The organism is Deferrisoma palaeochoriense (genome assembly GCF_054656955.1).
The window spans coordinates 1-45652 of the sequence record NZ_BAAHXI010000030.1 but is presented as its reverse complement, the minus strand read 5'-3'; the positions used below and the strand labels follow the sequence as shown (position 1 = coordinate 45652).

Here is a 45652-nt window from a genome sequence, read left to right as displayed (position 1 = left end):
ACTGGCGTGAATCGGGTGAACTGCCGTGAATCGTATGAACGTGCGGACGTTAGGACGCGTGGACGTGCGGACGGGGAACCGTGCGGACGCTAGGACGTGCGAACGTGCGGACGGAACGTCCTACCGTCCTATCGTCCTAACGTCCTATCGTCCTACCGTCCTAACGTCCCAACGTCCTCGCCTCTCTGCTTCTCCGCCTCCTACCCTCCCACCGGCCTCACGCCGTGCGGGTCCGGTTAGCCCTCGGTGCCCCCGCCCCCGAAGTAATTCCTCCGCACCCGGTCGATCGCGCTCCGGAGCAATCCGGGCAGCTGGGCCGCGCTTTCGTACACCTGCTCCGCCGTGCGGGAGATGTACGTGTGGGAGGTCCGGTTTCGGTCGTGCAGCAACTCCAGCCAAACATCCGCGGCGTCGATCAGCCCCAACTGGTGGGCCGCCCGGATGGCCTGCCGCGGGGACGCCGCCTCGATTCCCTCAACCCGGGCCACCTTGCGGAACAGTTTCCAGCCGAGTTCGAAGGTGTACTCAAACCTCTGGATCGCCGCGTCCCGAACGATCGGGGTAAGGGGAAGGGCGAGCGCTTCCTCCAGCGTGGCGAGCGCCTGCTCTACGATGTCGAGGTGAACAAGGAGTTCCTGGATGCCTTCTTCCATACCTTCACCCCTTGGGCCAGCACGACGCGCCGAAACTCCTGCGGGACGTCCCGGAAGTCGACCAACTCCACCCGCACCGGGATCGGCAGTTCTTCGAGCGTTTCCTCCAGGCGAACCAGCACCGCCCGGGGGGGCTCCGACACACAGCGGTACCCGATGTCCCAGTCGGATCGCGCGGTGGCCCCGCCCCTGGCTCGGGACCCGAACAGAAACACGTCGGCATCCACCCCCTCGAAGGCTCGGAGTACCAAGCGGCGCAACCCTTCCTCTTCCTCCCAGACGGTGATGCCGTCCGGATCGGGCACCCGGTACCCCTTAGAACGCCAAGGCCGCCATTCTCCCCGCCGCGCCCGGGGATCGGCGGATTGCAACCGTATGGCCTTACCGTCGTGGATGAGTTCCGCCATGGAGTCGGACTCCGGAATGCTTACGTCGTGGGGCCGGGCAACTGCCGCAGGTCGTTTGACCGTGCGGACGTTAGGACGCGTGGACGTGCGGATGCGCGGACGGGGAACCGTGCGGACGCTAGGACGTGCGGATGTGCGGACGTTACGTCCTACCGTCCTACCGTCCTAACGTCCCAACGTCCTACCGGCCCTGCCTCCTAGCCCAGTCCGCCACGTACCGGGCGAACTCCTCGTAGGTACCGAGGCGCTTTCGGAACACCCCGTAGACGATTTCGTCGTCCACCTGCTCGTACCGATGGACCAGGAGGTTGCGGAAACCGGCCATCTTTTGGAACTCGGGCACGCGCTCCGGTGGGAGCACGCCGTTTTCCCCGAGCACGGTGAAAAGGTCCGCATACCCCTTGGGCTCGCGCCAACCCTGCTGGCTGATGATGTGGTTTCCCAGGTCGAGAACCACCTCGGTGGCGAGGTGGAGGTAGCGCTCCACGAAGGCCCGGGCGCGGATGTCCGAGCGGTACGTCTCCCAGGTGATATCGTCGGCCTCTCGCAGGGCGTCCACGTACTCCCGCAGGGCGGCTAGCTTTCGGGACAGGACGGCTTCATCCCCCATCGGCCAGCCTCCAGACCTCCCGGTGGAGCCACCGGGTGTCGAGATACTCGTGGCGCCCGAGGGTTTCCTTGCGGATCCGCTCGGCCCGATCCGCCTCGTAGAGGAGCGCCTTGGGCCGGAGGATCTCGTGCTTGAGAACCGGATCGGCCGTCTCGAACACGACGAGGTCAACATCGCGGCCCAACCGGGCCGAAAGGTCCACCTCCATCTCGAGGCGCTCCTCGCCCGAAAGCGGCCACCGGGTCATGACCGCGAGGTCCACGTCGCTCCCCGGGCGCGCCCGCCCCTCGGCCGCGCTCCCGAACAGGTACACGGCCACGATCTGGGGCCTCGCCCGGGCGTATTCGCGAATGGCCTCGATCTGCGATGGTGTGAGCATGGGGGTCAACTGCCGGAATCGGGTCAACTTCCGTGAATCGGGTCAAATTCCGTGAATCGTGAATCGTGAATGGTTTGAACTAGCGTTGGTCGTTCGACCGCGCGGACGCTGGGACGTGCGGATGTGCGGACGGACAACCGTGCGAACGTTGGGACGTGCGAACGTGCGGACGGACAACCGTCCGGACGCTGGGACGTGCGAACGTGCGGACGGACAACCGCGCGGACGCTGGGACGTGCGAACGTGCGGACGGAACGTCCCAACGTCCTACCGTCCTACCGTCCTACCGTCCTAACGTCCCAACGTCCCAACGTCCTCGCATCGTAGCGTGGCCGGGGGGGACCCGCAACCGGGTCCGAGTGGCGTTGTGCGCTTGCGGGGGCGGTGCTACGATCCGCGCCATGGCCAGGCGATTCACCAACGAAGAGATCCGGGCGGCTGCCGTCCGGTCGTTTCGGCGGTTCGACCCGGAGAAGATCCTGCTTTTTGGCTCCCGGGCCCGGGGGGACGACGACCCCGAGAGCGACGTGGACCTGGTGGTGGTGTACCGGACCGAGAAGCGGTTCCTGGACCGCCTTGCGGAGCTGTACGTGGCGTGGGACCTCCCCGTTGCCGTGGACATCCTGGCCTACACCCCGGAGGAGTTCGCCCAACTCCTGGAGGAGCGCGCCTTCGTCCAGGACATCGTCGCGGAAGCCGAGGTGATCTATGCACGACCCGAACCGGGAGGCGAGACGCTGGATCCTGCAGGCGATGGATGACCTGCGGTTTGTGGAGTGGATCCGCCGGGAGGGGGTGTTTTTCGACAAGGCGTGCTTCCTGTCCCAGCAGGCGGGGGAGAAAGCGCTGAAGGCGTGCCTCTACGGCCTGGGGCGGCGGCGGGTGTTCGGGCATTCCCTCATGGAACTTCTGGAAGACCTGGTCCAAGCCGACCCGGCGTTCGAGGCCCTGCGCGCCGCAGGGGCAAGGCTCGACCGGTACTACATCTCCACCCGGTACCCGAACGGCCTTCCGGGCGGTTGCCCCTTCCAGGCGTACAACGCCGACGATCTCACCCAGGCGGAAGCCGACGCCCGAAACGTGGTCGAAACGGCGGCGTCGTTCCTCCGGGCAAGAGGGATCTTGGAGGATTCGGGGGGGGGTAAATGCCGTGAATCGTGAATCGTAAATCGGGAATGGTTTGAACTACCGTTGGTCGATGGTCGCCGGTCGTTGGTCGTTTAACCGTGCGGACGCTAGGACGGGCGGACGGGGATAACGGCCGCAGGTCGTTCGTCGCGGGGCCTTTGCCGTTGGGTATTCTTTGTCTAAACCGAAGAGCAGGTCCGGGCGTCCGAGGCGCACCCATAACGGGAGGACAGGAACATGAAGCAGGCGGTGGAGCAACTCGAGGTTCGCTATTTGGTGGACAAAACCGGGAAGCGGGTGGGGGTGTTCCTTCCACTGAAGGATTTTGAGGCCCTTGTGGAGGATTTGGAGGATCTAGCGGTGGCAGCGGAACGCCGAGACGAACCCACGATTTCCCATAGCGAACTCCTCGCCTCGCTGAAGGCCGATGTCGACGGTTGAAATCCGCTGGAAGATCTCGGCCGCCAAAGAACTCGCGGCGCTACCGGTGCGCATACAGCGGCGAGTTGTGGTTTCTGTTGAGCGACTCAGCGAAAACCCCCGTCCCCCTTCCGTGAAGAAGCTCCATGGCACGCGCGACACCTACCGCTTGCGCGTTGGTGTTTATCGAGTGGTTTACCAGGTGGAAGACCGCTCCGGACGACCCACTGTCGTAACCATTATCCGAGTGCGGCACCGCAAGGAGGCCTACCGCCGCTGACTCCTCGGCCAGGCCCCGCTTGCAGACAAGAGCGGGGAAGCGTGCGGACGGACGACCGTGCGGACGCTGGGACGCGTGGACGTGCGGACGGGGAACCGTGCGGACGCTAGGACGTGCGGATGTGCGGACGTTACGTCCCACCGTCCTACCGTCCTAACGTCCCAACGCCTCCCCATACAGCCCCCGATAAATCTCCCCGTTTCGCTGCCAGGTGCGTTCTGCTAGGACCCAGCGCCGGCCCTGGTCCACCAGGCGGGCGGCGAGGTCGGGGTTTTGGGCCAGGGTGAGGATGCGGTCGGCCAGGGCGGCCGGGTCGCCGGCCGGGAAGAGGAGCCCGGTTTCGCCGTCGGCCACGAGTTCCCTGTGGCCCCCCACGTCGCTTGCGATGACCGGGACGCCGAGCACCATGGCCTCGAGGGGCTTGAGCGGTGTAACGAGTTCGGTCAACCGCATGGACTTGCGGGGGAGCACCAGGGCGTCGCAGGCCGCGTAGGCCGCCGGGACGTCGGCGTGGGGGATCCGGCCGGCGAAGGTGACCCGGTCCGCAACTCCGAGGTCCCGGGCCAGGGCCCGCAGCCGCTCGTCCTCCTGGCCGCCGCCGATCAGCAGCGCGCGGGGCGCGCGTGAATCGTGAATCGTGAATCGTGAATCGTTGCCCCGCCTACTACCCGTCACCGGTGACCCGTCACCCGTCACCGCGGTCGCCAGCCGGGCCAGGGCGTGGAGGAGGAGGTCGAGGCCCTCGTAGTGGTAGAAGGAGCCGAGGAACCCCACCACGAAGTCGTCGGGACCGGCGCCCCACCGGGCCCGGAGTTCGGGGTCGCGCGGGGCGGGCCGGAGTTCCTCCGGGTCCACGGCGTTCGGGACCACGGTGATCTTGTCCTCGGGGATGCCGCGGGCCACGAGGTCGGCCCGGAGGCCCTGGCAGATCGTGACCACGGCGTCGGCCCGGCGGCACGCCCGGGTTTCCAGCGCCCGGATGAGCCGGTACCGGGGTCCCCACTCCCGGTGGGTGCCCTGGTCCACGGCCGCGTCCTCCCAGAACGCCCGGATCTCGTAGACCACGGGAACGCCCCGCCGCCGGCCCGCCCCGAGGGCTGGGAGCGCGTTCAGGACGGGGCTATGGGCGTGGATGAGCCGGACCCCGTTTTCCCCCACGAGCCGGTCCAGGTGGCGCCGCACCCGGCGGGTGAGGGCCAGTTCCCCCAGGAGCGGTACCGACGTGCCCACCGCGCCCGAGCGCACATGGCGCACGCCGTCGATGGTCTCCTCGGCGGGCACCGGCCCGGGGGCGTACTGTTCGTGCTTGGGCGAGGTCAGCACGACCGGATCGAACCCGGCGGCCCGCACGGCCGCAAGGATCTTCCGGCTCCGCATGGCGTAGCCGTCGGAGATGGGCAGGCTGTGGTCGAGAAGGTGTAAGATCTTCACTTCGTTTCGATCCGTTGGGACGTTAGGACGCGTGGACGCGCGGACGGGATTCCGTGCGGACGGACGACCGTTCGGACGCGCGGACGCGTGGACGGGGAACCCTGGGGCGGCCGTAGGCGGGGCAGCAACGCGTTCCCCCATCGCACGCGCCATCACCGGCCAATGGTCTTGCTGGGCGGTCGTTTCCGGACGGACTCATAGAACCTCCAAAGGCGCTGACCTAGGCGGTCGTACTCGGCGGCGAGGTTGGACAGTTCTTCCGCTCTGCCGTAGCCCAGTCGCTCGGCCACCGACAGCAGGTATTTCGTTTCAGCCAACGAGCCCAAACTGATCGTCAGGAACCGAATCAACTCTTTCGTCCCGCCCCTGGCATAGCCCTCCACGATGTTCGTCGGCACGGACAGGGCGGCCCGCCTCAACTGGGCCGTGAGACCGTAGATCTCCTCCTGCGGGAAATCCCTCGTGGCTTCGTAAAGCCGCAGCACGAGAGCATCCCCCAGTTGCCACACCTCGAGGCTCTTCCACCGGTCGTCCCCACCCATCTGCGCCCTCCCTGTCATACGGTTCTGCCGCCGTCCCAACGTCCCACCGTCCCACCGTCCTAACGTCCTAACGTCCTACCGTCCTAACGTCCTACCGTCCACGCGTCCCAACGTGGCGAAGCCAAAGTTCCAACACCAAGAACACCCACAGGTTTCCGCCGGCGTAGGCCGTGGTGGAGGGGTCGGCGAGGTCGCGGGCCAGGGTTTCGAGGAGGTCGGGCCGCAGGATGTCGCGCACGCGGGCCGAGGGGGCGAGGAGGGTGTCTCGCACGAGGGCGTTGAGGCCCGGATCCCGGGCGAACCAGGGGCCCACGGGGAGCCCGAAACCGTGCTTTGACTTCTCGATGATCTCCCGGGGCAGGAACCCTTCCATGGCCCGCTTGAAGATGTACCGGTTGCGGCCGGGCTTGACTTTAAGTTCCGGCGGAATGGTGGTTGTGAAGTCCACGAGATCCCGATCGAGGAGCGGGTAGCGAACGCGGACCCCGGCGGCCTCGGTCATCTGGGTGACCTTTCGCAGGTCGTTGTCGGTGATGGTGAATTTCATGTCGAGGTAGAGGAGTCGGTCGGTCTCGTCGGCCGGGGCCGCGGCCTCGTAGTGCCGCCGGGCGAGCTTCAAGAACCCCTCGGGATCAATCCGCCCTAAGAACTCCGGCCGGAGCGCCCGGGCGGCCCCCTCCTCGTACAGGAGGTTGTAGGAATAGAACCGGTCGGGGTTCGGGATGTTGGCCCGGCGCACGTACCGTTGGGCCTTGTAGACCGGGCCTTTGGCGGGAAGGCGGCGTAGCAGCGGCTCGAGCACCCCCCGCCGCAGGAGCCGGGGCACCTGGCCGTACCGGGCGAACACGAGGTTCGTGACGTAGCGCTCGTTTCCCCCGAAGATCTCGTCGCCGCCGTCGCCGGCCAGGAGGACCTCCACCCCGTGCTCCCGGGCAAACCGGGCGCAGTAGTAGGTGGGGATGACCGAGGAGTTTCCGAAGGGCTCGTCGTAGAGTTCCGGAAGCTTTTCCAGGAGCGCGAGCACGTCGGCCGGGGTCACGAAGTGGTCGTGCTGCTCGGTGCCGAAGTGGCGGGCCGCCGTGTGGGCGTAGTCGAGCTCGTTATAGCCGGGCTCGTCGAACCCGATGGAGAAGGTTTTGGCCGGCCGTCCGGCGAGCCGGGTGTAGAACCCAGCCACGGAACTCGAGTCGGTGCCGCCCGAAAGGAAGCATCCCGTGCGTTCGGGGTCCGACAGGGGAACGTACCGGCCCACGGCCCGGCGGACCTCCAAGGGAATCGCCCGGCGCCAGTAGCGCTCATCCGCGGTGCGGTCCGGCCGGTAGCGGATGTCGTAGTAGCGCCGGATCTCGAGGCGCCCTTCGCGCCACCGAAGGAGGTGGCCCGGTTCGAGCTTGCGAACCCCCCGGTACACGGTGAGTGGGGACGGGATGGCCGAAAAGAAGAGGTACTGGTAGATGGCGTCGGGATCGATCTCCCGGCCCACCCCCGGGTGGAGGAGCACGTGGCGGATCCGGGACCCCGCCACGACCCCTCCGGGCACCTCGGCGTACACCACCGGGCGGATGCCGTAGGGGTCGGTGACGACGAGGAGTTCCCTCCGCACCTCGTCCCACACCCCGAAGGCGAAGACGCCCCGGAGCCGGTCGGCCAGGGCCTCGCCCCACTGCTCGTACGCCCGGGCCAGGAACGCCCCCGGGTCCGATGCCTCCCCGGGTTCGAGGCCCAACTCCCGGCGCAACTCGGCCTCGTTCGTGAGGTCGAGGTCGTAGGCCACCCTGAGCCCGTCGCCCCGCCAAAGGCCCTGCCCCGGAAACTCCCCCCAGGCCGCGAATGCGGCGCCCTTGCCGTCCGCTACGGCGGTGGCCCCCGCCTGGCCCGCGCCCCGTGCGATCTCGCGGCAGTCGGGTTCGGCGCACGCGCCCGCGAGAAATCCGCCGATCGGGATCTTCATGGCCGTTTCTCCTCCATGGCCGCCCCGGCCGGTTGGAGCCGCGGGGCCGACCAGACGAACCGGTATTTCCAAAAGAGGTACAAGAGTCCCTTCACGTGAAGCAGGGTGAGCCGGTTGGGAATCAGGCTACGGGACTTCTCCTGGGCGTCGTGCACGGCCACGGCCGACGGTTCGTACCACACGGCCTGGCCCGCCCGCCGCACCCGCAGACAGAACTCCACGTCCTCGGGGGCGTAGAAGATCTTTTCGTCCAGGTAGCCCGCCCGGGCCAGGAGTTCCCGGCGGAACACCCAGAACGCCGAGATGGCGTACTCCACCGGCCCGGGGCCGGGCGGCGCCTCGGACTGCTCGATCCGGCGGAGAAGGAGCGCCCGTCGGACCTTGATGGGAAGCGTGGGAACCCGGTCGGTGGACTTCTGGTACCGCCCGTCCGGATACACGAGCCGCGGAACCGCAAGCCCCACCTCGGGGCGGCCTTCCAGAACCCGGATCAGGGTTTCGAGGCAGCCCGGCTCGGGGTAGGCGTCGGAATCCAGGACGCAGACGTGTCTGCCCCGGGCCCGGCGGAGCGCCAGATTGCGGGGAAACGTGGTCCCCCGGTTCTCGGGGAGCCGCTCGACCCACAACCGGGGATGCCGCCCGGCCAGTTCGGCCAAGATCTCGGGGGTGGCGTCCGTGGAGCCGTTGTCCACCACCAGGAACTCCCACGACAGGCCGGCCTCCTCGGCCCGGGCCACGGTACGCTCGAAGCAGGTGCGCACGTGGCGCTCGGAATTCCACACCAGGGTCACGATGGAAAGGTCGATGTCCACGGGGCTCCTTCCATGCAACTTCCCGCTGGGACGCTTGGAGGCTGGGACGCTAGGAGGCTAAAATCTTATGGATTTCAGCGCCAACGGCTGGCCCAACCTGTGGGAGCGCGGGCGGAGGTTTCATAGATCGACGTACTTTCGCAGCGAGCCCCCGAGGGCCGACGACACGCCCACGGGAAGCCGCTGCCAGCAGTGCTCCGCAACGGCCCGGAAGCGGCCCCCCGTGCCGGCGCCGTCCAAGGCGGACGTCCAGGTCTCGCCGACCCGGCGAAGCCAGGTCAGGGGTTCCTCGCGGGCGCCCCATTGGGCCTTGAACCGGTACGTGCCCTCCCCCGGCGTGGAGCGGCCGAAGTCGAACCGGGTGGCCCCCGTGTCGGCCGCATGGGCCAGCAGGGTCCAGTAGGCCAGCATGTTCGGGTTCCACCGGTTCAGTTCCCGCACCGAGGAGGCCCAGGGGATGCTCACCGTGGGGCCGTTCCGGAGGACGAGTCCCCCCGCCGCCGGGGTGCCGTCGGGCATGAAGGCCATGCCGATCCGGGCGTCGTCGCCGAACGCCTCCATAACGGCCCGAAACCACCGCAGGGGGTGGGGCGGGGAACCGAGATCGCGCATGTTGCGGGCGTAGATGCGCCAGAACGGTTCGAGCAGTTCGGCCCCGCCCAGGCCGGCCGTGAGCCCGTCGCGCTCGGGCTTTCGGACCTGGCTTCGCAGCTTGGACTTGAACGAGGCCAAGAGAGCCTCGGAACTCTCCGGCAGGTCGAGCACCATCCGCACCTTGCCCGACGCCCCCACCCGGGGAAACCCCTCTGGCGGTTCCGCCGGAAACCGGAGTTCCACCGGCACCTTGCCCCGCGACGCCCGTTCTTCCACCTGTTCTCGCAGGGCACGGGCCGCCCCCTCGTGCGCGGCGAGGATGCCCCCCGCGTCGCAGTACGGGAGCGACACCCATTTCGGCCCGAGCAGCGGTGCGCGCAGTTCGACCAGCGGCAACACCCCCTGGATTTCCCCGCCCTCTTCCGCCAGGAGCCCGATCCACCGGAACCCGTACGCCCGCTCGACAGCCTGGCCCCAGGCCCACCGGTGGTAGGCGAGCCCCTGGGGGTGGGCCCGAACGAACGCGTCCCAGGCCTCCCGATCGGCTTCGCTCGCGGTACGTAGGGTCAGGGTCATGGGGCCTAACTTCCGGGAATCGTAAATCGGGAATCGTAAATCGTTTGAACTGCCGTTGGTCGTTCTACCGTTCGGACGTTGGGACGTGCGGACGTGCGAACGGGAAAGAGCCGTGAATCGCGAATCGGGAATCGTTTGAACTGCCGTTGGTCGTTGGTCGCGGGTCGTTTGTCGTGCCAACTGCCGCGGGTCGTTGGTCGTTTGACCGTGCGGACGCTGGGACGCGTGGACGGACGACCGTGCGGAGGTTAGGACGCGTGGACGTGCGGACGGGAAAGAGCCGTGAATCGCGAATCGGGAATGGTCTGGGCGCTTCGCGCCCAACGGCTTCCCAGCCTCCCAGCTTCCCAGCTTCCTAGCCGCCTCTCCGCCCAGTCGCCGGGCGTCCCAAGGTCTCCCTCACCCGAGGGGCGGGACGTCCGCCAAGTCCATGATCTCCCCCTCCCACCCCACTTCGGCGGCCCGAAATTTCAGCCGACGGTCCGCCGTCACAAGGGGAACCTGCCGCCGGCGGGCCACCGCCAGGTAGGCGCAGTCGTACACCGGGTGCTGCAGCCGAAGCGCGGTTTCCGCCGCCTCGGCCAGCACCTCGGCGGCGGGAACAAGCAGGGTGAAGAAATGGGGTAACGCCTCACCCACGGCGCTCAGGTGTTCCGGCGGCGCCTCCCCCCGGGAAACCCGCTTCCACGCCACGTTTGCGACCTCCAGGAGCACCAGGTCTGGCGCGATGAGCCCTTCGTAACGGTGGAGCACCCCCCTGGCGTTCGGGGTCAACGCCTCGTCGAAAAACCACTTCGCCGCCACGGATGCGTCCACCACGCAGATCATCGGGAGTCCCGGTCCTCCCGAATCAACTCCACACTATCCGCCGACGGGCGTGACGCCATGGCGCGGATCCGGTCCGCGAGCGCTACCCGCTCCTCGGGGCCAAGCTCGCTCGCCCGGGTCAGGATCTCCCGCAGTTCCTGCTCGAGCGCCTTACCGTGGAGCGACGCCCGAACCTTCAGGGCCCGCACCACCCGTTCGTCGAGATTCCGAACAACCACCTGAGCCATATTGTCACCCCTCTTTCCAAGTGACTTCCCGCTAGGACGTTAGGAGGCTGGGATGCTGGGACGGACGACCGTGCGGATGTTAGGACGCGTGGACGTGCGGACGGGGAACCGCGCGAACGCTAGGACGTGCGGATGTGCGGACGTTACGTCCTACCGTCCTACCGTCCTACCGTCCTAACGTCCCAACGCCCCAACGTCCTAAGCCAGTTCTCGATGCGAAGATCCGGCACTCTGGAGAACTCCTCGACATTGTCGGTCACAAGCGTGAGCCCCTCGGCCAGGGCGTGGGCCGCGATCAAGAGGTCGTTCGCCCCGATGGGCGTGCCCCGGGCCTCGAGGTGGTTTCGAATTCTCCCGTACTCCACATCCACGCCAGGACCGAGGGGCAGCACGTCGATCGCGTCCAGAAGCGCATCCACCCGTTCGGTCAACGCGGGCGACCCCTTCTTCCTCACTCCATAGCGCAATTCGCAGGCCACCACGACGCTGGTGGCGACCGCCGACTCGCCCACCCCCCGGATCCGTTCGGCAGCGTTTCCCCGAGGAAACCGGATGAGATGGGACAGGATGCTCGTGTCGAGCAGGTACCGAACCGCGCCCATCTCAGAGGTCCACGGGCTCGGGCGCGCGGTCCTCGATCGGGGGCAGTTCCTCGTCGCACGGTTCCCAGGCGTCGAGAAGCGCCAACACGGACTTCCTCGGCACCGGTTCGACGATCAGCCGATCGCCCTCCTTTCGGACAACCGCCTCGGATCCGGGCAGTTCGAACTCCCGGGGAATGCGAATGGCCTGGTTCCTGCCGTTCCGGAAAATCCTTACAACCCTTTCCGCCGACATCTGAGCCTCCCTCGTGTCTTGGCATAGGCCAGGCCTATGCTACCACCGGCCGGCACCGAGGGGAATGGCGGTGGGCGGATTCCCGTGCGGACGGGGAACCGCGCGGACGCTAGGACGTGCGAACGTACGGACGGACGACCGTGCGGAGGTTAGGACGCGTGGACGTGCGGACGGGTCCACCGCCGTTTGTCGTTTGTCGCTTGTCGTTTGTCGTTTCACCGTGCGGACGCTAGGACGTGCGAACGTACGGACGGAACGTCCCACCGTCCCACCGTCCTAACGTCCTAACGTCCTAACGTTCTACCGTCCACACGGCTTCGCTCCGGTTGCCGTAGGCGTCTAGGAGTTCGATTCTCCACGGGCCGCGGTCCACGGCGTCGGTTCGTTCGAGGCTTGCGTAGGGCCGGGCCTCGAAGGTTTGGCACAGGGCCACCTGGTCTCCCGCCGTGATCCGCATCTGGGCGACCTCCGGTCCCCCGGTCTGGTCCAGGTCCACCGCGACCCACACGGCCTTTCGGCCCTCGTCGGTCAGGTACCGGTAGGTGCGCACCCCTGCGACGGCCGGTGGGGTGCGGTCCGGTTCGGCTGCGGGCGGCAGGCGGTACAGGGGGTCTCCCACGAACGTGGTGATCCACTCCAGATGGATCTGGTTCGCCAGAAGCGCCTCGCCCGCTGTGTAGCCCCCCAGGAGCAGGGGGTACAGGATCTCGTCGTCCCACCAGCTCTTGTCGTGGATATGCGGTGCGTGCGCTTTTCCGGCGAATCCAGACCCGCCGGTCACCGTAATCCCCCTGCCCAGATGATCCACGAAACTGTCCGGCCGCCTCGATTGCCAGGAGTTGCTGGAGATAACCCGGCCCGCCACGGCGCCCGGGAGGAACACGTCGGTTTCGTTCCAGAAACCCGATCCCGGCGGCAAGAGGAGGAACCGGAGCCTTCGGTTCGACTCCCTCGGGTTGACCACGTGCGAGAACCCGCGGTTTCGGAGCCATTGGACGATCTTGGGTTCCTTCCCCTCAGGGGTCTCCGGCGCACCGCCCCCCATCTCCGGCCCGGCGTGCCGGCTCGCGTAGAGGGCCCGGTCCACCAGGGCCCGGGCCTCGAGGGGCGTGGTGCCGTCCACCCGCATGGCGAAGTAGAGGTGCCGGCCCGGAAACCGGCGCCGGTTCTCCGGGGTGAACCGGAGGGGCTCCGGGAGCCGGTCGAGATCGCCCTTGTCTTTCTTGTACGCGAGCGGGTGCAGGAACGGGTTCGCCCGCTCCCCGAAAAGGGGCCAGGCCTGGGGGGCCCGGAACAGGTACGCCGTGAACGCGTTCCGGTCGGCGAACCGGTGGGGCCGGGGCACGAAGCCCAGGGCGCCCTCCACGTCGTAATAAAGAAGTTGGAGCCGCTGCTCCAGCGAGACGGCCGCGCCGTGGTCGCTCCTGGCCGCCGTGACGCCCCGGGCGATGCCGTAGGTGGCCGCGGCCGTCTTGGGAAGCCCGTAGCACACCACGAGGAACAGCACGTGGTCCTTGAGCAGGGTCCCGTCGGGCCGGGCGTTTGCCGGGTCCTCCAGGAACCGGCGCACCGGTTCGGCCGCGTCCTCCTCGAAATTCCGGTCGTCCCGCACCCCGTCGGGACCGGTGCGGCTACACGAGACGTCGAGGATGTCGGCGTATCGGGCCGACCAGGTGTGGCGTTCCCCCGCGCCGTCCTCGATCTCGGCCTTGGCCTCGAAGGACCCGGTCACGAAAGACCGGCCGTCGAGCCGCACGTTCCATTTGCCCTCGGGCTGCACGGCCACCCGGTCGCCGAACCGGCTCTGCCCCCGCTCCACCACGACCACGGGTTCGCGCCCCGGGGGCCGCAGTTCCACCTGCAGGGTGTCGAACCGCCACCCGGCCTCGTTCTTGGGGAGCACGAGTTCCACGAGCCGGCTGTCGCGCAACTCCCCGGCCGGCTGGTCCCGCCCCCCGCCCGCCCGAAGCACCACCCCTGGCCCGTTGTCGCGGCTTTCCTCGACCAGGTGGGGGCCGTTCAGGTGGTTCATGCGGTGGCGGCACCGAAGCCCCAGCACGTAGGGCCGCTCGCCCGTTTCCGGATCGGTGTGCCGCGCCGCGTAGTACTCCGCGATCTCCCGGGAGTCGGGCCCAGGGTCGGTGAGCGGCGCGTCGGCCGACCAGTCGGCGTTGTAGAGCACGAGCACCTGGCTCGGCGGCACCCCGGCCCAGGCCGCGAGGGGCAACAGGCACAACGCCAGGACGATGGGAAACCGCACTCCTCCGCCTCCGCCGGGACACCGGGAACCAGAGACGGGCGTGGGATGCAAGAGGGGGGCCAGAGGAGGGGGCGACTGCTGTGAATGCCGTAAATCGTAAATCGTGAATCGTGGATGGGTTGAACCACCGTTGGTCGTTGGACCGTGCGGACGTTGGGACGTGCGGATGTGCGGACGGCTTACCGTGCGGACGCTGGGACGTGTGGACGGGAAAGAGCCGTGAATCGTAAATCGCCCAACTTCCGTGAATCGTAAATCGTGAATCGTGAATGGTCTGGGCGCTTCGCGCCCAACGGCCGCCTCGCCGCCTCGCCGCCTCGCCGCCTAGGCGCCTAGCCGTAAGAACTTTTCTTCCCAGGGTGTTACCTTCGGTTCCACCGGGGAGGGGGCGGGACAACTTCCGTGAATCGTAAATCGCCCAACTTCCGTGAATCGTAAATCGTGAATCGTGAATGGTTCGAAGTGCCGTTGGTCGTTGGTCGTTTGACCGTGCGGACGCTAGGACGCGTGGACGTTGGGACGTGTGGACGGGTCCACTGCCGTTTGTCGTTTGTCGTTTGTCGTTCGTCGGGAGAACTTCTGTCAACTACCGCAGTCATTTGTCACGGGTCGTAACCGGCGAAGCCCCACGACCAACGACTTACGACCTACGACCCACGGAAGTGTTACGACCTACGACGAACCACCTACGACCTACGGCCTTCAGCCGCCTAGCCGCCACGCCAGGGTCCCTACCAGGCCCCAGACGAGGGACAGGGCCGTGGCGGCGGTGAGGAGGAGGGCCGAGAGCCGGTGCCAGGGGGCCTCGCGGCGCAGCTCCTCGAAGCCCAGGAGGTGGCCGAGGACGAACCCGGCCGCGAGGCCACCGCCGTGGGCCCAGTTGTTGATGCCGGGGAACAGGAACCCGAAGAGGAAAATGCCCACGGTCCAGCCCCAGAGTTGCCGGAACACGGCCTCGCCGTACACGCCGCCCCGGGCCTTGCCGTAGTACATGGCCGCGCCGATGAGCCCCAGAAGCGAGGCGGATGCCCCGATGGTGAGCCCCACCCCGGCCAGGACCGACACGAAGAACCCTACGGCGCCGGTGAGGAGGTAGATCACGAGGAACCGGGCCGTGCCGTACTCCCGGGCCACGAAGGGCCCGACCTGCGCCAGGGCCGCCATGTTGAAGAAGAGGTGAAGGAGCCCCCCGTGGAGGAAGTTGGCCGCAAGCAGGGTCCACCAGCGGCCGAGGCGAACCACCGGCAGCGCCCCGGTGGCGCCGAGGAACAACAGCCCCCGCTCCGAGGGGCTCAGGAACGCCAGGGGGTTCCCCCCGCCCCGGAGGCCGCCCGGGTCCACGAGGAGCGACAGTCCGAACCACACCACGTTGACCGTAACGAGGGTCCGCACGAGCTCCCGGGGGCCGGGCCGGAGCCACCCCAGGAACGCCCGGCGAAACCGCATCCCCGGCGCGTGCAGGCCGCAGTGGGGGCACCGGGGCTCGTCGGACGAGATCAGCCGGCGGCAGTGGGGGCAGAGGATCGGGGCCATGGGGTCGGCCCTACCCCCCGAGCCCGATCCGGTCGGCCACGGTCTTCATGCCCTCGATGGTGTCGGCGATGAGGTCCGAGAGCTCCACCCCGAGCATCTCGGCGCCCTTCTGGATCACCGAGCGGTCCACCCCGGCCGCGAACGCCTTGTCCTTCCACTTCTTCCGGACGCTCTTGACCGGCAGGTCCATCACGCTCCGGGACGGCCGCACGAGGGCCGCGGCCGCCACGAGCCCGGTGAGCTCGTCCACGGCGTAGAGGGTCTTTTCCAGCTCGGTCACCGGCTCCACGTCGGTGCAGATGCCCCATCCGTGGGCCAGCACGGCCCGGATGTAGGGCTCGGGCCAGCCGTGGGCCCGGAGGATCGCCGGGGCGTGCTTGAGGTGATCGTCGGGGTGCTCCTCGTAGTCCACGTCGTGGATGAGGCCGATGACGCCCCACTCCTCCTCGTCCTCGCCCCGTTTGCGGGCCATGTGCCGCATCACGGCCTCCACGGCCAGGGCGTGGCGCAGGAGGTTTTCGCTCTTCACGTGCTCGGTGAGGATCTTCCAGGCCTCGTCGCGGGTGGGCTTGTTCTGCATCGGCATCTCCTTGGCTGGGCAGGGATTCCGTGCGGACGTTAGGACGCGTGGACGCGCGGACGGTTTACCGTGCGGACGCTGGGACGTGCGGACGTGCTGACGGAACGTCCCAACGTCCTAACGTCCCAACGTTCTCCGACCTACGACAAACGGCCCTTGGCCGTCCTAACGTCCTAACGTCCTAACGTCCTCGCCGCCCCGCCTTCTTCTCCTCCGCCTCGCTGCGGCGGAGGTACGTGGGCACGAGGGTCTCGGGGGGCACGGCCTCGCCTCGCTGCCACCGGGCCCAGCCCAGGAGGGCCACCCGGCCCGGGGGCACGGTGCCGTGCTCCGGCGGGGCCTCGTGGTAGCGCTCCCCCAGGGCCTCCCGGAACACCTCCCGGTACGGCGTCACCCCCCCGCCCAGGAACACCGCCGGGCGGCCGAGGTCGGCCACGGCCCGGGCGAAGGCGCCCGGATCCCAGGCGGCCGGGGGCACGAGGGGCTCGCCCGTGAGCCCGTCCCAGGCGCTGGCGTAGACCTGGCGCTTTTTCGCATCGAGCACCGGCGCGACGACTCCCGGCCAGGGCCCCATCCGGCCGGCCAGGGCCTCCAGGGTCGAAACGCCCACCACCGGGATGCCCAGGGCCAGGGCGAGCCCCTTGGCGGCGGCCACTCCCACCCGCACCCCGGTGAACCCGCCGGGCCCCGCGGTCACGGCCACGGCGGCGAGCTCGTCGCGGCGCACCCCGGCCTCGGCCAGGGCTTCCTCTAGGAGCGCGGTGAGCCGGCGGGACTGGCGCGGCCCCGTGGCCACCACCACCTCGCAGGCGAGCTCCCCCTCCACCACGACGGCCACCCCGGCCGTGCGGTCGGCCGCGTCGATGCCGAGGACCGCCCTCATCCGCTCAGGATCCGGGAAAGGTCGTTGTACATGACGAAGGCCATGAGGGCGAGAAGGATCGCCAGCCCGACCTGCTGGGCCACCTCCCGGTGCCGGAGGCTCACAGGCCGGCCCCGCACGGCCTCGATGCCGAAGAAGAGGAGGTGTCCGCCGTCCAGGATCGGGATGGGCAGGAGGTTCAACACGGCCAGGTTCACGGAGAGGACGGCCATGAGGAACAAGAAGCTCTGGAGCCCGGCCTGGGCCGTCTCGCCGGCCATCTGGGCGATGGCAATGGGACCGCCGAGGGTGCGGGGGCTCACCCGGCCCACCACCATCTTGACGAGCACCTCGGCCGTGACAGCGGTCCACCGGGCGGTCTCCCGGAGGCCCACCCAGGGGGCCTTCCAGATCGGGTTCCGCTCGACGGCCACCTCCCCCGCCGGGGCGATGCCAATCATGGGCTTTTGCACCACTTCCCCGAGCAGGGTGTGGGACTCCCGGAACACCGGGGTCACCCGGACCCGGAGCACCTCGCCCCCCCGCTCCACCGTGAGCTCCAGCTCCCGCCCCTCGGAGGCCGCGATCCGCTCGGCCATCTCGTCCCAGGACGCCACCGGCTCGCCGTCGATGGCGGTGATCCGGTCGCCGGGTTGGAGCCCGGCGGCCTCGGCCGGCATGCCGGGGCTCACCTGGCCCACCACGGCCTGGAGGATCGGGGTGCCAAACAGGCTCAGGAGCGAAAACACCACCACCGCGAGCACGAAGTTCATGGCCGGCCCGGCCACCACCGTGGCGATGCGGTGGCTCACCGGCCGGGCGCTGAAGCTCCGGGCGCCCTCGCCCGGGGCCAGGGGCTCGTCGGGGTCCTCGCCGAAGAGCTTCACGTAGCCCCCGAGCGGCACGGCCGACACCAGGTACTCGGTCTCCCCCCGGCGCCAGCCCCAGAGCTTGGGGCCAAACCCCAGGGAGAACTTGAGCACCCGGATCCCCAGGCGCTTGGCCACCAGGAAGTGGCCGAACTCGTGCACGAACACGAGCACGCCCAGGAGCACCACGAACGACAGGGTGGAATGGACGAAGGTCACGGACTCTCCCCCTTGCGCCGCACCCAGTCCTTGACGAACCGCCGGGCCCAGAGGTCGGCCTCCAGGGCCTCCTGCACGGTGCCCAGGGGGCGCGGGTCGTGGGCCTCCAGGGTCGCGGCCACGGCCTCGGGGATGCCCAGGAACCCGAGCCGTCCGGCCAGAAACGCGGCCACGGCCTCCTCGTTGGCCGCGCTCAGCACGGCCGGCACGGTGCCCCCCGCCCGGAGCGCCCGGTAGGCCAGGTCGAGGCAGGGGAACGCCTCGCGGTCGGGGGCCTCGAAGGTGAGCCGGCCGGCCGACACGAGATCCACCGAGAGGTCCGGAAGCTCAAGGCGCTCGGGGTACGCCAGGGCGTAGGCGATGGGGATGCGCATGTCGGGGGGGCCGAGCTGGGCCAGGAGGCTCCCGTCCACGAACTCCACCAGGGAGTGGACGATGCTCTCGGGGTGCACGGCCACCTCGATCCGCTCGGCCGGCACGTCGAAGAGCCAGCGGGCCTCGATGACCTCGAGCCCCTTGTTCATGAGGGTGGCCGAGTCCACGGTGATCTTGGGCCCCATGGACCAGTTGGGGTGGGCCAGGGCCTCCTCCACCCCTACCCCGGCCAGGCTGGCCCGGGTTCGGCCCCGGAACGGCCCGCCCGAGGCCGTGAGCACGAGCCGGCGCACGTGGGCGATGTCGCGCCCCTCCAGGGCCTGGAAAAGGGCCGAGTGCTCGCTGTCGACCGGCAGGATCCGCGCGCCCGTGCGCCGCGCCGCGGCCATGACCACCTCGCCCGCCGCCACCAGCGACTCCTTGTTGGCGAGCGCCACGGTCTTGCCGGCCAGCACGGCCGCGTAGGTGGGCACGAGCCCGGCCGCCCCCACCACCGCCGAGACGACCAGGTCCACCTCCTCGATGCCGGCCACCTGCACAAGCCCCTGGGGGCCGGCGAGGATCTCGGCTCCCACCCCCAGGTCCCGCAACCGCCGGGCGGCCTCCTCGTCGGGCACGGCCACCCAACGGGCCCCGAACTCCCGCGCCTGGGCGGCGAGCCGCTCGGGATGGCGGCCCCCGGCCGCCAGGGCCACCACCCGGAACCGGTCGGGATGGCGCCGCACGATGTCCAGGGTGCTGCGGCCGATGCTGCCGGTGGCGCCGAGAACGGCGATCCGCTTCACGGGCCGGCCCCGAGGAGTTTGAGGATGCCGGCGTAGGCCGGGGCCGCGAGAAGAAGCGCATCCACCCGGTCGAGCACGCCCCCGTGGCCCGGAAGGAGCGTGCCCGAGTCCTTCACCCCGGCGCTTCGCTTCCAGAGGGACTCCAGGAGATCCCCCAACTGGGCCGCCACATTGACCGCCAGCGCGATGCCCGCCCCCCGGATCATCCCATGGGGCACGGGCAGGAGAAGCGAGACCACGGCCCCGAGGATCGCCGCGGCCGCAAGGCTCGCCACCGCCCCCTCCACGCTCTTCTTGGGGCTCACGGCCGGGGCCAGGCGGTGTTCGCCGATCGCGGACCCCACGTAGTAGGCCGCCGTGTCCCCGGCCCACACCACGGCGAGCAGGAACACCACGGCCGACACGCCGACCTCCCGGATCCACACGAGGTGGCCCAGGAAATACCCCACCCCCACCCACGCGGCCACGGCGGCACCCCAGCGGCCGAGCCCGTCGGGGCTCGGGCCGGACCCCAGGATCCGCACGAGCACGTACCCGGCCGCGCCGAGGGCCAGCAGGAGCCCGGGCACGCCCGCGCCAGGGCACAAAAACCCGAGCACCACCGCGCCGGCCCAGAGCGAGACGCCGAGGTGCTCCAGGGGGTCGGGCTCGGGCACGGCCATGCGGAAATACTCGGCCGCCCCCAGGGCCGCGACCGCCGCCGTCAGCACCCCGAACCCCCAGGGCCCCCCGAACACCAACACCGCCAGAAAGCCGGCACCGGCCCACAGGGCCGTTCGCACCCTCGCGCTCACGGCGCTCCCCTCACCTGTTCGCTGGTCAGCCCGAACCGCCGCTCCCGCCGGGCATACTCGGCCAGGGCCGCACGGAACTCGGCCTCCCGGAACTCGGGCCACAACGTCTCGGTCACGTAGAGTTCGGTGTAGGCGAGCTGCCACAGGAGAAAGTTGGAGATCCGCATCTCCCCGCTCGTGCGGATCAGCAGATCGGGGTCGGGCACGTCGGGGGCGTACAGAAACGCCCGGAACCGCTCCTCGGTGAGTTCGGCCGGATCGAGGCCCTGGGCGAGCGCCGACCGCGCCGCGTGGAGGATCTCAGCCCGGCCGCCGTACGAGAGGGCCAGGATGAGGTCCAGGTCCCGGCCGTCCCGGGTTTCGGCCTCGGCCCACCGGACCGCCTCGAGGGCCGGCGGCGGCAGCCGCTCCAGCTCCCCGATGGCCCGCACCCGCACCCCGTTTCGCTTGAGTTCCGGCACCTCGGCCCGCAGGAACCGGCGCAGAAGCCCCATGAGCGCCCGCACCTCCCGCTCGGGCCGGCCCCAGTTCTCGGACGAGAACGCGAACAGGGTCAGGTAGCGCACCCCCGCGTTGCGGGCCTCGCGCACCACGGCCCGCACCGAGTCGATGCCGGCCCGGTGCCCCCGCACCCGGTTCCACCCGTGGCGCCGGGCCCAGCGGCCGTTCCCGTCCATGATGATGGCCACGTGGCGGGGCACCGAGGCCCCCCGGCCGGCGGATGCGGTCATCGGCCCCGGTTCCTCATACCTCGAGGATCTCGGCCTCTTTCTTCTTCAGAAGCTCGTCCACCTTGGCCACGTACTGGTCCGTGAGCTTCTGGATCTCGTCCTTGCCCCGCCGGGCGTCGTCCTCGGAGATGAGCTTTTCCTTCTGCAGCCGGTCGAGCTCGGCGTTGGCCTCGCGGCGGGCGTTGCGCACGGCCACTCGGCCCTCCTCGGCCATGCCCCGCACCACCTTCACGAGTTCCTTGCGGCGTTCCTCGGTGAGCTTGGGGATCGGCACCCGGACGATGTTCCCGTCGTTGGTGGGGTTCAGATCGAGCTCCGACTGGAGGATCGCCTTCTCAATGGCCGGGATGAGCGACTTGTCCCAGGGCTGGATCGCGATCAGCCGGGGCTCGGGGATCGAAAGGCTCGCCACCTGGTTGAGCGGCGTCGGGGTGCCGTAGTACTCCACCCGGATCCCGTCCAGGAGGCTCAGGCTGGCCCGCCCGGTCCGGACCCGGGCGAAGTGCCGCTGGAGGGCGTCTACGGCCTTCTCCATCGCCTTCTTGGCTTCCTGCTTCACCTCTTGCACCGATTCCGCCATGGCTCGAACCTCCTTCTGAACTGCCGAGAATCGTTCGGACGCGTGACCGTGCGAACGTTAGGACGCGTGGACGTGCGGACGGGGCAGCGGCCGCGGGTCGTTGGTCGTTTGACCGTGCGGACGCTGGGACGTGCGGACGTGCGGACGGACAACCGTGCGGACGCTGGGACGTGCGGACGGAACGTCTCGACGTCCTCACGTTCCACGACTAACGACCTACGACCTGCGACGAACGGTCCCTCGCGTCCCAACGTCCACCGGACTAGTCCCCCACCACCTTCGTGCCGATGTTTTCGCCGCAGACCACCCGGAGGGTGTTTCCGGGCTGGGTGAAGTCGTACACGATGATCGGCAGCCGGTTGTCGCGGCACAGGGAGATGGCGGTGGAGTCCATGACCTTGAGGTCCCGCCGGAGCACCTCGATGTACGACACCTCGTCGAACCGCCGGGCGTCGGCGTGGTCCACCGGGTCCTTGTCGTACACCCCGTCCACCTTGGTGCCCTTCAGGATCGCCTCGGCCCCGATCTCCATGGCCCGGAGCCCGGCCGCCGTGTCGGTGCTGAAATACGGGTTTCCGGTGCCCGCCGCGAAGATCACGATCCGGCCCTTCTCCAGGTGCCGGATCGCCCGGCGGCGGATGTAGGGCTCGGCCACCTGCTGCATCGAGATGGCCGACATCACCCGGGTGGTCGCCCCGTGGCGCTCCAGGGCGTCCTGGAGGGCCAGGCTGTTGATCACCGTGGCGAGCATGCCCATGTAGTCGGCCGTGGCGCGGTCCATGCCGGACGCGGCCGCCTTGAGCCCCCGGAAGATGTTGCCGCCCCCGATCACCAGGGCCACCTCGACCCCGAGGTCCCGCACCTCCACCACCTCGCGGGCCAGGCGCTCGACCACGGCCTGGTCGATGCCGAACCCCTGGGTTCCCATGAGGGCCTCGCCCGAGAACTTCAGGAGGATCCGCTTGTACACCGGCTTTCGCTCGCTCACGCTCCCGTCCTCCTCGCCCCGCCCCAAACGCACGATCGGGGGAACGGGCGGCCCCGTTCCCCCGACACCTTCTGGGGATCGGTTACCCTCGGGCCTGGGCGGCCACCTCTTCGGCGAAGTTGTCTTGGCGCTTCTCGAGGCCCTCGCCGAGCTGGAACCGCACGAACCGGCGGATCCGGATGTTCTCGCCGAGCTCCGCGATTTTCTGCTTCAGGAGCTCGCCCACCGTGACGTCGGGGTTCTTCACGAAGGGCTGGTCCAGCAGGCAGTTCTCCTTGAGGAACTTCTGGAGCCGCCCCTCCACCATCTTCTCGATCACCTGGGGGGGCTTCCCGCTCTCGGCCGCCTGCTCCGTGAGGATCCGGCGCTCGTTCTCCACCTCACCCTCCGGCACGCTCTCCTGGTCGAGCCACCGGGGGTTCGTGGCCGCGATGTGCATGGCCACGTCGTGCACGAACTCCTGGAACGCATCCGTACGGGCGACGAAGTCGGTTTCGCAGTTCACCTCCACGAGCACGCCGATCCGGCCGCCCCCGTGGATGTAGGCGTGCACCAGACCCTCGGCCGCGATCCGCCCCGCCTTCTTGGCCGCGTCGGCCAGGCCCTTTTTTCGGAGGAACTCGATGGCCTTTTCCATGTCGCCGCCGGTTTCCTGCAGGGCCTTCTTGCAGTCCATCATGCCGGCCCCGGTGCGCTCCCGGAGCTCCTTTACCGCTTGCGCCGTAATCGCCATGGCAATCTCCCTGTTTGGATGTCGAACGGATGGGGTGAACGCGCGCGGGCCCGATCAGTCCACGTCGATCTCCACCTCTTCCACCTCGAGGTACTCGTCGGACTCGACCGGGGCCTCCTCCTCGGCCTCCTCGGAGCCCGCCGCCATCTCGGTCTCCACGAACTCCTGGCGCTGGGCCTTGCCCTCGATGATCGCGTCGGCGATGCGGGAGGTGAACAGCTTGATCGACCGCAGGGCGTCGTCGTTCCCCGGGATGGGGTAGTCGATGAGGTCGGGGTCGCAGTTCGTGTCGAGGATCGCGATGATCGGGATGCCGAGCCGGTTGGCCTCGCGCACCGCGATGTCCTCGCGGGCGGGGTCCACGATGAACACGGCCGCCGGCAGGTTCTTCATCTCCTTGATGCCCCCCAGGCTCAGCTCGAGCTTCGCGGCCTCCCGCTGGATCTTCAGGCCCTCCTTCTTGGTCATCAGATCCACGGTGCCGTCGGCGAGCATCCGCTCCATCTCCTTCAGGCGCTCGATGCTCCGCCGGATGGTCTGGAAGTTCGTGAGCGTGCCGCCGAGCCACCGGTGGGTCACGTAGAACTCGCCGCAGCGCGTGGCCTCTTCGCGCACGATGTCCACGGCCTGGCGCTTCGTGCCCACGAACAGGAACCGCCCGCCCCGGGCCGCCGTTTCGCGGGCGAAATCATACGCCCGCCGGAACAGGTTCACCGTCTGGCTCAGGTCGATGATGTGGATGCCGTTTCGCTCGGTGAAGATGAACCGCTTCATCTTCGGGTTCCACCGGTGGGTCTGGTGGCCAAAATGGACCCCGGCCTCCAACATCTCGCGCATCGATACGGTTGCCATTGTGTCTTTCTCCTCTCTCGTGGTTGGCCTCCGCCCCCTTCGTCCCGCCTTCCGACCCGACCCGTTCGGGCACCACCGGCGGTCCAGGAGCGTGCGGAATGGAAGCGCATACGGGTACCACACCCGGCCCGGGGTTTCAAGGGCGGCTTGACAAAGGAGGGAAGGCTGGAAGGCTGGAAAGCTGGGAAGCGAGGACGCCGGGAAGCTTGGAGGCTGGACGGGCGCGACGCGTCCAGACCATTCACGATTTACGATTCACGATTCACGGCAGTTAGCCCGTCCGAACATCCCATCGGGGCGCGAAGCGCCCCGACGCCGCCACAGGAGGCCCGCCATGAAGCTCATCCAGGCCATCGTGAACACCGACCGGCTCGACGAACTGCGCGACCGCCTGTTCGAGATCGGGGCGCCCGGGCTCACGGTCGACAACGTGATGGGGATCGGGAAACCCCTGGGCCAGATGCGCTACTCCGACACCCGGGGGTTCGTGCCCAAGTTCTTCGCGAAGAGCCGGGTCCAGATCGTGGCCGAGGACGAACGGGTCGCCGAGATCGTGGACGCGATCCGCGCCGTGTGCCACACCGGCAACATCGGGGACGGCAAGATCTTCGTGCTGCCGGTGGACGACGTGGTGCGGATCCGCACCGACGAGAGGGGAAAAGACGCGCTGTATTAGCGTTGCCGGTTGGACCGTGCGGACGGACAACCGTTCGGACGCTGGGACGCGTGGACGTGCGGACGGGGTAACGGCTGCCGGTCGTTGGTCGGGGGTCGTTTGTCGTTTGACCGTGCGGACGCTGGGACGTGCGGACGTGCGGACGGGAAAGAGCCGTGAATCGTAAATCGTAAATCGGGAATCGTGAATCGGGAATCGTGAATGATCTGGGCGCTTCGCGCCCAACGGCTTCCCAGCCTCCCAGCCTCCCAGCCTTCCAGCTTCCCAGCCGCCTCGCCGCCCAGCCGCCTCGCCGCCGAGCCGCCGAGCGTCCCACCGTCCCAACGTGCTCGCCGCCCCCTACTCCGAACCTTCCGGCGGGGCGAACAGGGGGGCTTCCAGGGGCACCAGTTTGATCTCGATCCGCCGGTTCCGGGCCCGGCCCTCGGGGGTGTCGTTGGGGGCCACCGGCCGGTAGGGACCGAACCCCACCGCCGAAAGCCGCTCCGGCTCCACCCCCACCTGGTCCTGGAGGAACCGCACCACGCTCGTGGCCCGGGCGGTGGAGAGCTCCCAGTTGGTGGGAAACCGCTCGGCCAGAGCCCCCGAGATCGGCACGTTGTCGGTGTGGCCCTCGATCACTATGGCCTTGTCGGTTTGGGCCTTCAGCACCTCACCCAGGCGCCGCAGCACCTCTTCCCCCTCGGGCTTGATCCGGGCGCTTCCGGAATCGAAGAGGATCTCGTCGAGCACCTTGACCGAGAGCTTGCCCTTGAGCTGCTCGATCACCACCCGCCCCTCTTCCACCTCCTTCTCCATGCCCTTGAGAAGGCCCTGGTAGGTGCGGGACACCTCGTCGAGCTTTTCGCGTTTCTCCTGCTCGGCCCGGCGCCGTTCGGCCTCCAGGAGCTCGAGCTTCGCGTTTAGGTCCGCAAGATCGGCCCGGCAGGCCTCGAGCCGGGATTCCACGTCGAGCTTCTGGGACCGCAGGGCCGTGAGCTCCTCCTCCCGACGGCGCTCGCACGCCTCGACCCGGGACTCCGCCTCCTGCCGTGCCTTGCCGCACAGGTCGAGGTCCGCCTCCCGTTCCTGGGCCCGGGTGCGCCACCGGGCCGCGTCGGCCTCGGCCTCGGCGAGGCGGGCCGCCAGATCACGGGCCTTCCCCTCGAGGCTTGACCGCTCCTCGCCGCACCGGGCCAGCGCCTCCTCGGCTTCGGCCCTGCCCTTCCGTTCGGCTGCGAGCTCCTGCTCGGTGGCCCGGAGCCGCGCCTCCAGGGTGCCGGCTCGGTCTACGGCCTTGAGGTACTCCTCCTTGGCCACGCCGCATCCCGCAAGGAGCACGGCCAGCCCCAACACGCCCCAACGAAACCCCCTCACGCGGCTTCCTCCCTGCGCTCGGTGGGCAGCCACACGTAGAACTTGGACCCCACGCCCACCTGGCTCTCCACGTGCATCCTGCCCCCGTGGGCCTCGACGATCTTCCGGCAGATCGGCAGCCCCAGGCCGGTTCCCTGGTTCTTGGTCGTGTAGAACGGCTTGAAGATCTCGCTCAGCTTCTCGGCCGGGATCCCGGGCCCCTCGTCCTCCACCACCACCTCGACCCAACCGTCCCCGCCGGGCCCGACCCCGCCGTCCAGGGTCGGCCGCGCACGGGTCCGCACCGTGACCCGTCCGCGGCTTCCCACCGCGTGACGCGCGTTCAGGATCAGGTTGAGGAGCACCTGCTGGATCTGCTGCGGGTCCATCGGGATCTCCGGCATGGCCGGGTCGAGGTCCAGGTCCACCTGCTCGCGGGCCCCGCCCTCCTCCCGGTCCACGAAGAACACCGACTCTTCCACCACGTCGTTCAGGTTCGCCTGCTGCCAGTTGGGTACCGACTCCCGGGCGAAACTCAGGAGATCCCGGATCGTCTTGTCGAGCCGGTCGATGAGCTTGAGCATCTCCTGCACCACGGGGGTGCGGGGGTCGTCCGGGCCGAATCCCTGGGCCAGGACCTGTGCCGCCCCGGCGAGCCCGGCCAGGGGATTCTTGATCTCGTGGGCCACGCTCGCTGCCATCTCGCCGATCGAGGCGAGCCGCTCCGCCCGCATCATCTGCTCCCGGTGGAGCCGCTCCACCTCCTTGCTGGTTTCATCGAGGCGGGCGATCATGGAGTTGAAACTCCGTGCCAACCGGCCGAGTTCGTCGTTTCCGCCCACCCGGCTTCGCACGTCCAGGTTTCCCCGTTCCACCTCCTTCATGGTCTCGGAGAGCTCCCGCACCGGGCGGTTCACCATGCGGTCGAGCAGGAAGCTGATCGCCCCGGTCACGAGGAGGAGACTCATCACGGTGGAGGCCACCATGAACCGGGCGTTCTGCCGGATGTGGTTCTCGGTCTGGGCCATGCTCAGGCACACCTCCAGGACCCCGACGATCTCCTTCTGGGGGTCGTGGCAGGTGTGGCACTTGGGTTCGTTGTACATCACCTCGACCATGCAGAAGCTGCGGTGCCCCCGCTCCTCGCTCTTGAACGGCTTCGACCGATCGGGGCTCGTGAACACGTTGTAGACGAGCTCGTCCACCTCCTTGCCGATCTCGCCGGGCTCGGCCGAGTGCATAATCATGCCGTCGGCGTTGAAGATCCGGATCGTCTCGATGTCCTGGAACTGGCCCATCATCCGGATCACCTTCATCACGTCCTTCTGGCACCGGCCCTCCATGTCGATCCGGATGATGTTCGTGAGCGTCTTGGACAGGATCCGGGCCTGGTTCTTCGTGTTCTCGACCGCCTGGCGGTTCTGGGCCAGCACGTTGAGCCACGTGGCCCCACCCAGCACGAGGCCGAGCACGATCACGATCGCCAGGTTGATCTTGAAACTAAGGGAGGTCCGAAACACCGAAACGATCCGCTTCGCGCTCAGGTGAGAGCCGAACCGGGAACCCGGTCCGGCTCGGGAGAGGGAGCCCGGTGGAGGACGGTGGTCACGGTGAGGGCTTCACAGGCCGTGCAGTCGAGGCACCGGATGCAGTGCCCGGTGTTCTCGCCCTCATAGGGGCGGATTTCCATGGGGCACACCTCGTAGCACTTGTCGCAGTGGGTGCAAAGCGCCGGGTTCCACTGGAGCCGCACCAGACTCACCCGGTTAAAGAGGCTGTACAAGGCCCCCAGGGGGCACGTGGTCTGGCAGAACGGCCGCTTGGCGACCACCGAGGAGGCCACGAAGAAGATCAGAATGGCGACCTTGATCCAGAACAGGTCCCGGATCATCGTGCGCACTTCGGGGCTGATCGTGACCCACGGAAGCCCTCCGATCAGCGTGCCCATCGGGCAGAGCTTCGAGAACCAGTTCTCCGCCGTGATCCAGGGGACCACGAACACGAGCATCACGAGCACCACGAACCGAAACGGCCGGAGATATTTGGGGATTTTGATCTTGAGGGACGGCAGCTTGTACAACAGCTCCTGGAAAAACCCAAAGGGGCACAGGGTCCCGCAGGGCATCCGCCCCACGACCGCCCCGATCAGGCCGAGAAACCCCAGGGTGTAATAGGGGATCGCCCGCACCACCATGAAGTGCTGGAGCGTGCCGATGGGGCACGAGAAAAACGCCGAGGGGCACGCGTAGCAGTTCAGCACCGGCACGCAGAACCCCTTGGCCGCCCCCTGGTACACGGCCTTGGCCCAGTACCCCGGGAGGTACCCGTTGATTCCCAGGGACATGCCGGCCTGAAAAAAGCGTCGTGTTCGGATCCGGATCACGCGAGTTCCCGATCGAAGCTGGAAGGCTAACACCCGGGGAGGCGGAAACCTCCGCCATCCCATTTCACAAACGGCGCCCGCCAGAACCGCCCCTGTGGCTCCCACTCCTACCCGCCGAACCGGGGGTCACCCGACCCCGATGCAGCTCAGTCAAAGGAGTTGTCCGTTGAAGAGAACCTCACCCCACTCGTGCCGGGCTAGCCCCAGGTAGAGGGTCATCCCCATGAGGGCGACCCCCACCAGCCACACCGTGCGGCGCCACCGGGTGTTCCACAATCCCGTGCCCACGGTGAGCACGATCAGAAGCCCCATTCCCAAGGGGATGAAGTTCGCGTCCCAGAAGAGCTCCCGCAGTTCGAGCACCCACTCGGGCATCGGCTACCCCTCGCCCCGGTCGCGCCAGGCGAGTTCCACGGCCTGGCGAAACGACGCGGCCGCCTCGTCCCACCGGCCCTGGGCGGCCGCGATCTCCCCCTTCTCCGCAAGAACCCTGGGGTTTCTCGGGTCGAGCTCCAGAGCCGCATCGATGGCTTTGGCCGCCTCGTCGTGACGTCCCAGGGCGCGAAGGCTCCGGGCCTTCACCACCAGGGCCGGCGTATAGGCGGGCTCGATCGCCAGAGCCTCTTCGGCCACCGCGAGGGCCTCGTCGTGCTTCTCTCTCGCCTCCAATACTTCGGCCAGGAGCCCCAGGGTCTGGAGGTGCTTCGGCTGGATCTCCCGGGCCTCCCGCAGCACGGCTTCCGCCTTCTCGATGAATGCCGGGTTCTTTCGGGACTCCTCCACGTAGATTCGGGCCAGCAGGACCCGCGGATCGGCCCATTTCGGGTCAAGCTCCGCCGCCTTCTCCAGATCGCGCACCGCCTTTCGTGCCATGCCCCGCTGGATCAACACCTGGGCCTTCTGGTAGTGGAGGGTGGCCTTTTTGGGGGGCACGTAGTCGCGCTTCTTCACCGCGACGCGGGCGCTCGCCTCCGGGGCGATGCCGAGGAGCGCGTCCACCGCCTCCTTGAGGTCGGTCTTCGTGGCCGTGGAGTAACTGGCAAACGCGTAGCGGACCGTTCCCGAGTCATCCAGGAGGGCCACCGACGGCGTCGCCACCACCCCGTACGCGTAGTAGGTGGCCAGCCCCTCGTCCACCACCACGGGAAACGGAAGGCCCTTCGCCGCCTGCTCGACGGCCGCGCGGGTCTCGGCGTCCAGGTGCTCGTGGTCCACATTGACCGCCACCACCTCGAATCCCTTGTCGTGGCGCTCGGCATACACCTTGGCCAGATCCTCCAGGAGCTCCTTGCTCCGCGGGCTCCAGGTGGCCCAAAAGACCACGGCCAGGGCCTTGGCCCCCACCTTGTCGGCGAGCCGGATCTCGGAGCCGTCCAGGGTCTTGAGCGTGAACTCCGGCGCCTTCTGGCCGACCTCCACATACTTGAACGCCGCGGCGGCCGGGGCCACCGCCAAGAGCACCAGGAACCCCAAGAAGACTCCGAACCGTCGACCCGCCATGGCTGACTCTCCTTACCTCACCCTCAGTGGAGCAGCTTTTCCAGCGCCTTCCGGTACGCCTCCACGGCCTTTTCGTACTGGCCGGCCCCCTCGTAGATGCGGCCGAGTTCGTAGTAGATCCGCTCCGGCTTGGGACTGATCTTGGCCGCGTCCTCCAGGGTTTTGGCCGCCTCGTCCACGTTGCCGCGAATCCCCATCACCCGCGCCAGCCCCACCTTGGCGTCGGCGCTCCGTGGGTTTAGTTCCAGCGCCCGCTTGAGGTGCACCTCGGCCTCGTCCGCGTTGTCGGGGGAGGCGTCCAGGAGCCAGAGCCCCAGCAGCTCGTGGGCCTCGGCGTACGTGTCGTCGGCCTTCACGGCCTCCCTCGCCGACTCCAGGGCCTTTTCGGGCATCTTTCGCTTCACCAGGAGCTTCGCCTTCTGGAGGTAGCGCTCGGCGTCCTTCCGGGCGCCGGACTTCTCCGGGGCCGAAGCCGCGGGCTCCTCCCGGACCTCCTCGCCCAGGGCCTTGGCCACGAGATGCTTCACCTCGTCGGCAAACCCGGCGGTGTACCCCCCCACCTCCTCCACGAACTTGCCCTCCGGATCGATGACGCCGGTGCTCGGGGCCACCAGAACCCCGTACGTGCCGTAGACCTCCTGGTCGGCGTCCACCACCACGGGGTACGAAATCCCCAGCCCTTCGGCCCAGGCTTTCGCGTCTCCGTCCGCCGGGTTCACAATCACCCCCACCACGGCCGCCCGGTCCGGAAAGGCCGCCTTCACCTCTTCCAGGGCCTTGGCCGCGTTTTCGCTGCGTTCCTGGCCCTGGCGGAGAAACGAAACGACCACGGCCTTGCCCTTAAACGACGACAGCGACACCGTCTCCCCTGTCACCGTCTGCAACGAGAAATCCGGCGCCGGCTGCCCCGGTTCCACCTTCCGGAACCCCGCCGCCGTGTCGGGCGCCGCCGCGAGAACCCCCGCGATCGCCAAAGCGGCCAACCCGTTGCCCAGGTGCCAACATCTCCGCATGGCCCTTCCTCCTGCTCCCGAATCCAAGAAGCCTTCCGGCCCAACGCAAAAACCCGGGGGGCCGCCGCCCCCCGGGCGGAACCGAACTCAGTACACCACGGGGTTCTCCCGGTCGTAGTCCTTCGGCTTGTGGCACCCCACCACGCACCGGCCGCCGGTGGGGGTCTTGGTGTAGTTCACCGGCAGCTTCCACATCTTGCCGAAGGGCACCTCTTTGCGGATGTGCTTCTCCTGGTTCCCCGCGTGGACCTCGTGGCAGGCCTTGCAGCTTCGGCCCTTGGGATCCTTGTTCACGTGGAGGAAGTGCAGGTTCCGGTCGCCGTTTCGGAAGTCCGTGAGCTTCGTCGTGAACTCGTTTAGAGCGATGTCCTTGTTGTGGCAGTCGAAGCACAGGGCGTAGTTCTCGGTCTTGTAGGGCATGTAGAACTGGGCCGGGAACGGCTTCTTCAGCACGAATGCGTAGTTCGATCCGTGGGGGTCGTGGCAGGCGTAGCAGTCGTTCTGCTTGACCGGCCCGTGGAGAAACTTAGAGTTCTGGATCTTGGCTGCCATGTCGGTGTGGCACGTGAAGCAGATTTCCTTCGTGGGCGCCTTGAGCTGCCGCGGGTAGTTCGACGAGTGGGGGGTGTGGCAGCCGGTGCAGGGCTCCTTTTTCAGGGCCGTGTGCTGCACCGTGGACTCCTCGATGTGCTTTTGCATGTCCTTGTGGCAGCGGTAGCAGAGCTCTTTGCCCTCACCGTAGAGCATGTAGGGGGCGTCGGTGGCATGGGCGTTGTGGCACTTGCCGCAGTCCTCCTCCACCGGCTTGTGCACGTACTTCCGTGTAAACTCCTCCTTGCGGTCGATGTGGCACAGGAGGCAGAGTTCCGCGCCTTTCTCCTCGGTCAGGTTCGGATAGGGCGACGAGTGGGGGTTGTGGCAGATGTTACAGTCCCCGGCGGCCACCGGGCCGTGCACGAACCCCCGGTTCGTCTTGTTGTTCTCGTGGCAGCTAAAGCACAGCTCGCTCGTGGTGGGCTTTTTGAGCTGGAGCTCGGCCTCCGACTGGTGCGGGTCGTGGCAGGCGATGCAGTCGCCCGTGGCCACGGGCTTGTGCACGGTGCGGTTCGCGTCCTTGCGGTCGTGGCAGGCGTAGCACAGGTCCTTGCCGCCCCCGAACGCCAGCTTGAAATCCTGGCCCGACTTGGTGGGGTGATTCGGGTTCCCCTCCTCGTGGCACACCACGCACTGGCCGGCCCCCACCGGCCCGTGGACATAGGTGGCCTTGCCCATATTCGCGTGGCACTGATCGGTGACGCAGCCCTCCTGCGCCCCCGCAGCCCCCGCCGCCAGAAGCACCCCGGCCAACACCGCGCCCAACATCCCGTGTCTCATGGATCCATCCCCTGTTCGAACGAAAGAAAACCCTCGACGACCCCGATCGTTCCCCCGTCTCGGCATGGTCTCTCCTCCTCCCGAAGCGTTACCCCGCGTAACTGTGAAGCCCCGACAACACGAAATTGACCCCCCAGTACGTGAAGATCACGCACCCGAATCCGACAACCGAAAGCCACGCCAACCGCGCGCCGCGCCACCCCGCCGTGAACCGGGCGTGGAGGTACGCGGCGTACACGAACCACGTGATGAGCGACCAGGTCTCCTTGGGGTCCCAGCTCCAGTAGGTGCCCCAGGCGTAGTTGGCCCAGATCGCGCCGGTCAAGATGCCCAGGGTGAGCAGCGGAAACCCCACCGCCACCGACTTGTACGCCAGATCGTCGAGAACCCGTGCCGGCGGCAGAATTCCCGGGGCATCCTTGCCCAACCGGGCCTCGGTGCGGCGCCGGAACAGATACATGATCGAGACCGCAAACCCCACCGCAAATGCCCCGTACCCGAAGAAGCAGGTCACCACGTGGGCTGTGAGCCAGTTGGACTGGAGCGCCGGAACGAGGGGCTGGATCTCGGAGGAGATGTGGGGATTGAGGGAGACCACGGCGATGCCGAGGAATCCCAACGGGGCCACGAAGGCGCCGATGGCCCGGTACCCGTACAGGCGCTCGAACACCAGGTAGATCAGCATGATCGACCAGGCGAAGAACACCATCGACTCGTACATGTTGGAAAGGGGAATGTAGCCGTACCCGGCCTGGTGGGACTCGATCCAGCGTACGACCATGGCGGCCGTGTTCACGAGCCAACCGGCGAGCGCCAGGCCCGTGCCGATCCAACCCGTGACCTTGGAGCGATGCACCAGGTACACCACGTACCCGAAGGTCGCCAGCAGATACAGGATCATGGCGATCCCGAAGAGCTTATCGTTGATCATCGTTCCTCCGTGGAAGGGGCCCCCTCGGAACGCGATCCGGGCCCCCTTATAGCAACTTGGGGTCTACTTTTCAAAGAGTTCTTGCGCCTCGGCGCACAAGTCCTGGAACCACCGCTCGAAGGCGATCCGGTTCCGGCTGGCGTTGCCCCCCAGGAACACCTCCACCGGGCCCTTCTCCGCAGGCCGGATCCGGGCCCAAACCCGGCGGTGGCTCACGAAGAACGCGATCAGGCACCCCAGGGTGATGAAAATGCAGCCGGCCCAGATGAGCGGCACCCCCGGGTCGTAGGCCACCTGGAGCCCCGTGTACATGAGGGTCTCGACCCCGTCCACCCGAACCACGTACCCGTCGAGCCGGCGGTGGTTGCCCTGGGGGGCCTGGAACACCACCGTGCTCTGGGGTTCCCCCTGGGCGGGCTGGAGCACCACCTCGACCGCGGGGCCCATGCCCCGAAAATCCCCGGTCAGGTTCCGCAGAATCAGCCGGTCGCCGTTTTCCAGCTCGACGCTCCCCCCCTTCTCCACCCGCTTACGATGAAACAGGATGTTCCGCCGCGGGCCGAACACCGTGAGCCAGGCCGACCTCCCGCCGGCCTGGCCGTAGGAGGACTGGTAGAAATAGATGTCCTTGTAGATCAGGGGGCTATTGACCTCGATCCGCTTTTTCAGGACCTCTTGGCCGTTTTCCAACACCGTGAGGTCGCTGATGTAATCCTTGGGCCGCCCGGTGGGCCGCCCCTGGGGATCGGTATAGAAGGTCACCTCGAAGTCGTCGCAACGCACCTGGAACCCGAGGTCCTTCACCCCCCCGTCCCGGAGACGGATCTGGGAGACGGTGTCGCCCTCCACGATGTTCACGAACCCCTTGAACCCCCACTGGGCCCCCACGATGGCCCCCAGCCCGAATAGAAACAGGCTAAAGTGGGTCACGTACACGCCCATCCGGGCCCAGCCCCCGCGGGTGCCCAGGAGATACACGGCCCCGTCCCGCTCCTCCCGGAACACCTTACGCATCCGGCGTCTGAGAAGCGTCTCGAGCTTTTCCGCCACCGCCCCCACGTCTCCGCCCTTGACCCGGGTGGTCCACTTTTCGTGGATCGCCACCGGCTTTCCGTCGAACACGGGGTCCTTGTAGGTCATGAGGCGGATCGCGTGGGGCAGGCGCTTGAGCGAACAGAACGTGATGTTCACGAGCAGGAGAACCAGGAGCGCCTGGAACCACCACGAGTAGTACATGTTGTGGAGGCCCAGGGCCCAGATCACCCTGGCCCAGCCCTCGCCGTACTCGGCCGCGTAAACCCCGAACTCCTTGCCCTGCTGGATCACGGTGCCGAACACGCTCGTCGCCGCGAGGGCAATGAGCACCACCACGCTCAGCTTGATCGAAGCGAAAAACTCAAAAAGCCTCTTTCCGAAGCCCGCCTTGGCCGTTTGCTTCAAGGGTCGTACTCCTTGGGGCGTGACTCGTAAATGGTGAGTCGTAAATCGTTTGAACTGCCGCAGGTCGTTTGTCGTTTGACCGTGCGGACGTTGGGACGTGCGGACGCGCGGACGGAACGTCCCACCGTCCTAACGTCCTAGCGTCCCAACGTCCCAACGTCCCAACGTCCTAACGTCCTAACGTCCCAACCTTACAACTCCCGGTGGCACTGGAGGCAGCGGCCGGCTTCCCGCCGGGCCGAGGCCGGGTTGAAGCCGAGTTCCACCTCCCGGAACCCCTCGCGCCGCTGCCTCAGGGACACCTTGGGCATCTCCTCCCGGATGCGCGCCTCCGGCGTCTCCCGGTGCCCCGGAAAGGGCTGGCGCACCCGCCGGTCCCGAAGCCGCCAGCCCGGCACCCGCTCCGGCGCGAGATCCGCGAAGAGGGCGAGCGCCGCCCGCCGGCCCTGGGCCATCGCCGCCACGGCGGTGGCCGGCCCGCTCACCGCGTCGCCCCCTGCGTACACCCGCTCCAGGCTCGTCCGCTGGGTCTCGGGGTCCACCCAGATCCGCCCGTCCGGTTCCCGGCGCAGGCCCGAAAGGACGGGGTCGGAAAACACGGGGGCCTCGACCCGCTGCCCCAGGGCCGGGATCACCGCGTCGGCCTCGAGCGTCCAGTCCTTTCCCTCCACCGGCACGGGCCGGGGCCGTCCCGTGGCGTCGGGCGCACCCAGCTCCATGGTGCGCACGCGAACCTCCAAGCCGTCCCCCTTTTTTCGGATCTCCGCGGGGTCCGCCAGAAAGTGGAACTGCACCCCCTCGCGCACCGCCTCCTCCACCTCGTCGGCCCGGGCGGGCATCTCGTCCCGGCTTCGGCGGTACAACAGATGTACCTCCTCGGCCCCCAGCCGGAGGGCCGTGCGGCACACGTCCATGGCCGCGTTCCCCCCCCCCACCACAACAACCCGACGCCCCAGGCGCACCGGCGCGGCCTCCTTGGCGCGCCGGAGCACCTCCTGGAAATCCGTGCACAGCTCCGCCCCGGGGATCCGAAGCTCGATGGACCGGGCGGCTCCCACCCCCAGGAACACGGCGTCGTACTCCCGCAGGAGATCGGCCAGCGGCATCCCCCCCGGCCCAACCGGGGTATTGCACCGGAACCCCACCCCGCGGCTCCGAAGATCCTCCAATTCCTCGTCCAGGATGTAGGCCGGAAGGCGATACTCGGGGATCGTGGTCGCGAGCCGGCCTCCCAGGACCTTTTCCGCCTCGAACACCGTGACCGAGGCGCCGAGCACGCTCAGGTAGTACGCGCAGGAGAGCCCGGCGGGACCCGCCCCCACCACCGCCACCTTGAGCCCGCCGCCGTCCAGGTGCACCGCCCCCCCCGACGGCGCGGTCCCCCGCCGGTCCCGTTCCCGGTCGGCGAGAAACCGCTTACACCCGTTGATCGCGATCGGCTCCCCGTCGATGCCCCGCACGCAGGCGGTTTCACAAGGATGGGGGCAGATCCGGCCGATCACCCCGACGAGCGGCACCCGGGTACGCACGAGTCCGTAGCCCTGCTCCAGGTTTTCGTCGAGGATCAGTTGGAGATAGTCCGGGATGGGAAGCGCGGCGGGACACGCCCGCTGGCACGGCGGACGCGGCGCGGAGGGTCCCCACCGGGCATCGGCCCAGGACACGGCCAACACGAACCCGGCGGCACCGAGCAGGAACAGGTGGCCGTAGGAAAACCCGTTCCAAACCGCGGCCACGAGGCCCAGCGCCAGCGGGATAAGGCACGCCAGCACCAGGCCCGTGAGCCAACGGCGCTGGTACATCTGCCCCGCGCCGGCCGCCACCAGCGACATCCACGCCCCCCTGGGCCGCAACCGGCGGTCGGCCGCGATCTCGTGGAGGAGGCGGTCGCGCCCCCGGAGCCGGCCCGCACAGGTCCGGCACCGGAGCGCTTCTCCCTTGGGCTCGATCCGGCAGAGGCTACAGTCCCAATATCGTTCCATGCGCTCGTCAAGGTTCGGGTGTGACGGAATCCGCCCTCCGTGCCGCGAGTAGCCCCCGATCCCCACCGGATCGCCACGCACGCCTCCCCCGGCCCCGGAAGGGGGGCCTACCACTTTTCGACGTAGGCGTACGCGTTGTGATTGTGGATGCTTTCGAAGTTCTCGGCCTCCACCGAGAACCACGTTACGTTCGGGTCGCGCAGGAGCGCCTGGGCCACGTCCCGGACTATGTCCTCCACGAACTTGGGGTTGTTGTAGGCCTTCTCCGTCACGTACTTTTCGTCACTTCGCTTGAGAAGGCTGAACACCTCGCAGGACGCCCGGCTCTCCACCAGATGGATGAGGTCCTCGAGCCACACGAACTCCCGGAACCGCACGTTGACCCGCACGTGGGACCGTTGGTTGTGGGCGCCGCCCGCGCTGATCGCTTTGGAGCACGGGCACACGCTCGTCACCGGCACTCCCACCTCGGCCACCAGGTCGAACTTGTCCTCTTCCAGCGATCCCTTGAGGGCGCAGGGGTAGCTCATGAGCGAGGCCGCCCGGCTCACCGGGGCCCTCTTCTCCATGAAATAGGGGAACCGCAGTTCCAGATGGGCCGAAACCGCGTCCAGGCGCTCCCGGATCTTCTCGAGGATGCTCCGGACGTTCCCCACCGCGATGCCGTGGCGGTGTTCGTTCAGGACCTCGACGAACCGGCTCATGTGGGTGCCCTTGAAGTGATGGGGCAAGCCCACGTACATGTTCACCGTGGCCACCGTGTGCTGCTCGCCGTGGGTCTTGTCGAGCACAGTGATGGGGTAGACGATGTCCTTCACCCCCACCTTGTCGATGGCAATCCGGCGATGGTCGGCGCGGCTTTGGATGTCTTCGAGCACGGGATCAATCCCGGATGTAGGTGGCCGCGGCCCGGTTGCTCTCCCACGCGGTCACCCGGTGCACCCGGATCCCCTCCCGGTCGACCCGCCGGGCCACCTCGTGGCACAGGTACTCGGCGATCCGCTCCGACGAGGGGTTCCGTTCCCGGAACGCCGGAAGGTCGTTCAGGTAGGCGTGGTCCAACTGGGCCAGCACCTCCCGCGTGGCCTTCTTAAGTTCCTGGAAATCCAGGGCCAGATCGGTGGCGTCCAGGCGGTCCGCCCGGACCACCACCTCCACCTTCCAGTTGTGTCCGTGGAGGGCCTCGCACTGCCCCTGATAGCCGCGCAGGTTGTGAGCCGCGGCAAAATGCTCCTCGATCTTCACCTCGTACATCGGCGGTCCTTGTTCGGCGGAAGGGCTCTGTCGTTTCCAGACCTCGTGCCCGAAAGAACGAAGGCGGTACGGTATCACCTGGGAAACGAAGTTGTCTAGTCTTGCGGGGCCGCCACGAGGAGCACCTGTACGTCCATCACGTTGGTGCGGGTGGGGCCGGTGACGAGGAGATCCCCGACCTGCCGGAGCAGGGCGTAGCTGTCGTTCCGGTCCAGGAATTCCGCAGGCTCGAGGCCCGAAGCCCGGGCCCGCGCGGCCGTGGTCCCGTCCACCAGGCCTCCGGCCGCGTCGGTGGGGCCGTCGGTGCCGTCGGTTCCCCCGGAGAGCGCCGCGATCCCCTCCCACCCCTCGAGCGCCAAGGCCATGGCCAGGGCCATCTCCTGGTTCCTCCCCCCTTTCCCGCTGCCCCGCAGCGTCACCGTGGTCTCGCCCCCCGCGAGCAGGCACGCCGGCGGCGCCACCGGGTCGCCCCGCTCCCGCGCCTCCTGGGCCACGGCCACCAGAGCCCTGCCGACCTCCCGGGCCTCCCCCTCGAGACGGGAGGTGAGGATCAGGGGGTTGTACCCCAGGGCACGAGCCCGTGCGGCCGCGGCCTCCAGGCTCTTCCGGTTCGATCCCACCACGACGTGAACGATGCCGGCGAGCCGGGGGTCTCCGGGCTTGGGGGTGTCTTCCACCTCTCCCCGGCAGCCGGCCTCGATGTGGCGGCGCACCGCCTCCGGCACCCGGTCCCAGACACCTCGCCGCACCAGCACCTGGCGGGCCTCGGAGAACGTGGTCGGGTCGGGGGAAAACGGCCCCGAGGCGATCACGTCGAGCCGGTCGCCGATGACGTCGGAGAGCACCAGGTTCACCACCCGGGCCGGATGGGCCGCCGCCCCCAGGCGCCCGCCCTTCACCTGGGAGAGGTGTTTCCGCACGGCGTTGAGTTCCCCGATCGTGGCGCCGCTCGCCAGAAGGAGCCGGGTGACCTCCTGGACATCCTCCAGGGTCACCCCGGGCGCCGGAAGGCTCAGGAGCGCCGAACCGCCCCCCGAAAGCACCGCCACCACCAGGTCGTCCGGGCCGGCCCCGCGGACGAGTTCGAGGATCCGGCGCCCCGCTTCCACCCCCCTGGCATCGGGCACGGGGTGGGAGGCCTCCAGCACCTCGATCCGCCCGAGGGGCAGGCCGTGGCCGTCCTTCACGCACACGACGCCCCCCGCGATGCGATCGCCCAAAACCGTTTCCACCGCGGCGGCCATGGGTGCCGACCCCTTCCCGGCCCCCACCACCCACACCTTTCCCGCCTCGTGGAGCCGCAACCGGGCCACCGGTTCCGGTTCCGGGCCCACCTCCAAATCGTCGCCCCGTCGCCGAAGGTGTGCCACCACCGCGGCCTCGGGGTCGGCCGCGCCCACGGCCGCCCGGAAGACGGCCAGGGCGTCTTGCCTCAGCCGGTCTGCGCCGTCGGCAGCGGCAGGAGTTCCACCCGGCCCTCCCTCACCTGCGTTTGCAGCCATTCCTCCAGCTCCTTGCGGAACTTCCGTTCCTCCAGATACGCCCGCACCTCTCCCCGCAGGTCGAGCGGGTCCTCAACACCGAGCCGGTCCCCCTGCTCCCGGATGAACCGCAGCACCTCGGTCAGGGGGACGAAGGTCATCTCCCGACGGAACGCGAGATATTTCCGGGCCAGGACCTCTTGGCGCTGGCGCAGCCGCAGGTGCTCCGGGTCGAGCCCGAGCACCCGGCAGAGCTCGGGGGGCGGCCGGTTGCAGCGGTTCGCGAGCGCCTCCAGCTCGGCGTCGATCTCGGCCGGCGAGACCTCGAGCCGGAGCCTCTCGGCCTCCGCCGCGAACAGACGGCGCCGCACCACGGCGTCGCGCACCACCCGGGCCAGGGCCTCGGCCGCCGGCCGCCCTTCGAGCCGTCGGATCGCGGCCTCCCGGCGGATCTCGCTCCAGGTCAGGGCGTACCCGTCGATCCTTCCCACCAGGGCATCCACGAGCTCGGCCCGCACCGGGGCGGCGCCGAACCCCCAGGCCGCCAGGGCGATCAGCGCCGCCGCTTTTGGTAGCGCCTTACCCATCGCCGGTGCTCCTCGTAGGTGTCGGAAAACACGTGGGTGCCGTCGTTTCGGCTCACGAAGTACAGGTACGTGACCGGGGCCGGCCGCACAGCGGCCTCGAGGCTCCCCCGGCCGGGGTTGGCCACGGGGCCCGGCGGGAGACCCTTGCGTGTATAGGTGTTGTAGGGGTGATCGGTCCGCAGGTGCTCTCGGGTGAGGTTCCCGTCGAACTCCGGGATGCCGTAGATGACCGTGGGGTCGCTCTCGAGCCGCATGCCGCGTCGCAGCCGGTTCCAGAACACGGCCGCGATAAGGGGCCGCTCCTCGGGAACCCCCGTTTCCTTTTCCACGATCGAGGCCAGCGTGACCCACGAGCGCAGGTCGAGCCCCCGCGCCTCGGCCTCGGGCAACAGGGGCTCCGTCACCTCACGGAACCGGCTCACCAGCGCCGAGACGACCTCCTCCGGCTCGAGCTCCCTGGCGAACCGGTACGTGTCGGGAAAGAGGTACCCCTCGAGGGTGGGCCCCGGAAGATTCCACCGGCCCGGCGCCCCCTCGTCGTAGCACAGGGCCTGGAACCGGACCGGATCGGTGACCCCGGCCTCGCCCAACACCCTGGCCATGTCCCGCGCCGTGAGGCCCTCGGGCAGCACGACCCGCACCTGCTCCACGGCCCCCCGGCCCACGGCCTCGAGCACGGCCCGAGCGCTCGGGGCCTCCCCGAACCGGTACGAACCCGCCTTGGGCCCCCCGGGCGGCATGCTGGCCCCGATCGCCAGTCGCGCCAGCACGGGATGGGGGAAAAACCCGGCTTCGGCAAGGAGTTGCGCCACCTGGGCCGCGGTGGCGCCCCGGGGGATCGTGATCCCCCGCTCGGCCCCGGGCCTGGGCCGGTCGAGTCCGGAGGCGATCCAGACGGTCGCCACCCACGCGAACCCCGCGACCAGGGCCGCCGCGCGCCACCCCCAGCGACCGAGGCTCATGACCCGCGTTCGAACCAGTTCCTCACGTAGTACCAGGTGGTGTCCCGGTTCAGCTTGGCGATGGCCGTGGTGAGCGGCACCTCCTTCGGGCAGGCCTTCACGCAGTTCTGGGCGTTCCCGCACTCGGTGATGCCGCCGTCACCCATCACGGCCTCGAGGCGCTCCTCGGCGAGCATTCGGCCGATGGGGGAGATGTTGAAGTAGAGCGCCTGGGCCAGCGCGGCCGGGCCGATGAAGTTCGTCCGCCGGTTCACCTGGGGGCACGCCTCCATGCAGCACCCACAGGTCATGCACCGGCTCAGCCGGTACCCGAACTGGCGGCGCTTCTCTGCCAGACGCGGCCCGGGCCCCAGGTCGTAGGTGCCGTCGATCGGCACCCACCCCTTGATGCGCTTGAGGTTCTCGAACATGAAGGTGCGATCCACCATGAGGTCGCGCACCAGGGGGAACTTGCTCAAGGGCTCCAGCACGATGGGCTGCGCGAGCTCATCCACCAGGGCCGAGCAGGCCTGGCGGGCCCGGCCGTTGATCACCATGGTGCAGGCGCCGCACACCTCCTCGAGGCAGTTGCAGTCCCACACCACCGGGGTGGTGGCGCGGCCCTGGGCGTCCACGGGGTTCTTCTGGATCTCCTGCAGGCAGGTGATCACGTTCATGTGCTCGTAGTGGGGCACCGCGAACTCCTCCCAACGGGAGGGCGCGTCGGGCCCGTCCTGGCGGCGGATCCGAAGCCGAACCGTCCGGCTCATCCGAGGGTCTCCTTCTTGTCCACGTCGTACTTTCGCGGCCGGGGGGCGATGTACTGGATGTCCACGTCCTCGTAGTCGATCCGCGGCCCGTCGGGGGTATACCGGGCCAGCGTCGTTTTGAGGAACCGCTCGTCGTCCCGCTCGGGGAACTCCGGCTTGTAGTGGGCGCCGCGGCTTTCGTCCCGGAGCCGGGCCCCGAGGGTGATCACGTGCGCCAGCTCGAGCATGTAGTAGAGCTGCCGCGCGAAATGGAGCGACTGGTTGGCCCGCGCCCCCCTGTCCGGCGGCCGCAGGTTCGTCCAGCGGTCCTTGAACTCGACGATCCGCTCCAGGGTCTGGTCGAGCCGGTCGTTATAGCGCACCACGGTCACGTTCTCGGTCATCACCTCCCCGAGCTCCCGGTGCAGCACGTACGGGTTCTCGTCGCCGTCCATGGACCGGATGCGGTTCAGGAACTCCTCCTGCCGCTTCACCTCGAGCTCGGCCGCCCGGCCCGCCTCGCCCTCCGGGGCCTTATCGAGGGCCCACTCCATGGCCTTCTGGCCGGCCACCTGGCCCCCGTAAATGCACGACAGGAGGCTGTTGGCCCCGAGCCGGTTCGCGCCGTGGTACTGGTACTCGCACTCGCCTGCTGCGAAAAGGCCCGGGATCGAGGTCATCTGGTCGTAGTCGATCCACAGCCCGCCCATGGAGTAGTGCACGGCCGGGAACACCTTCATGGGCACCTTGGCCGGGTCTTCCCCCATGAATTTGCGGTAGATCTCCAGGATCCCCCCGAGCTTCACCTCGAGTTCCTCGGCCGGGATGTGGGTGAGATCCAGGTACACCTGGTTCTTCCCGTCGACCCCGAGCCCTTGGTTCACGCAGACGTCGAAGATCTCGCGGCTCGCGATGTCGCGGGGCACGAGGTTTCCGTACGCCGGGTATTTTTCCTCGAGAAAGTACCACCGCTCGCCGTTGCGGGGCACCCACACCCGGCCGCCCTCGCCCCGGGCCGACTCGCTCATCAGCCGCAGCTTGTCGGGGCCGGGGATCGCCGTGGGATGGACCTGGATGAACTCGCCGTTGGCGAACGTGGCCCCCTGGGTGTACACGCTCGCCGCGGCCGCCCCGGTGTTGATGACCGAGTTGGTGGATTTGCCGAAGATCATGCCGAGCCCCCCCGTGGCCAGGATCACCGCGCGCCCCGGAAAGGCCCGCACCTCGCCCGACACCATGTCGGCCGCCACCACGCCCCGGCACACCCCGGCGTCGTCCACCACGGCCGACAGGAACTCCCATCCCTCGAACTTGGTCACACGGCCCGCGGCCTCGTACCGGCGGACCTGCTCGTCGAGGGCGTAGAGGAGTTGCTGCCCGGTCGTGGCCCCGGCGTAGGCCGTGCGGTGGTACTTGGTGCCCCCGAACCGCCGGAAGTCCAGGAGCCCCTCGGCGGTGCGATTGAACATCACCCCCATGCGGTCAAAGAGGTAGATGATGCCGGGGGCGGCCTCGCACATCCGCTTGACCGGCGTCTGGTTCGCCAGGAAGTCGCCGCCGTAGATGGTGTCGTCGAAATGCTCCCAGGGGCTGTCCCCCTCCCCCTTGGTGTTCACCGCGGCGTTGATGCCGCCCTGGGCGCACACCGAGTGGGACCGCCGCACGGGCACCAGGCTGAACAGGTCCACGTGGAAATTCTGCTCGGCGATCCGGACCGCGGCCATCAACCCCGCAAGCCCACCGCCCACAACGATCACGTTTTTTCGTTCCACGGTTTTTCTCCTCTCGCCCGCGCGGCCATTCCGAATCCCCGCGGACGTATTCTCAAATCCCTGCCGTTGCTCCGGGGGCCAACGGGTGAAGGGTGCCGCGCTCGTCTCTCCGGGAGGTCCCTTGCCCCACAAAATGCGGGCGACGGGCCCGTGTCAGGTGCCACCAGACAACAGAAGACAGAGGACAGGGGGTTTCTGGCATCTGTCCTCTGAATTCTGACCCCCGATACGGCAACCGCTCCCACGAGTTGGGCGGCTTGACACGCCGGAATCCCGAACGTTCTTAGCCGCCTAGCCGGGGAAGCTATTTGGAACGGAGGCCCGGCGCGCGCGCCGCGTTCAAAACTGGGCCAGGGTTCGCAGGCCGTAGATCGCCAGGATCACGAACGCCGCGAAACTGACCCCCACGAACACCCGCTGGCTGTGGGTGCCCACCGTGATGCCCCAGTCGATGGCGGTGCCGAAGATTCCGTTGGCCAGGTGGAACACCGCGGCCAGAAGCCCGGCGTACCACACGGCCACGTACCACCCCGCGTCCGCGAACGCCGCCCCATTCATGGCGGCCACGTGGAGGGCGATGAAGGGTACGAGAAACAGACCCGTGGCCCGCTGCCCCAGGTACATCCAGTTCCGGAGCCAGTTGTACCGCAGGTTGTTGGGCTGGGATTCGTAGGTGATGTACAGGCCGTAGAGGCCGTGGTAGAGAAGCGGGAGGTACAGGAACACGACCCGCAGGACCGGGCTCTCGTAGGCCCCCTCCCCGCGCACGTGCAGGCACAGGAAGTACCCCAGGAACAAGAACCCGGTAAGGCTATGGAGCTTTCGCATCCAGAACTGGGTGGAAGCAACCTTTCCTACCGGTGTTTCCGCCGTCATGCCTCGACTCCTTCTGTGGCTGGTCCGCCCGGCGGCGGGTGGCTGGGCGGCTGAGCCCTTTGTGTTGCTCCGGCGCTCAAATAGAGGCGCTTCGGGGGGTGGGACTTGCTGGAGCGCCGCTCGTGGCTTCTACGAGTAGCCGGATGCCGCACTCACGCACGACCGGAAGCAGCCCCCACGCCCCAGGCGGACACGAGTACCTTTCCAGGCACCGCGGCGAGGCAACGCCTCGGTGCCGCCGGCTCACCCCTGGGACCGGCTCCCGCGCCACGCCGCCTGCGCGGGACGCTCAAAGACAAAAGCGGGCATTGATCGCCCGCCCTGCCGTGAGAATACTCCTCCCCGATCCCAGCGCTCAAGAACGCGGGGCTCACAGGTCCGAGGCCACGTCCCGGAGTGCTCGGGAGGCATCCTCCAGCCGATCCGCCTGGTCGGCCGGCAGGCTCTGCCGCAGGGCTTCGAGGTCGGCGAGGATCCGGCCCACGGCCGCGCGGTTCCGCGTGCGGGCCTCCGCCGCGAGCCCGGCCTCGAGGGAGCCCAGCCGCGCTTCCAGGGCACCCATCTGGCGCCGCATGCCCCAAAGCGCCGTGCCCCCGATCCAGAGGAACACGAGCACCACGGCCGCCAGCACAACCATGCCGAGAAACGCCCTGTCGCGTTCGGACTCCCGGGGCCTCGGGGGGGCTCCTGCGGCCGGGCCGGCCGCCGCCTCCTCCACCGCCTCCCGGTCGGCCAAGGCGGCGGCGACATCACCGGGGAGCTCTTCGTGTTTGGTCCGGCCCCCGTGGGGATCCAAACCCGGGGCGGAGGGATGATCCATGGCTCTCTCCGGGCAAACAAATCGCGGCCGCGATCCTACGGAGCCCCCCCCTGTGTGTCAACGCCCCGAACCGCCGGAACCCGGCGCAACCCCCCACTTCCGGGCCATGTCCGCCACCCACGGCGGGCACTTCCCGAACTCCAGGAACCCCTCCCAGGTGGGGTACCCGCCCCGGAAGACGTACCGCAGAAGTTCCCGAAACTGTTCCCGGCTGAACCGGTAGGACCCGATCGCCCCCTCGTCCTCGCCGGGCCGCCAGACGACCGGGATGGTTTCCGGGTCGGCCCAGCGCCGAAGAATCCGAAGCGTCTCGCCTCGGTTCTCGTGCCCCCGTATCTTCTGGCGAAATTCCCGGGGTTCCGACGGGAACGGCCATCGGCGGTACACCTCGCCGAGGTACCCCACGTGGCGCTCCCCCCGGATGGCGCCCATGAGGTCTCCTAGGTCCTCCGGACTCCGGAATCGATGGCCCTCCAGCGCGAAGGTCCCCCCCTCGGGGGGAAGCGTCGAAAGCCCTTGGCAGAAATCGGAGCAGAAAAATCCGAGATCCTCGAGCAGAAGATGATCGGTCTCGATGTTGTAGAACCCGAACACGACGGTGCCGTGGGAACGGGAGGCGAAGAGCAAGGGCATGGCGACGGATCCGTTGGGACGTTGGGACGCTCCAATGCTGGGACGTTAGAACGTTAGGACGTTGGGACG

At 68.4% G+C, this 45652-nt stretch carries 50 protein-coding genes; 5 read left to right on the top strand and 45 right to left on the bottom strand.

Annotated features, from left to right (window positions below):
• Positions 1–236: 236 nt before the first annotated feature.
• From ACYQ8L_RS09995 to mntA, 4 genes are all read right to left on the bottom strand, one after another.
• Positions 237–653 carry an HI0074 family nucleotidyltransferase substrate-binding subunit gene (locus ACYQ8L_RS09995; protein ID WP_459941648.1) on the bottom strand — a complete coding sequence of 139 codons (417 nt, stop codon included), beginning with the start codon at positions 651–653 and terminating at the stop codon, positions 237–239.
• Positions 608–958, bottom strand: coding sequence for a nucleotidyltransferase family protein (locus tag ACYQ8L_RS09990; RefSeq protein ID WP_459941647.1), 351 nt, complete (start codon positions 956–958; stop codon positions 608–610). Before ACYQ8L_RS09990 ends, ACYQ8L_RS09995 begins: the two co-directional genes overlap by 46 nt.
• A 283-nt stretch (positions 959–1241) precedes the next feature.
• A complete protein-coding gene (gene hepT / locus ACYQ8L_RS09985) occupies positions 1242–1670 on the bottom strand; it encodes a type VII toxin-antitoxin system HepT family RNase toxin (RefSeq protein WP_459941646.1) in 429 nt (142 codons plus the stop codon).
• Positions 1660–2049, bottom strand: a complete 390-nt coding sequence (mntA, locus tag ACYQ8L_RS09980) for a type VII toxin-antitoxin system MntA family adenylyltransferase antitoxin (RefSeq protein ID WP_459941645.1) — start codon at positions 2047–2049, stop codon at positions 1660–1662. Before mntA ends, hepT begins: the two co-directional genes overlap by 11 nt.
• A gap of 401 nt (positions 2050–2450) precedes the next feature.
• On the opposite strand from mntA, the gene ACYQ8L_RS09975 reads away from it, so the two are divergent.
• From ACYQ8L_RS09975 to ACYQ8L_RS09960, 4 genes are all read left to right on the top strand, one after another.
• Positions 2451–2810, top strand: a complete 360-nt coding sequence (locus ACYQ8L_RS09975; RefSeq protein WP_459941644.1) for a nucleotidyltransferase domain-containing protein — start codon at positions 2451–2453, stop codon at positions 2808–2810.
• A complete protein-coding gene (locus tag ACYQ8L_RS09970; protein ID WP_459941643.1) occupies positions 2758–3210 on the top strand; it encodes a HEPN domain-containing protein in 453 nt (150 codons plus the stop codon). The genes ACYQ8L_RS09975 and ACYQ8L_RS09970 overlap by 53 nt, the downstream gene beginning before the upstream one ends.
• Before the next feature lie 204 nt (positions 3211–3414).
• Positions 3415–3618, top strand: a complete 204-nt coding sequence (locus tag ACYQ8L_RS09965) for a hypothetical protein (protein ID WP_459941642.1) — start codon at positions 3415–3417, stop codon at positions 3616–3618.
• Positions 3605–3877 (top strand): type II toxin-antitoxin system RelE family toxin, encoded by a 273-nt coding sequence (locus ACYQ8L_RS09960; RefSeq protein WP_459941641.1) that lies wholly within the window; start codon positions 3605–3607, stop codon positions 3875–3877. The genes ACYQ8L_RS09965 and ACYQ8L_RS09960 overlap by 14 nt, the downstream gene beginning before the upstream one ends.
• Before the next feature lie 153 nt (positions 3878–4030).
• Here ACYQ8L_RS09960 and ACYQ8L_RS09955 read toward each other — a convergent pair whose 3' ends face one another.
• The 21 genes from ACYQ8L_RS09955 to rpsB form a co-directional block, all read right to left on the bottom strand.
• A complete protein-coding gene (locus tag ACYQ8L_RS09955; protein ID WP_459941640.1) occupies positions 4031–5308 on the bottom strand; it encodes a glycosyltransferase in 1278 nt (425 codons plus the stop codon).
• A gap of 152 nt (positions 5309–5460) precedes the next feature.
• A complete protein-coding gene (locus ACYQ8L_RS09950) occupies positions 5461–5850 on the bottom strand; it encodes a four helix bundle protein (protein ID WP_459941639.1) in 390 nt (129 codons plus the stop codon).
• Between the two features lie 91 nt (positions 5851–5941).
• A complete protein-coding gene (locus tag ACYQ8L_RS09945; protein ID WP_459941638.1) occupies positions 5942–7801 on the bottom strand; it encodes an asparagine synthetase B family protein in 1860 nt (619 codons plus the stop codon).
• The gene (locus ACYQ8L_RS09940) at positions 7798–8613 is read right to left on the bottom strand and encodes a glycosyltransferase family 2 protein (protein ID WP_459941637.1); all 816 of its coding nucleotides are present in this window, start codon (positions 8611–8613) and stop codon (positions 7798–7800) included. The genes ACYQ8L_RS09945 and ACYQ8L_RS09940 overlap by 4 nt, the downstream gene beginning before the upstream one ends.
• A gap of 120 nt (positions 8614–8733) precedes the next feature.
• Positions 8734–9783: a GNAT family N-acetyltransferase gene (locus ACYQ8L_RS09935; RefSeq protein WP_459941636.1), complete on the bottom strand. Its 1050-nt coding sequence runs from the start codon at positions 9781–9783 to the stop codon at positions 8734–8736.
• A gap of 399 nt (positions 9784–10182) precedes the next feature.
• Complete coding sequence (locus ACYQ8L_RS09930; RefSeq protein WP_459941635.1) at positions 10183–10611, bottom strand: type II toxin-antitoxin system VapC family toxin; 429 nt, start codon at positions 10609–10611, stop codon at positions 10183–10185.
• On the bottom strand, positions 10608–10838 hold the full coding sequence (locus ACYQ8L_RS09925) for a FitA-like ribbon-helix-helix domain-containing protein (protein WP_459941634.1): 231 nt from the start codon (positions 10836–10838) through the stop codon (positions 10608–10610). The genes ACYQ8L_RS09930 and ACYQ8L_RS09925 overlap by 4 nt, the downstream gene beginning before the upstream one ends.
• A gap of 158 nt (positions 10839–10996) precedes the next feature.
• Positions 10997–11440, bottom strand: coding sequence for a type II toxin-antitoxin system VapC family toxin (locus tag ACYQ8L_RS09920; protein WP_459941633.1), 444 nt, complete (start codon positions 11438–11440; stop codon positions 10997–10999).
• Position 11441: 1 nt separating this feature from the next.
• Positions 11442–11675, bottom strand: coding sequence for an antitoxin (locus ACYQ8L_RS09915; RefSeq protein WP_459941632.1), 234 nt, complete (start codon positions 11673–11675; stop codon positions 11442–11444).
• Positions 11676–11967: 292 nt separating this feature from the next.
• Positions 11968–13935, bottom strand: coding sequence for a hypothetical protein (locus tag ACYQ8L_RS09910; RefSeq protein ID WP_459941631.1), 1968 nt, complete (start codon positions 13933–13935; stop codon positions 11968–11970).
• A gap of 702 nt (positions 13936–14637) precedes the next feature.
• Positions 14638–15468: a rhomboid family intramembrane serine protease gene (locus ACYQ8L_RS09905; protein ID WP_459941630.1), complete on the bottom strand. Its 831-nt coding sequence runs from the start codon at positions 15466–15468 to the stop codon at positions 14638–14640.
• Positions 15469–15478: 10 nt separating this feature from the next.
• Positions 15479–16048 (bottom strand): HDIG domain-containing metalloprotein, encoded by a 570-nt coding sequence (locus ACYQ8L_RS09900; RefSeq protein ID WP_459941629.1) that lies wholly within the window; start codon positions 16046–16048, stop codon positions 15479–15481.
• 181 nt (positions 16049–16229) lie between these two features.
• Entirely contained in the window at positions 16230–16931 is a 702-nt protein-coding gene (tsaB, locus tag ACYQ8L_RS09895) for a tRNA (adenosine(37)-N6)-threonylcarbamoyltransferase complex dimerization subunit type 1 TsaB (protein ID WP_459941628.1), read from the bottom strand.
• Complete coding sequence (gene rseP / locus ACYQ8L_RS09890; protein WP_459941627.1) at positions 16928–17998, bottom strand: RIP metalloprotease RseP; 1071 nt, start codon at positions 17996–17998, stop codon at positions 16928–16930. The genes tsaB and rseP overlap by 4 nt, the downstream gene beginning before the upstream one ends.
• A complete protein-coding gene (locus ACYQ8L_RS09885; RefSeq protein ID WP_459941626.1) occupies positions 17995–19158 on the bottom strand; it encodes a 1-deoxy-D-xylulose-5-phosphate reductoisomerase in 1164 nt (387 codons plus the stop codon). The genes rseP and ACYQ8L_RS09885 overlap by 4 nt, the downstream gene beginning before the upstream one ends.
• The gene (locus tag ACYQ8L_RS09880; RefSeq protein WP_459941625.1) at positions 19155–19952 is read right to left on the bottom strand and encodes a phosphatidate cytidylyltransferase; all 798 of its coding nucleotides are present in this window, start codon (positions 19950–19952) and stop codon (positions 19155–19157) included. The genes ACYQ8L_RS09885 and ACYQ8L_RS09880 overlap by 4 nt, the downstream gene beginning before the upstream one ends.
• Positions 19949–20683 carry a polyprenyl diphosphate synthase gene (gene uppS, locus ACYQ8L_RS09875; RefSeq protein ID WP_459941624.1) on the bottom strand — a complete coding sequence of 245 codons (735 nt, stop codon included), beginning with the start codon at positions 20681–20683 and terminating at the stop codon, positions 19949–19951. The genes ACYQ8L_RS09880 and uppS overlap by 4 nt, the downstream gene beginning before the upstream one ends.
• Before the next feature lie 13 nt (positions 20684–20696).
• A complete protein-coding gene (frr, locus tag ACYQ8L_RS09870; RefSeq protein WP_459941623.1) occupies positions 20697–21263 on the bottom strand; it encodes a ribosome recycling factor in 567 nt (188 codons plus the stop codon).
• Positions 21264–21525: 262 nt separating this feature from the next.
• Positions 21526–22251 carry a UMP kinase gene (gene pyrH, locus ACYQ8L_RS09865; RefSeq protein ID WP_459941622.1) on the bottom strand — a complete coding sequence of 242 codons (726 nt, stop codon included), beginning with the start codon at positions 22249–22251 and terminating at the stop codon, positions 21526–21528.
• An 82-nt stretch (positions 22252–22333) separates the two neighbouring features.
• Positions 22334–22984, bottom strand: coding sequence for a translation elongation factor Ts (tsf, locus tag ACYQ8L_RS09860; protein WP_459941621.1), 651 nt, complete (start codon positions 22982–22984; stop codon positions 22334–22336).
• A gap of 54 nt (positions 22985–23038) precedes the next feature.
• Entirely contained in the window at positions 23039–23836 is a 798-nt protein-coding gene (gene rpsB, locus ACYQ8L_RS09855; RefSeq protein WP_459941620.1) for a 30S ribosomal protein S2, read from the bottom strand.
• Between the two features lie 334 nt (positions 23837–24170).
• Between rpsB and ACYQ8L_RS09850 the strand changes: the two genes are divergently transcribed.
• On the top strand, positions 24171–24512 hold the full coding sequence (locus tag ACYQ8L_RS09850) for a P-II family nitrogen regulator (protein ID WP_459941619.1): 342 nt from the start codon (positions 24171–24173) through the stop codon (positions 24510–24512).
• Between the two features lie 339 nt (positions 24513–24851).
• On the opposite strand, the gene ACYQ8L_RS09845 is transcribed toward ACYQ8L_RS09850, so the two are convergent.
• From ACYQ8L_RS09845 to ACYQ8L_RS09750, 20 genes are all read right to left on the bottom strand, one after another.
• Complete coding sequence (locus ACYQ8L_RS09845) at positions 24852–25868, bottom strand: OmpA family protein (protein ID WP_459941618.1); 1017 nt, start codon at positions 25866–25868, stop codon at positions 24852–24854.
• Positions 25865–27367: a sensor histidine kinase gene (locus ACYQ8L_RS09840; RefSeq protein WP_459941617.1), complete on the bottom strand. Its 1503-nt coding sequence runs from the start codon at positions 27365–27367 to the stop codon at positions 25865–25867. The genes ACYQ8L_RS09845 and ACYQ8L_RS09840 overlap by 4 nt, the downstream gene beginning before the upstream one ends.
• Before the next feature lie 20 nt (positions 27368–27387).
• Entirely contained in the window at positions 27388–28230 is an 843-nt protein-coding gene (locus tag ACYQ8L_RS09835) for a 4Fe-4S binding protein (protein WP_459941616.1), read from the bottom strand.
• A 150-nt stretch (positions 28231–28380) separates the two neighbouring features.
• Positions 28381–28605, bottom strand: a complete 225-nt coding sequence (locus tag ACYQ8L_RS09830; RefSeq protein ID WP_459941615.1) for a hypothetical protein — start codon at positions 28603–28605, stop codon at positions 28381–28383.
• A gap of 3 nt (positions 28606–28608) precedes the next feature.
• Positions 28609–29730, bottom strand: a complete 1122-nt coding sequence (locus ACYQ8L_RS09825) for a redoxin family protein (protein ID WP_459941614.1) — start codon at positions 29728–29730, stop codon at positions 28609–28611.
• A 23-nt stretch (positions 29731–29753) separates the two neighbouring features.
• Entirely contained in the window at positions 29754–30743 is a 990-nt protein-coding gene (locus ACYQ8L_RS09820; protein WP_459941613.1) for a peroxiredoxin family protein, read from the bottom strand.
• Positions 30744–30830: 87 nt separating this feature from the next.
• A complete protein-coding gene (locus ACYQ8L_RS09815; RefSeq protein WP_459941612.1) occupies positions 30831–32117 on the bottom strand; it encodes a cytochrome c3 family protein in 1287 nt (428 codons plus the stop codon).
• A gap of 88 nt (positions 32118–32205) precedes the next feature.
• A complete protein-coding gene (gene ccsB / locus ACYQ8L_RS09810) occupies positions 32206–33048 on the bottom strand; it encodes a c-type cytochrome biogenesis protein CcsB (RefSeq protein ID WP_459941611.1) in 843 nt (280 codons plus the stop codon).
• 63 nt (positions 33049–33111) lie between these two features.
• Positions 33112–34488 (bottom strand): cytochrome c biogenesis protein ResB, encoded by a 1377-nt coding sequence (gene resB, locus ACYQ8L_RS09805; RefSeq protein WP_459941610.1) that lies wholly within the window; start codon positions 34486–34488, stop codon positions 33112–33114.
• A gap of 191 nt (positions 34489–34679) precedes the next feature.
• Positions 34680–36470, bottom strand: coding sequence for an FAD-dependent oxidoreductase (locus ACYQ8L_RS09800; protein ID WP_459941609.1), 1791 nt, complete (start codon positions 36468–36470; stop codon positions 34680–34682).
• 107 nt (positions 36471–36577) lie between these two features.
• Positions 36578–37348, bottom strand: coding sequence for a GTP cyclohydrolase FolE2 (gene folE2, locus ACYQ8L_RS09795; protein WP_459941608.1), 771 nt, complete (start codon positions 37346–37348; stop codon positions 36578–36580).
• Positions 37349–37352: 4 nt separating this feature from the next.
• Positions 37353–37724 carry a 6-carboxytetrahydropterin synthase QueD gene (queD, locus tag ACYQ8L_RS09790; protein WP_459941607.1) on the bottom strand — a complete coding sequence of 124 codons (372 nt, stop codon included), beginning with the start codon at positions 37722–37724 and terminating at the stop codon, positions 37353–37355.
• Positions 37725–37819: 95 nt separating this feature from the next.
• Positions 37820–39226, bottom strand: coding sequence for a glycerate kinase type-2 family protein (locus ACYQ8L_RS09785; protein ID WP_459941606.1), 1407 nt, complete (start codon positions 39224–39226; stop codon positions 37820–37822).
• A complete protein-coding gene (locus ACYQ8L_RS09780; RefSeq protein WP_459941605.1) occupies positions 39157–39792 on the bottom strand; it encodes a hypothetical protein in 636 nt (211 codons plus the stop codon). The genes ACYQ8L_RS09785 and ACYQ8L_RS09780 overlap by 70 nt, the downstream gene beginning before the upstream one ends.
• A complete protein-coding gene (gene mltG / locus ACYQ8L_RS09775; protein ID WP_459941604.1) occupies positions 39759–40754 on the bottom strand; it encodes an endolytic transglycosylase MltG in 996 nt (331 codons plus the stop codon). The genes ACYQ8L_RS09780 and mltG overlap by 34 nt, the downstream gene beginning before the upstream one ends.
• Complete coding sequence (gene sdhB / locus ACYQ8L_RS09770) at positions 40751–41503, bottom strand: succinate dehydrogenase iron-sulfur subunit (protein WP_459941603.1); 753 nt, start codon at positions 41501–41503, stop codon at positions 40751–40753. Before sdhB ends, mltG begins: the two co-directional genes overlap by 4 nt.
• Positions 41500–43206 carry a succinate dehydrogenase flavoprotein subunit gene (gene sdhA / locus ACYQ8L_RS09765; protein ID WP_459941649.1) on the bottom strand — a complete coding sequence of 569 codons (1707 nt, stop codon included), beginning with the start codon at positions 43204–43206 and terminating at the stop codon, positions 41500–41502. The genes sdhB and sdhA overlap by 4 nt, the downstream gene beginning before the upstream one ends.
• Before the next feature lie 387 nt (positions 43207–43593).
• On the bottom strand, positions 43594–44130 hold the full coding sequence (locus tag ACYQ8L_RS09760) for a succinate dehydrogenase/fumarate reductase transmembrane subunit (protein ID WP_459941602.1): 537 nt from the start codon (positions 44128–44130) through the stop codon (positions 43594–43596).
• A 370-nt stretch (positions 44131–44500) separates the two neighbouring features.
• Positions 44501–44950 (bottom strand): hypothetical protein, encoded by a 450-nt coding sequence (locus tag ACYQ8L_RS09755; RefSeq protein ID WP_459941601.1) that lies wholly within the window; start codon positions 44948–44950, stop codon positions 44501–44503.
• Positions 44951–45007: 57 nt separating this feature from the next.
• The gene (locus ACYQ8L_RS09750; RefSeq protein ID WP_459941600.1) at positions 45008–45583 is read right to left on the bottom strand and encodes a hypothetical protein; all 576 of its coding nucleotides are present in this window, start codon (positions 45581–45583) and stop codon (positions 45008–45010) included.
• Between the last annotated feature and the right edge of the window lie 69 nt (positions 45584–45652).

Bases quoted from the DNA above. Each gene is read 5' to 3' on its own strand.
- ACYQ8L_RS09995 (WP_459941648.1), bottom strand. From the start codon at position 653: ATGGAAGAAGGCATCCAGGAACTCCTTGTTCACCTCGACATCGTAGAG.
- hepT (WP_459941646.1), bottom strand. From the start codon at position 1,670: ATGGGGGATGAAGCCGTCCTGTCCCGAAAGCTAGCCGCCCTGCGGGAG.
- mntA (WP_459941645.1), bottom strand. From the start codon at position 2,049: ATGCTCACACCATCGCAGATCGAGGCCATTCGCGAATACGCCCGGGCG.
- ACYQ8L_RS09975 (WP_459941644.1), top strand. From the start codon at position 2,451: ATGGCCAGGCGATTCACCAACGAAGAGATCCGGGCGGCTGCCGTCCGG.
- ACYQ8L_RS09970 (WP_459941643.1), top strand. From the start codon at position 2,758: ATGCACGACCCGAACCGGGAGGCGAGACGCTGGATCCTGCAGGCGATG.
- ACYQ8L_RS09965 (WP_459941642.1), top strand. From the start codon at position 3,415: ATGAAGCAGGCGGTGGAGCAACTCGAGGTTCGCTATTTGGTGGACAAA.
- ACYQ8L_RS09960 (WP_459941641.1), top strand. From the start codon at position 3,605: ATGTCGACGGTTGAAATCCGCTGGAAGATCTCGGCCGCCAAAGAACTC.
- ACYQ8L_RS09950 (WP_459941639.1), bottom strand. From the start codon at position 5,850: ATGGGTGGGGACGACCGGTGGAAGAGCCTCGAGGTGTGGCAACTGGGG.
- ACYQ8L_RS09945 (WP_459941638.1), bottom strand. From the start codon at position 7,801: ATGAAGATCCCGATCGGCGGATTTCTCGCGGGCGCGTGCGCCGAACCC.
- ACYQ8L_RS09935 (WP_459941636.1), bottom strand. From the start codon at position 9,783: ATGACCCTGACCCTACGTACCGCGAGCGAAGCCGATCGGGAGGCCTGG.
- ACYQ8L_RS09930 (WP_459941635.1), bottom strand. From the start codon at position 10,611: ATGATCTGCGTGGTGGACGCATCCGTGGCGGCGAAGTGGTTTTTCGAC.
- ACYQ8L_RS09925 (WP_459941634.1), bottom strand. From the start codon at position 10,838: ATGGCTCAGGTGGTTGTTCGGAATCTCGACGAACGGGTGGTGCGGGCC.
- ACYQ8L_RS09920 (WP_459941633.1), bottom strand. From the start codon at position 11,440: ATGGGCGCGGTTCGGTACCTGCTCGACACGAGCATCCTGTCCCATCTC.
- ACYQ8L_RS09915 (WP_459941632.1), bottom strand. From the start codon at position 11,675: ATGTCGGCGGAAAGGGTTGTAAGGATTTTCCGGAACGGCAGGAACCAG.
- ACYQ8L_RS09905 (WP_459941630.1), bottom strand. From the start codon at position 15,468: ATGGCCCCGATCCTCTGCCCCCACTGCCGCCGGCTGATCTCGTCCGAC.
- ACYQ8L_RS09900 (WP_459941629.1), bottom strand. From the start codon at position 16,048: ATGCAGAACAAGCCCACCCGCGACGAGGCCTGGAAGATCCTCACCGAG.
- tsaB (WP_459941628.1), bottom strand. From the start codon at position 16,931: ATGAGGGCGGTCCTCGGCATCGACGCGGCCGACCGCACGGCCGGGGTG.
- uppS (WP_459941624.1), bottom strand. From the start codon at position 20,683: ATGACCGCATCCGCCGGCCGGGGGGCCTCGGTGCCCCGCCACGTGGCC.
- frr (WP_459941623.1), bottom strand. From the start codon at position 21,263: ATGGCGGAATCGGTGCAAGAGGTGAAGCAGGAAGCCAAGAAGGCGATG.
- tsf (WP_459941621.1), bottom strand. From the start codon at position 22,984: ATGGCGATTACGGCGCAAGCGGTAAAGGAGCTCCGGGAGCGCACCGGG.
- rpsB (WP_459941620.1), bottom strand. From the start codon at position 23,836: ATGGCAACCGTATCGATGCGCGAGATGTTGGAGGCCGGGGTCCATTTT.
- ACYQ8L_RS09850 (WP_459941619.1), top strand. From the start codon at position 24,171: ATGAAGCTCATCCAGGCCATCGTGAACACCGACCGGCTCGACGAACTG.
- ACYQ8L_RS09830 (WP_459941615.1), bottom strand. From the start codon at position 28,605: ATGCCCGAGTGGGTGCTCGAACTGCGGGAGCTCTTCTGGGACGCGAAC.
- ACYQ8L_RS09825 (WP_459941614.1), bottom strand. From the start codon at position 29,730: ATGGCGGGTCGACGGTTCGGAGTCTTCTTGGGGTTCCTGGTGCTCTTG.
- ACYQ8L_RS09820 (WP_459941613.1), bottom strand. From the start codon at position 30,743: ATGCGGAGATGTTGGCACCTGGGCAACGGGTTGGCCGCTTTGGCGATC.
- ACYQ8L_RS09815 (WP_459941612.1), bottom strand. From the start codon at position 32,117: ATGAGACACGGGATGTTGGGCGCGGTGTTGGCCGGGGTGCTTCTGGCG.
- ccsB (WP_459941611.1), bottom strand. From the start codon at position 33,048: ATGATCAACGATAAGCTCTTCGGGATCGCCATGATCCTGTATCTGCTG.
- ACYQ8L_RS09800 (WP_459941609.1), bottom strand. From the start codon at position 36,470: ATGGAACGATATTGGGACTGTAGCCTCTGCCGGATCGAGCCCAAGGGA.
- queD (WP_459941607.1), bottom strand. From the start codon at position 37,724: ATGTACGAGGTGAAGATCGAGGAGCATTTTGCCGCGGCTCACAACCTG.
- ACYQ8L_RS09785 (WP_459941606.1), bottom strand. From the start codon at position 39,226: ATGGCTGCAAACGCAGGTGAGGGAGGGCCGGGTGGAACTCCTGCCGCT.
- ACYQ8L_RS09780 (WP_459941605.1), bottom strand. From the start codon at position 39,792: ATGGGTAAGGCGCTACCAAAAGCGGCGGCGCTGATCGCCCTGGCGGCC.
- mltG (WP_459941604.1), bottom strand. From the start codon at position 40,754: ATGAGCCTCGGTCGCTGGGGGTGGCGCGCGGCGGCCCTGGTCGCGGGG.
- sdhB (WP_459941603.1), bottom strand. From the start codon at position 41,503: ATGAGCCGGACGGTTCGGCTTCGGATCCGCCGCCAGGACGGGCCCGAC.
- sdhA (WP_459941649.1), bottom strand. From the start codon at position 43,206: ATGGCCGCGGTCCGGATCGCCGAGCAGAATTTCCACGTGGACCTGTTC.
- ACYQ8L_RS09760 (WP_459941602.1), bottom strand. From the start codon at position 44,130: ATGACGGCGGAAACACCGGTAGGAAAGGTTGCTTCCACCCAGTTCTGG.
- ACYQ8L_RS09755 (WP_459941601.1), bottom strand. From the start codon at position 44,950: ATGGATCATCCCTCCGCCCCGGGTTTGGATCCCCACGGGGGCCGGACC.
- ACYQ8L_RS09750 (WP_459941600.1), bottom strand. From the start codon at position 45,583: ATGCCCTTGCTCTTCGCCTCCCGTTCCCACGGCACCGTCGTGTTCGGG.